A 53,193-nucleotide genomic window follows, 5' to 3' on the forward strand; every position below is an offset into this window, starting at 1 on the left:
TCACCGCAGAAGTCTACGTTCTGTCGAAGGAAGAAGGCGGTCGTCACACTCCGTTCTTCAAAGGCTACCGTCCTCAGTTCTACTTCCGTACCACTGACGTGACCGGTAACTGCGAACTGCCGGAAGGCGTTGAAATGGTAATGCCAGGTGACAACATTCAGATGACTGTCACCCTGATCAAGACCATCGCAATGGAAGACGGTCTGCGCTTCGCTATCCGTGAAGGCGGTCGTACCGTCGGCGCCGGCGTCGTAGCAAAAATCATCGAGTAATCACTCGACCGATTGAAAAAACCCCCGCTCAGCGGGGGTTTTTTTTATTGGGTTGACACTAAATGGGGGCGTCTATAGAATCACGCCTCCTTTTAGCGGGCGTAGTGCGTCCGTTGGGAACAGCCTGGAGTCTGAAATCCAATGCAAAATCAGCAAATCCGTATCAGGTTGAAGGCTTTCGACCATCGCCTGATCGACCAATCCACCCAGGAAATCGTGGAAACCGCGAAACGTACTGGTGCACAAGTGCGTGGTCCAATTCCACTGCCTACCCGCAAAGAGCGTTTCACCGTTCTGGTTTCCCCGCACGTCAACAAAGACGCGCGTGACCAGTACGAGATCCGCACTCATAAGCGTGTTCTGGACATCGTCCAGCCAACGGATAAAACCGTTGATGCGCTGATGAAGCTTGATCTGGCGGCAGGTGTGGAAGTACAGATCAGCCTCGGCTAAGACTTCGGTCTGGTCGTGTAACGCTCTGAAATGGGCGGCCATAGCGGGTGAAAGCCCCGTACACTCATGAGGTTTACAACATGACTATTGGTGTAATCGGTCGCAAGTGCGGTATGACCCGCATTTTCACCGAAGAAGGTGTCTCCATTCCGGTCACGGTCATCGAGATCGAGCCGAATCGCGTCACCCAGTTCAAAACTGAAGAAACCGATGGCTACCGTGCAGTGCAAGTCACTGTCGGCGAGCGTCGTGCTTCGCGCGTGACTGCCGCTCAGGCAGGCCACTTCGCCAAGGCCAACGTTGCCGCTGGTCGCGGTGTCTGGGAGTTCCGTCTTGAAGAAGGCGATTTCCAGGCTGGCGATCTGATCAAAGCTGAACTCTTCACTGCAGGCCAGCTGGTAGACGTTACTGGTCAGTCCAAAGGTAAAGGCTTCGCCGGTACCATCAAGCGCTGGAACTTCCGTGGCCAGGACAACACCCACGGTAACTCCGTGTCGCACCGTGTCCCAGGTTCCATCGGCCAGTGCCAGACTCCTGGTCGTGTGTTCAAGGGCAAGAAAATGTCCGGTCACATGGGCGCCGAGCGCGTGACTGTTCAGTCCCTGGAAGTAGTTCGCGTAGACGCTGAACGCAACCTGCTGCTGGTCAAGGGTGCCGTTCCAGGCGCTACTGGCGGCGACGTGGTTGTACGTCCAGCTGTCAAGGCTCGCGGTTAAGGGGAAACTGACATGCAACTCAATGTAAATGACGCTCAGGCGATCGAAGTTTCCGAACTGACTTTCGGTGGCGAATTCAACGAGACGCTGGTACACCAAGCAGTCGTGGCCTACATGGCCGGCGGCCGTCAGGGCACCAAGCAGCAGAAGACCCGTTCCGACGTGGCTGGTGGCGGTAAGCGCCCATGGCGTCAGAAGGGTACTGGCCGTGCTCGTGCTGGTACCACTCGTGGTCCGATCTGGCGTGGCGGTGGTGTAACCTTCGCAGCTCGCCCTCAAGATCACTCGCAGAAGCTCAACAAGAAGATGTACCGCGCAGCCCTGCGCTCCATCCTCGCTGAGCTGGTGCGTAGCGACCGTCTGGTCGTGGTTCAGGACTTCGCTGTTGAAGCACCGAAAACCAAAGATCTGCTGAACAAGCTGAACGGCATGGGTCTGAACGACGTACTGATCGTTTCCGACGCTGTTGATCAGAACCTGTACCTGGCTGCTCGCAACCTGCCGCACGTTGACGTACGTGACGTACAAGGTTCCGACCCGGTCAGTCTGATCGCATACGAGAAAGTGTTGATCACTGTCTCGGCCGTGAAGAAATTCGAGGAGCTGCTGGGATGAACCAGGAACGCGTATTCAAAGTCCTCCTTGGCCCGCACGTTTCCGAGAAGGCTACCGTTCTGGCTGAGAAAAAAGGCCAGTTCGTATTCAAGGTTGCTACCGATGCAACCAAGCTGGAAATCAAGAAAGCTGTCGAAGGCCTGTTCAACGTAAAAGTTGAAAACGTGTCGACTGTTAACGTTCTGGGTAAAACCAAGCGTACCGCACGTGGTCTGGGCAAGCGTAATGACTGGAAGAAGGCGATCGTCTCCCTTCAGCCAGGCCAAGATCTCGATTTCAGCAGCAGTGCTGAGTAAGGAAGGGGTGCATCATGGCAATCGTTAAATGCAAACCGACTTCCCCTGGCCGCCGTTTCGTGGTCAAGGTGGTCAACCAGGAGCTGCACAAAGGCGCTCCTCACGCACCGCTGATCGAGAAAAAATCGAAGTCTGGTGGTCGTAACAACAATGGCCGCATCACCACTCGTCACGTTGGTGGTGGTCATAAGCAGCATTACCGTCTGGTCGACTTCCGTCGCAACGACAAAGATGGCATTCCAGCCACTGTCGAGCGTATCGAATACGACCCGAACCGTACTGCTCACATCGCCCTGCTGTGCTACGCAGACGGTGAGCGTCGCTACATCATCGCCCCTAAAGGCGTGAGCGCTGGTGACCAGCTGATCGCAGGTGCCCTGGCCCCAATCAAGGCCGGTAACTCCCTGCAGCTGCGCAATATCCCAGTAGGTAGCACCATTCACGGCATCGAACTGAAGCCGGGTAAAGGTGCTCAGATCGCTCGTTCCGCTGGTGCTTCGGCTCAGCTGATCGCTCGTGAAGGCGTCTACGTGACTCTGCGTCTGCGTTCCGGTGAGATGCGTAAAGTACTGGCTGAGTGCCGTGCGACCCTGGGCGAAGTCTCGAACTCCGAGCACAGCCTGCGTTCGCTGGGTAAAGCTGGTGCCAAACGCTGGCGCGGCGTTCGCCCAACCGTTCGTGGTGTTGCCATGAACCCGGTTGACCACCCACATGGTGGTGGTGAAGGTCGTACCTCCGGTGGTCGTCATCCGGTATCGCCATGGGGCTTCCCAACCAAGGGTGCGAAGACCCGTGGTAATAAGCGTACCGACAACATGATCGTCCGTCGTCGCAAGTAACTAGAGGGATACGACAGTGCCACGTTCTCTGAAAAAAGGTCCTTTTATCGATCTTCACCTGCTGAAGAAGGTCGAAGTGGCGGTGGAGAAGAACGATCGCAAGCCAGTTAAAACCTGGTCGCGCCGTTCGATGATCCTGCCACAAATGGTCGGTCTGACCATCGCGGTACACAACGGTCGTCAACATGTCCCAGTTCTGGTGAACGAAGACATGGTCGGCCACAAACTGGGCGAGTTCGCCGGTACCCGCACCTATCGCGGGCACGTGGCTGACAAGAAAGCCAAGCGTTAAGGGGTAAGGAAATGGAAGTAGCCGCTAAGTTGTCGGGCGCTCGCATCTCCGCCCAGAAAGCCCGCTTGGTCGCCGACCAGATCCGCGGGAAGAAGGTGGGCGAAGCGCTCAACCTGTTGGCCTTCAGCAGCAAAAAAGCCGCTGAAATCATGAAGAAAGTCCTCGAGTCGGCCGTTGCCAACGCCGAACACAACGAAGGCGCAGACGTTGATGACCTGAAGGTCTCCACCGTCTTCGTCAACGAAGGGCGTTCGCTGAAGCGCATCATGCCACGTGCCAAAGGCCGTGCTGATCGCATCGTCAAGCGGTCTTGCCATATCACTGTCAAGGTTGCGGACAAGTAACGGAGTCGATCAGATGGGTCAGAAAGTACATCCCACTGGCATTCGCCTGGGAATCGTCAAGGAGCACACCTCCGTCTGGTACGCAGACGGTGCTACTTACGCAGATTACCTGTTGAAGGATCTGAAAACGCGTGAGTACCTCCAAGACAAACTAAAAAGCGCGTCCGTAAGCCGTATCGATATTCATCGTCCGGCTCAAACTGCACGCATCACCATCCACACCGCTCGTCCCGGTATCGTTATCGGTAAGAAAGGTGAAGATGTCGAGAAGCTGCGTCAGGACCTGACCAAGCAGATGGGTGTGCCTGTGCACATCAACATCGAAGAGATCCGCAAGCCGGAACTCGACGCTATGCTGGTTGCGCAGAGCGTAGCTCAGCAGCTGGAGCGCCGCGTAATGTTCCGTCGCGCCATGAAGCGCGCCGTACAGAACGCCATGCGTATTGGTGCCAAGGGCATCAAGATCCAGGTGAGCGGTCGTCTCGGCGGTGCTGAGATTGCTCGTACCGAGTGGTATCGCGAAGGTCGTGTGCCTCTGCACACCCTGCGTGCCGATATCGACTACAACACCTACGAAGCTCACACCACTTACGGTGTGATCGGTGTGAAGGTTTGGATCTTCAAAGGCGAAGTTATTGGTGGTCGCCAAGAAGAACTGAAACCACAAGCACCAGCGCCTCGTAAAAAAGCTGCTAAGTAAGGGGTACGCCAAATGTTGCAACCAAAGCGTACAAAATTCCGCAAGCAGATGACTGGCCACAACCGTGGTCTGGCACTGCGCGGTAGCAAAGTCAGCTTCGGCGAATTCGCCCTGAAAGCTGTTGCTCGCGGTCGCCTCACCGCTCGCCAGATCGAGTCCGCACGTCGTGCGCTGACCCGTCACGTAAAACGTGGCGGTAAGATCTGGATCCGTGTGTTCCCGGACAAGCCGATCTCCAAGAAGCCTCTCGAGGTTCGTATGGGTAAAGGTAAGGGTTCCGTGGAATACTGGGTTGCCCAGATTCAGCCAGGCAAAGTCCTGTATGAAATCGAGGGTGTTTCTGAAGAGCTGGCGCGCGAAGCTTTCGCCCTGGCTGCTGCAAAGCTGCCTCTCGCCACCTCCTTTGTTAAGCGGACGGTGATGTGATGAAAGCGAATGAACTTCGTGAAAAATCGGCACAGCAACTGAATGAGCAACTGCTCGGCTTGCTGCGCGACCAGTTCAATCTGCGTATGCAGAAAGCAACTGGCCAGTTGGGGCAGTCGCACCTGCTCTCGCAAGTTAAGCGTGACATCGCTCGCGTGAAAACTGTGCTCAACCAGCAGGCAGGTAAGTGATCATGGCTGAAGCTGAAAAAACCGTCCGTACGCTGACTGGCCGTGTCGTCAGCGACAAAATGGACAAGACCATCACCGTTCTGATCGAGCGTCGCGTAAAGCACCCGATCTACGGTAAATACGTTAAGCGTTCGACTAAGCTGCACGCGCACGACGAAGCCAACCAGTGCAAGATCGGCGACAAGGTTTCCATCCGTGAAACCCGTCCGCTGGCCAAGACCAAGTCCTGGGCACTGGTTGAAGTCCTCGAACGCGCTGTTGAAGTCTAAGGGCTAGGGGTCGGAGAAATTTTATGATTCAGACTCAATCCATGCTCGATGTGGCCGATAACAGCGGCGCTCGTCGCGTCATGTGCATCAAGGTGCTCGGTGGTTCGCACCGCCGTTACGCCGGCATCGGTGACATCATCAAGGTAACCGTCAAGGAAGCAATTCCGCGCGGTAAGGTCAAGAAAGGCCAAGTGATGACTGCTGTTGTCGTGCGCACCCGTCACGGTGTTCGTCGCGCTGACGGTTCCATCATTCGTTTCGACGGCAACGCTGCTGTTCTGCTGAACAACAAGCAAGAGCCGATCGGCACTCGCATCTTCGGGCCAGTGACCCGTGAACTTCGTACCGAGAAGTTCATGAAGATCGTCTCGCTCGCCCCTGAAGTGCTGTAAGGAGATCCGACATGCAAAAGATTCGTCGTGACGACGAGATCATCGTGATCGCCGGCAAAGACAAAGGTAAGCGCGGTAAGGTGCTGAAGGTTCTGGCTGACAACCGTCTGGTTGTTGGTGGTGTGAACCTGGTCAAGCGTCATACCAAGCCTAACCCGATGGCGGGCGTACAGGGCGGTATCGTCGAAAAAGAAGCGCCTCTGCACGCTTCCAACGTTGCCATCTTCAACGGCGAAACCAACAAGGCTGACCGCGTTGGTTTCAAAGTAGAAGACGGTAAAAAAATTCGTGTCTTCAAGTCGACCCAAAAAGCGGTTGATGCTTGAACACTGCTAGGTAGAAGACCATGGCACGACTGAAAGAGATTTACCGGAACGAAATCGCTCCTAAGCTTAAGGAAGAACTTAAGCTGTCGAACGTGATGGAAGTTCCGCGCGTTACCAAGATCACCCTGAACATGGGTCTGGGCGAAGCGATCGGCGACAAGAAAGTCATCGAGCACGCTGTTGCCGACCTGGAAAAGATCACCGGTCAAAAGCCGGTCGTGACTTTCGCTCGTAAATCCATCGCGGGCTTCAAAGTCCGTGAAGGCTGGCCGATCGGTGTCAAGGTGACCCTGCGTCGCGACAAGATGTACGAATTCCTGGACCGCCTGCTGGCGATCTCCCTGCCTCGGGTTCGCGACTTCCGCGGCCTGAATGCCAAGTCCTTCGATGGCCGTGGCAACTACAGCATGGGCGTGAAAGAGCAGATCATCTTCCCGGAAATCGACTACGACAAGATCGATGCTCTGCGCGGTTTGGACATCACCCTGACCACCACTGCTCGTTCGGACGACGAAGGCCGCGCTCTGCTGCGTGCTTTCAAGTTCCCGTTCCGCAACTGATTGGAGTAGGAAAATGGCCAAGAAGAGCATGAAAAACCGCGAGCTGAAGCGTCAGCTCACGGTAGCCAAGTACGCCAAAAAGCGTGCCGAGCTGAAAGCGACCATCGTCAACCTGAACGCCTCTCCTGAAGAGCGTTTCGCTGCCGTTGTCGCCCTGCAGAAGCAGCCACGTGATGCCAGCGCTTCGCGTCTGCGCAACCGTTGCCGCCTGACCGGTCGTCCTCACGGTGTATACCGTAAGTTCGGCCTGGGCCGTAACATGCTGCGTCAAGCTGCAATGCGCGGTGACGTACCAGGTCTGGTCAAGGCCTCCTGGTAATCGCAGCAGGCTGGATCCCGGCGGAAGGGGAGCAATCTTCCGACCGCCGGTGACCTCGCCAACAAACAAGCCCCTATATGGGGCTTGTTTCGTTTCTACCTTGTGTCTAGAATGACCGGCTCACCTGAGCCTGGGTTTTTTGCCCTGTCCGCTCGGGTGGTTGTGATAGCCGCAAGGCTAATAATTCTTGTATCAGGAGCATCTAGCCCATGAGTATGCAGGACCCGTTAGCGGACATGCTAACTCGCATCCGTAATGCCCAGATGGCTGAAAAGTCCGTCGTAAGCATGCCTTCCTCCACCCTGAAGGTCGCGGTTGCCAAAGTTCTGAAAGACGAAGGTTACATCGCCGGCTACCAGGTAACTGGTGAGGCCAAGCCTTCCCTGTCGATCGAACTGAAGTACTTCGAAGGCCGTCCGGTCATCGAGGAACTGAAGCGCTCCAGCCGTCCAGGCCTGCGCCAGTACAAGTCCGTCGCAGAACTGCCGAAAGTACGTGGCGGTCTGGGCGTGTCTATCGTCTCCACCAACAAAGGTGTGATGACTGATCGCGCTGCGCGCGCTGCCGGTGTCGGCGGCGAAGTTCTGTGCACAGTGTTCTAAGGGGGGATAGGCATGTCTCGCGTCGCTAAGAACCCCGTTAAGCTGCCAGCAGGCGTCGAAGTCAAATTCGCCGGCCAGCAGCTTTCGGTGAAGGGTGCCAAAGGCACTCTCGAACTGAACGTTCACTCGTCTGTTGAAGTTACCGAAGAGTCTGGCGAGCTGCGTTTCGTCGCTCGTAACGGTGACCAGCAAGCTCGCGCCATGGCCGGTACCACCCGCGCTCTGGTGAACAACATGGTCCAGGGCGTAAGCCAAGGCTTCGAGCGCAAGCTCCAGCTGGTCGGTGTTGGTTACAAGGCACAGGCCAAGGGCACCGTCCTGAACCTGGCCCTGGGCTTCTCGCACCCAGTGGACTACGAACTGCCAGCCGGTATCACCGCTGAAACCCCAAGCCAGACCGACATCCTGATCAAGGGTATCGACAAGCAGCTGGTGGGTCAGGTGGCCGCTGAAATCCGCGACTTCCGTCCGCCAGAGCCTTACAAAGGCAAGGGTGTGCGTTACGCGGACGAAGTAGTCCGTCGTAAAGAAGCCAAGAAGAAGTAGGGCCTAGCAAATGACCGACAAAAAAGTTACTCGACTGCGTCGCGCTCGCAAAGCACGTCTCAAGATGCACGAACTCGAAGTCGTGCGCCTGTGCGTGTTCCGCTCCTCGCAGCACATCTACGCCCAGGTCATTTCGGCCGACGGCAGCAAGGTTCTGGCAAGCGCCTCGACCTTGGACAAAGAACTGCGTGATGGCGCCACTGGCAACATCGACGCGGCCACTAAGGTTGGCAAGCTGGTAGCTGAGCGTGCGAAAGCCGCCGGTGTATCTCAAGTTGCCTTTGACCGTTCCGGCTTCAAGTACCATGGCCGCGTCAAAGCGCTGGCCGATGCTGCTCGTGAAGGCGGGCTGGAGTTCTAAGTTATGGCAAATAACGATCAAAAGCGCGACGAAGGCTACATCGAGAAGCTGGTTCAAGTTAACCGCGTTGCCAAAACCGTAAAAGGCGGCCGTATCTTCACCTTCACCGCGCTGACCGTGGTAGGTGATGGTAAGGGCCGTGTTGGCTTCGGCCGTGGCAAATCGCGCGAAGTACCTGCCGCGATCCAGAAAGCCATGGAAGCTGCTCGCCGCAACATGATCCAGGTTGACCTGAAGGGCACCACCCTGCAGTACGCCACCAAGGCTGCCCACGGCGCCTCGAAGGTTTACATGCAGCCTGCCTCGGAAGGTACCGGTATCATCGCCGGTGGCGCAATGCGTGCTGTCCTGGAAGTTGCTGGTGTTCAGAACGTTCTGGCCAAGTGCTACGGTTCGACCAACCCTGTGAACGTGGTTTACGCCACCTTCAAGGGTCTGAAAGCCATGCAATCTCCTGAATCCATTGCTGCCAAGCGCGGCAAGAGCGTCGAGGAGATCTTCTGATCATGGCAACCGTAAAAGTAACGCTGATCAAGAGCGTCTCGGGCCGTCTGCCTAACCACAAGCTGTGCGTTAAGGGCCTGGGTCTGCGTCGCATCGGTCACACTGTAGAAGTCCAGGATACTCCCGAAAACCGCGGGATGATCAACAAGGCTTACTACATGCTGAAGGTCGAGGGTTAATCGATGAAACTCAATGATCTGAGTCCAGCGCCGGGTTCCCGTCGCGAGAAGCATCGTCCAGGTCGTGGTATCGGTAGCGGTCTGGGCAAGACCGGCGGCCGTGGCCACAAAGGTCAGACTTCCCGTTCGGGTGGTTCGATCGCTCCTGGCTTCGAAGGCGGTCAACAGCCGCTGCACCGTCGTCTGCCGAAGTTCGGCTTCGTTTCCCTGAAAGCCATGGACCGCGCCGAAGTGCGTCTGTCCGAGCTGGCCAAGGTGGAAGGCGACGTGATCTCCGTGCAATCCCTGAAGGATGCCAACGTGATCGGCCAGAACGTACAGCGCGTGAAAATCATGCTGTCTGGCGAAGTCACTCGCGCAGTCACCATCAAGGGTATCGCAGCCACCAAGGGTGCGCGTGCGGCTATCGAAGCAGCTGGCGGCAAGTTCGAGGAATAAATGGCTAAGCAAGGTGCTCTCTCTTCGCTCGGTAAGGGCGGGATGTCGGAACTCTGGGCTCGTCTGCGCTTTCTGTTTATGGCGATCATCGTCTATCGGATAGGTGCGCATATCCCGGTTCCTGGCATCAATCCAGACCGTCTGGCGGATCTGTTTCGGCAGAATGAGGGGACCATTCTTAGCTTGTTCAACATGTTTTCCGGTGGCGCGCTTGAGCGCATGAGCATCTTTGCACTGGGGATCATGCCGTACATCTCGGCATCGATCATCATGCAGCTGATGACGGCGGTCAGCCCGCAACTGGAACAGTTGAAGAAGGAAGGTGAAGCTGGCCGTCGCAAGATCAGCCAGTACACCCGCTACGGCACCGTTATCCTGGCACTGGTTCAAGCCATTGGCATGTCCATTGGCCTGGCCAACCAGGGCGTTGCGTTTTCTGTAGGCCTGGGCTTCCATGTCGTTGCTGTCTCCACCTTCGTGGCAGGCGCGATGTTCATGATGTGGCTGGGCGAGCAGATCACCGAGCGCGGTGTGGGCAACGGTATCTCGATGTTGATCTTCGCGGGTATCGTTGCCGGTCTTCCGAGAGCAATCGGGCAGTCTTTCGAGTCTGCGCGCACAGGCGATATCAACATTTTCGCCCTGGTCGCTATCGGTTTGCTGGCAGTAGCGATTATCGGTTTTGTGGTGTTCATTGAGCGTGGTCAGCGTCGTATCGCCGTTCACTACGCCAAGCGTCAGCAGGGCCGCAAGGTCTTCGCTGCGCAGACCAGCCACTTGCCGCTGAAGGTGAACATGGCGGGGGTTATCCCGGCCATTTTCGCGAGCAGCATTCTGCTGTTCCCGGCTTCGCTGGGTGCCTGGTTCGGTCAGTCCGAAGGTATGGGCTGGCTGCAGGACATCTCGCAGTCGATCGCTCCTGGTCAGCCGTTGAACATTCTGCTGTTTAGTGCAGGGATCATTTTCTTCTGCTTCTTCTACACAGCGCTGATGTTCAACCCGAAAGACGTAGCGGAAAACCTGAAGAAGTCCGGTGCCTTTATTCCGGGTATCCGTCCTGGTGAGCAGTCGGCACGCTACATTGATGGCGTTCTGACCCGTCTGACCATGTTCGGTGCTCTTTACATGATGGCCGTCTGCCTTCTGCCCCAGTTCCTGGTGGTGGCAGCAAATGTGCCGTTCTACCTTGGCGGGACCTCGTTGCTGATTGTGGTAGTGGTTGTGATGGACTTCATGTCCCAAGTACAATCGCACCTCGTTTCGCACCAGTACGAATCCCTGATGAAGAAAGCCAACCTGAAAGGCTACGGTGGCAGCGGTCTGCTGCGCTGATACGCCCCTAAGGTTCGAGGAGTCGGTAATGAAAGTTCGTGCATCGGTGAAAAAGCTGTGCCGTAACTGCAAGATCATCCGTCGCGAAGGCGTCGTACGAGTGATCTGCAGCGCGGAACCGCGTCACAAACAGCGCCAAGGCTGAGTGTGATCTGCGCTTCAAACCCAGCAGCTAGTGTGCTGCTGGGTTGATTATTCGTTTCTACAGCGATATTATCTCGCGCCCTATTTCTTGGCTTCCGGGGCGTAGGTAGCTGTCAATTGGAGTCCCACTGAATGGCCCGTATTGCAGGCGTCAACATTCCAGATAACAAGCATGCTGTTATCTCGCTGACCTACATCTATGGTGTCGGTCGCACTACTGCACAGAAGATCTGTGCAGACGCTGGTGTAAACCCAGCCGCTAAGATCAAGGATCTGAGCGACGAGCAAATCGAAACCCTGCGTGGCGAAGTCGCGAAGTTCACCACCGAAGGTGACCTGCGTCGTGACATCAACATGAAGATCAAGCGCTTGATGGACCTGGGTTGCTACCGCGGCCTGCGTCATCGTAAAGGTCTGCCGGTTCGCGGTCAGCGCACCAAGACCAACGCACGCACCCGTAAGGGCCCGCGTAAGCCGATCCGCAAGTAATCGCCCAGGAATATAGACATGGCAAAACCTGCTGCTCGTCCTCGTAAGAAAGTCAAAAAGACAGTGGTTGATGGCATCGCCCACATCCATGCCTCTTTCAACAACACCATCGTGACCATCACCGACCGTCAGGGCAACGCTTTGTCCTGGGCGACCTCCGGTGGTTCGGGTTTCCGTGGTTCGCGCAAATCCACCCCGTTCGCAGCACAGATCGCTGCTGAGCGTGCTGGTCAAGCTGCGCTGGAATACGGTCTGAAGAACCTCGACGTAAACGTCAAGGGTCCAGGTCCAGGTCGTGAGTCCGCCGTTCGTGCACTGAACAGCTGCGGCTACAAGATCGCCAGCATCACCGACGTGACGCCAATCCCGCACAACGGGTGCCGTCCGCCGAAGAAGCGTCGCGTGTAATCAGGAGACAGATAAATGGCACGTTACATTGGTCCAAAATGCAAACTGTCTCGTCGTGAAGGCACTGACCTGTTCCTGAAGAGCGGCGTTCGCGCTCTGGAATCGAAGTGCAACATCGAAGCAGCCCCAGGTATCCACGGCCAGCGCCGTGGCCGTCAGTCCGACTACGGTACCCAGCTGCGCGAGAAGCAAAAAGTTCGTCGTATCTACGGTGTTCTGGAGCGTCAGTTCCGCGGTTACTACCAGGCTGCAGCCTCGAAAAAAGGCGCAACCGGTGAGAACCTGCTGCAACTGCTCGAGTGCCGTCTGGATAACGTCGTCTACCGTATGGGCTTCGGCTCGACTCGTTCCGAGTCCCGTCAGCTGGTTTCGCACAAAGCGATCAGCGTCAACGGTAAGACTGTAAACATTCCATCCTACCAAGTTCGTCCGGGTGACGTGGTCGCGGTTCGCGAGAAGTCGCTGAACCAGCTGCGCATTGTTCAAGCCCTTGAACTGTGCGCCCAGCGTGGCCGCGTTGAGTGGGTTGACGTGGATGCTGCTAAAAAGTCGGGCGTTTTCAAGAACGTTCCTGCTCGCAGCGACCTGTCTGCCGACATCAACGAGAACCTGATTGTCGAGCTCTACTCCAAGTAAGGGCTAGAAAATAGGTGCATCCATGCAGATTTCGGTAAATGAGTTCCTGACTCCCCGCCACATTGATGTGCAGGTAGTCAGTCCGACCCGCGCCAAGATTACGCTCGAGCCTCTCGAGCGTGGTTTCGGCCATACCCTGGGCAACGCGCTGCGCCGCATCCTGTTGTCCTCCATGCCTGGCTGTGCAGTAGTCGAGGCCGAGATCGACGGCGTACTCCACGAGTACTCCGCGATCGAAGGTGTTCAGGAAGACGTCATTGAAATCCTGTTGAACCTGAAAGGCCTGGCTATCAAACTGCACGGTCGTGACGAAGTTACGCTGACCTTGTCGAAAAAGGGTTCGGGGGTGGTTACCGCTGCCGATATTCAGCTGGATCACGATGTCGAGATCGTCAACCCCGATCACGTAATCGCGAACCTGGCGTCGAACGGCGCCCTGAACATGAAGCTCACTGTAGCTCGTGGTCGTGGTTACGAGCCGGCCGACTCCCGTCAAACCGACGAAGACGAAAGCCGTAGCATTGGCCGTCTGCAGTTGGACGCTTCGTTCAGCCCGGTGCGTCGTATCGCCTATGTGGTCGAGAACGCCCGTGTTGAACAGCGTACCAACTTGGACAAGCTGGTCATTGATCTGGAAACCAACGGCACCCTGGATCCTGAAGAGGCTATCCGCCGCGCTGCGACCATCCTGCAACAGCAGCTGGCCGCGTTCGTCGACCTCAAAGGTGACAGCGAGCCTGTCGTAGTCGAGCAGGAAGACGAGATCGATCCGATCCTGCTGCGTCCGGTTGACGACCTGGAACTGACTGTACGTTCGGCCAACTGCCTCAAGGCGGAGAACATCTACTACATCGGCGACCTGATTCAGCGTACCGAAGTAGAGCTGTTGAAGACTCCTAACCTGGGCAAGAAGTCCCTGACTGAAATCAAGGACGTCCTGGCCTCTCGTGGTCTGTCTCTCGGCATGCGCCTCGACAACTGGCCGCCTGCAAGTCTTAAGAAAGACGACAAGGCGACCGCCTGATCGTCGTAATCACCGAACGTAGTGTTTGGTAAGGAATGAATCATGCGTCATCGTAAAAGTGGACGTCACCTGAGCCGTACCAGCTCTCACCGCAAGGCTATGTTCCAGAACATGGCAGTGTCGCTGATCGAGCACGAGCTGATCAAAACCACCCTGCCGAAAGCCAAGGAACTGCGCCGCGTTGCCGAGCCGCTGATCACCCTGGCCAAGGAAGACAGCGTAGCTAACCGCCGTCTGGCCTTCGATCGTACCCGTTCGAAGTCCGCTGTTGGCAAGCTGTTCAACGACCTGGGCAAGCGTTACGCCACCCGTCAGGGCGGCTACCTGCGCATCCTGAAGTGCGGTTTCCGCGCTGGCGACAACGCTCCTATGGCGTACGTCGAGCTGGTTGATCGTCCGGTCGGCGGTGCTGTAGAAGCTGCTGAGTAAGACGTTCTGTCTGCTACAAAAAACCGGGCCTAGTGCCCGGTTTTTTGTTTCAAGATGTATTGTTTATTTCTATTGATTCAAGTCACGTAATGCATTTGTTCTTGTAACCTTGCTCGTCAATACTCTCTCCAGAGCCGATTAGCCGGCGCTTGAAGACCGATAAGGAGAGCCCATGAGCAAGATTCTCACCACCGCCAGCGGTGCACCTGTAGCAGACAACCAGAATTCCCGTTCCGCCGGCCCGCGCGGCCCGCTGCTGCTCGACGACTTCCACCTGATCGAGAAGCTCGCCCACTTCAATCGCGAGAACATTCCTGAGCGCCGCGTACACGCAAAAGGCTCGGGCGCCTACGGCACCTTTACCGTCACCCGCGATATCACCGATTACACCAGTGCCAAGTTGTTTGAACAGGTTGGCAAGCAGACCGAAACCTTCCTGCGCTTCTCCACCGTTGGTGGTGAGCGTGGCTCCTCTGATACCGAGCGCGATCCCCGTGGTTTTGCCGTCAAGTTCTACACCGAGGAAGGTAACTGGGACATCGTCGGCAACAACACGCCGGTGTTCTTCATCCGCGACCCACTGAAGTTTCCGGACTTTATCCACACCCAGAAGCGTCACCCACAATCCAACCTGAAGAACGCCCAGATGATGTGGGACTTCTGGTCGCACTCTCCCGAGGCGCTGCATCAGGTCACCATTCTGTTCTCCGATCGCGGCATTCCGGACGGCTACCGCCACATGCACGGTTTCGGTAGCCATACCTACAGCCTGATCAATGCCAAGGGTGAACGCACCTGGGTCAAATGGCACTTCAAGACCCAGCAAGGCATCAAGAACCTCGCACCGGCAGATGCCGCGCGCCTGGCAGGTACTGACCCGGACTACGCCCAGCGCGACCTGTTCGAAGCCATCGAGCGGGGCGATTACCCACGCTGGACCGTATGCATCCAGGTGATGAGCGAAGCCGAGGCTGCCAGCCGCGACGAAAACCCCTTCGACGTGACCAAAACCTGGTCGCAGAAGGTCTACCCGCTGATTGAAGTGGGCGTGCTGGAGCTCAACCGTAACCCGCTCAACTACTTTGCCGAGGTCGAGCAGGCTGCGTTTGGCCCGAGCAACATGGTGCCGGGTGTTGGCCTGTCGCCGGACCGCATGCTGCAAGGGCGGGTATTCGCCTACGCCGACGCGCACCGCTACCGGGTGGGCACCAACCATCAGCAACTGCCGGTGAACGCACCACGCTGCCCGGTCAACAGCTACCAGCGTGATGGTTCCATGGCCACTGCCACTTACGGCAGCGCGCCGAACTATGAGCCCAACAGCTACAGCGATGCGCCGAAGCAGTCGCCAAGCCACGCCGAGCCTGCACTGGCCCTGAATGGTTCGGCAGACCGCTACGACCACCGCGAGGACACCGACTACTATAGCCACGCCGGCGCGCTGTTCCGCCTGATGAACGATGAGCAGAAAGCCCTGCTGATAAACAACATTGCCGGCACCATGGCAGGCGTCAGCGAAGACGTGATCCGGCGTCAGCTGCAATACTTCTTCAAGGCCGATCCGGCCTATGGCGAAGGGGTTGCCAAGGCCTTGGGCATCAATCTCGCCTAAGTCGAAGTGATAAGAAGAACCGCCCTCATTTGGGCGGTTTTTCAATGAATATCACTACTGTTTAACCGATTTTTTGCTTCTAATTGCGCGGTTTTTCAGTGACCGCAGGCAAAAGCTGGTTCACACTATATGGCATAGACGTTTTCACATGGAGAAGCAGGGCGATGCAAGGTCACCCGGACGTAATCAACTACCTCGTTACGCTGCTGAAGGGCGAACTGGCGGCTCGCGACCAGTACTTCATTCACTCGCGTATGTACGAAGACTGGGGCCTGTCCAAGCTCTACGAGCGCATCAACCACGAAATGGAAGAAGAGACGCAGCACGCCGATGCCCTGATGCGTCGCATCCTCATGCTCGAAGGCACCCCTGACATGCGCGCGGATGACCTGGAAGTGGGCAGCACCGTGCCGGAAATGATCGAGGCCGACCTCAAGCTCGAGTACAAGGTACGCGGCGCGCTGTGCAAAGGCATCGAACTGTGCGAACTGCATAAGGACTACATCAGCCGCGATATCCTGCGCGCACAGTTGGCTGATACCGAAGAAGATCACACCTACTGGCTGGAGAAGCAGCAGGGGCTGATCAAGGCCATTGGCCTGGAGAATTACCTGCAGTCGCAGATGTAAAAGCCTGGGGCTGCTTTGCAGCCCTATCGCGACACAAGGCCGCTCCTACATTTGATCGCGTCAATCCAGAGATTACGCGATCGCCTGTAGGAGCGGCCTTGTGTCGCGAAAGGGGCGCAAAGCGCCCCCCGAGGCCTTACGCCCGATCCCGCTCCAGCAACGGTTTCAGGTAGTGCCCGGTATACGACTGCTTCATCGTACTCAGTTCTTCCGGCGTACCGCAGGCGATGATCTGTCCGCCTTTCGAGCCACCCTCCGGCCCCAGATCCACCAGCCAATCCGCGGTCTTGATCACATCCAGGTTGTGCTCGATCACCACCACGGTATTGCCGTGGTCGCGCAGGCGATGCAGCACGTCCAGCAACTGCTGAATATCGGCAAAGTGCAGGCCCGTGGTCGGCTCGTCGAGGATGTACAGGGTCTTGCCGGTGTCACGCTTGGACAGTTCGCGCGACAGCTTCACTCGCTGTGCCTCACCGCCCGACAGCGTGGTCGCCGACTGGCCCAGCTTGATGTATGACAGCCCCACATCCATCAACGTCTGCAGCTTGCGCGCCAGCGCCGGCACTGCGTCGAAGAACTCGCGGGCATCCTCGATGGTCATTTCCAGCACCTCGTGGATGTTCTTGCCCTTGTACTTGATCTCCAGGGTTTCGCGGTTGTAGCGCTTGCTCTTGCACACGTCGCATGGCACATAGATGTCCGGCAGGAAGTGCATCTCCACCTTGATCAGGCCATCGCCCTGGCAGGCCTCGCAACGGCCTCCCTTGACGTTGAACGAGAAACGCCCCGGACCATAGCCGCGCGAACGCGATTCCGGCACACCGGAGAACAGCTCGCGGATCGGCGTGAAGATGCCGGTGTAGGTCGCCGGGTTCGAGCGAGGGGTGCGGCCGATCGGGCTCTGGTCGATGTCCACTACCTTGTCCAGGTGCTGCAGGCCATCCATGCTGGCATGCGGCGCCGCTTCCAGGCTGCTTGAGCCATTCAGGGCGGTCGCGGCCAGTGGGAACAGGGTGTTGTTGATCAGTGTCGACTTGCCCGAACCGGACACCCCGGTCACGCAGGTCAGCAGGCCGATCGGGATTTCAAGGTCGACGTTTTGCAGGTTGTTGCCACGCGCGCCCTTGAGCTTGAGTTGCAGCTTCTTGTTGCGCGGCGTGCGCTTGGCCGGCACTACGATCTTCTTGCGCCCTGACAGGTACTTGCCGGTCAGCGAGTCGGGGTGCTCCATGACCTCCTGCGGCGACCCCTCGGCGACGATCTGACCGCCGTGCACGCCGGCCCCAGGGCCGATGTCCACCACGTAGTCGGCCAGGCGGATGGCGTCCTCGTCGTGTTCCACCACGATCACCGTGTTGCCCAGGTCGCGCAGGTGGTTGAGGGTGGCCAGCAGGCGGTCATTGTCACGTTGATGAAGGCCGATGGACGGCTCATCGAGGATGTACATCACTCCCACCAGGCCAGCACCGATCTGGCTGGCCAGGCGGATACGCTGCGCTTCGCCACCGGACAGGGTATCAGCGCTGCGGTCCAGGGTGAGATAGTCGAGACCGACGTTCACCAGGAACTGCAGGCGCTCGCAGATTTCCTTGAGGATCTTCGCCGCAATCTCGCCACGGCGTCCGGTCAGAGTCAGCTCGCCGAAGTAGTTGCTGGCTTCACCGATCGGCAGGTTGGTCACTGCCGGTAGCGTTTTTTCGCCCACCCACACATGCCTTGCCTCACGGCGCAGGCGGGTGCCGCGGCAATCGGGGCACGGCTGGGTGCCGAGGAACTTGGCCAGTTCTTCGCGCACGGTGGCCGACTCGGTCTCGCGGTAGCGACGCTCCAGGTTCGGCACGATGCCTTCGAACGGGTGCGAGCGCTTGACGATGTCGCCACGGTCGTTGAGGTACTTGAAGTCGACGCTCTGCTTGCCGCTGCCCTGCAGGATCACCTTCTGGTGCTCGGCCGAAAGCTGGCCGAATGGTTCCTCAAGGCTGAAGCCGTAATGCGCGGCCAGCGAGCCGAGCATCTGGAAGTAGTACACGTTGCGCCGGTCCCAGCCGCGGATCGCGCCTTCGGCCAAGGTGAGCTCGGCATTGACCAGGCGCTTGGTGTCGAAGAACTGCTTCACCCCCAGGCCATCGCAGGTCGGGCAGGCGCCGGCGGGGTTGTTGAAGGAGAACAGCTTCGGCTCCAGCTCGCTGATGGCATGACCACAGACCGGGCAGGCGAAACGCGCGGAGAAGATCGTCTCTTCGCCGGGCTCGTCATCCATCGGCGCGACCAGGGCTATGCCGTCGGCCAGCTTGAGCGCGGTCTCGAACGACTCGGCCAGGCGCTGTTGCAGGTCGGCGCGGACCTTGAAACGGTCCACCACCACATCGATGCTGTGTTTTTTCTGCTTGTCCAGCTTGGGCAGTTCGTCGAGCTCGTAGAGCTTGCCGTTGACCCGGGCGCGCACAAAGCCCTGGGCCCGCAGCTCGTCGAACACCGCCAGGTGCTCGCCCTTGCGCTCGCGCACCACCGGCGCCAGCAGCATCAGCTTGCTGCCTTCCGGTCGCTCCAGCACCAGGTCGACCATCTGGCTGATCGTTTGCGCTTCCAGCGGGATATCGTGATCCGGGCAGCGTGGGGTACCCACGCGAGCGTACAGCAGGCGCAGATAGTCGTAGATTTCGGTGATGGTGCCGACCGTGGAGCGGGGGTTGTGCGAGGTCGACTTCTGCTCGATGGAAATGGCCGGCGACAGGCCTTCGATGGTGTCGACGTCGGGCTTTTCCATCATCGACAGGAACTGCCGGGCGTAGGCCGACAGCGATTCCACATAGCGGCGCTGGCCTTCGGCGTACAGAGTGTCGAACGCCAGGGACGACTTGCCGGAACCGGATAGGCCGGTGATCACGATCAGCTTGTCCCGGGGCAGGGTCAGGTCGATGTTCTTCAGGTTGTGGGTACGTGCCCCACGAATCAGGATCTTGTCCACTGCGGCCTCGCTCGGCGGGCATAAACAAGGAAGTATACGGCGCCCTGCCATTACGCGGCAAAGCGTCGCGTAGATGCCGTCAAGCTGTCGGACTGATAGAATCGCCGCCGGTTCACACGAGGTTAATCCATGCACGACACCCACAACGAGCGTATGAGTGGCGGCGAAACCCGCGCCGCTGGCGGCCTGGCCCTGGTCTTTGCCTTTCGTATGCTGGGCATGTTCATGGTCTTGCCGGTGCTGGCCACCTACGGCATGGACCTGGCCGGTGCCACGCCTGCGCTGATCGGCCTGGCCATTGGTGCCTATGGCCTGACCCAGGCCGTATTGCAGATCCCGTTCGGGATGATTTCCGATCGCATCGGCCGCCGGCCTGTGATTTACCTGGGGCTGGTCATCTTTGCCCTGGGCAGTGTATTGGCGGCCCAGGCCGACTCCATCTGGGGTGTGATTGCCGGGCGTATCCTGCAGGGTGCCGGGGCGATTTCCGCTGCGGTCATGGCGCTGCTGTCCGACCTCACCCGCGAGCAGCACCGGACCAAGGCCATGGCCATGATCGGCATGAGCATCGGCCTTTCGTTTGCCGTCGCCATGGTCGTCGGCCCATTGCTGACTCGTGCCTTTGGCTTGTCAGGATTGTTCCTCGCCACGGCAGGACTTGCCCTGGTCGGCATCCTGCTGATCGCCTTTGTGGTGCCCAATACCCACAGCATCCTGCAGCACCGTGAGTCGGGTGTGGCGCGCCAGGCCATCGGCCCGACCCTGCGCCATCCGGACCTTCTGCGCCTGGATGTGGGCATCTTCATCCTCCACGCCATCCTCATGGCCAGCTTCGTCGCATTGCCACTGGCCTTTGTCGAGCGCGGCGGTCTTCCGAAGGAACAGCACTGGTGGGTGTACCTGACCGCGTTGTTCATCTCATTTTTTGCAATGGTCCCGTTCATCATCTATGGCGAAAAAAAGCGCAAGATGAAACGCGTGCTGGCCGGGGCGGTCAGTGTGTTGCTGCTGGTGGAGGTGTTCTTCTGGCAGTGGGCTGACGGTTTGCGCGGACTGGTGATCGGCACCGTGGTATTCTTTACTGCATTCAACCTGCTGGAGGCATCGCTGCCTTCGCTGGTGAGCAAGGTGTCGCCTGCAGGTGGCAAGGGGACGGCAATGGGGGTCTACTCCACCAGCCAGTTCCTCGGCGCTGCCCTGGGAGGAATCCTCGGTGGCTGGTTGTTCCAGCACGGCGGGCTGAACATGGTGTTCCTCGGTTGTGCGGTACTGTGTGCCATCTGGTTGGTCGTCGCCTTGCGCATGAACGAGCCGCCCTATGTGACCAGCCTGCGCATGCCGCTGACGCCAGAGGCAGTCCGGGAAGCCGGCCTGACCGAGCGCCTGATGGCTGTGCCAGGTGTGACCGACGCCGTCGTGGTGGCGGAAGAAGCCGCCATCTATATCAAACTGGATACGAAAATTTTGGACCGTACGACCCTCGAGCGCCTGGTAAACCCGGCCTCTTCGGCGTGCGAAGCCTAGGAGAACGTTATGGCCCGTGGGGTTAACAAAGTCATTCTGGTCGGCACCTGTGGCCAGGATCCCGAAGTCCGCTACCTGCCCAACGGTAACGCCGTGACCAACCTGAGCCTGGCTACCAGCGAGCAGTGGACCGACAAGCAGTCGGGCCAGAAGGTCGAGCGTACCGAGTGGCACCGTGTGTCGCTGTTCGGCAAGGTTGCCGAAATCGCCGGCGAATATCTGCGCAAAGGTTCGCAGTGCTACATCGAAGGCAAGCTGCAGACCCGCGAGTGGGAAAAAGACGGCATCAAGCGCTACACCACCGAGATCATCGTCGACATCAACGGCACCATGCAGCTGCTCGGCGGCCGCCCGCAGAACCAGCAGCAGGGCGGTGACCCGTACAACCAGGGTGGCGGCAACTACGGTGGCGGCCAGCCGCAGCAGTACAACCAGGCCCCACGCCAGCAGGCCCCGCGCCCGCAACAGGCTCCTCAGCGCCCGGCCCCGCAGCAGCCAGCCCCGCAGCCGGCGGCTGACTTCGACAGCTTCGATGACGATATTCCGTTCTGATCAGAACGGTTAGGCGTCTGGCAAGACCAGAAACCCAGGGCAGTTGCCCTGGGTTTTTTTATGGGCGGTGCCGCGTACCTTTTTGTGGGCGGGCTTGCCCGAGAATGAATTGGTACCGACTGCCACTCCAATAGCGAGCCTGATCAATAGAACAACCGTGGCTCTGGCGAGTCCAGCAGGCTGACCAGCTTGGTCAGGGCAAAGCCCAACTCCTGACGACTGGGGGCCATCAAGGCGATGCGCACGCCGCAGCTGGCGTGGCTGCGCTCTGGCAGGAACTGGCTGCCACTGACTACAGTGACGCCGTTGTTACGCGCCAGGTTGGCGAATTCGTCGCTGGTCCACGGCTCGGGCAACTCCAGCCAGATGTGGAAGCTGTTGGGCTGGCTGCGGATCTTGTACTTGCCAAGGATCTCCTGGGCCATTTGCTGGCGCGCGGCAGCCTCTTCCTGTTGTTCTCGCACCAACTGGTCGGCCATGCCGCTGTTGATCAGGTTGCGGGCCAGTTGTGCCATCAACGGCGATGGCATCCAGACGCTGCTGCGTACCATCGACGATAGCCGCGAGAGGGTTTGCGGTGGGGCGTACAGGTAACCGATACGCAGCGCCGGCAGCACACTTTTGGACAGGCTGGTGAGATACACCGAACGTTCTGGCGCATACGCTGCCAGTGGCTGGTAATCCGGAGCGGGTTCAAGGAAGCCGTAGATATCGTCATCGACGATGAACAGGTCGAACTCGCGGGCGATCTCTGCGATGGCCTGGCGCCGTGCGTGGGGCATGATCGAGTTGGTGGGGTTCTGGTGGGTGGTGACACACACCAACAGGGAAGGGCGATGCTCCAGGCAGGCCGCGCGCAATGCCTCGGGAATAAGGCCATGCTCGTCCATGGCCACGCCACGCAGGCGGCGGCCCATGCTGTGGGCCAGGGAGATGATGCCGGGATAGCAGAACGATTCACACAGCACCACATCGTCGCTGTTCGACAGGCTGCTGATGGCCACCAATAGTCCATGCTGTGCGCCAGAGGTCAGTACAACCTGTTGCCAGCGCGCATCAGGCAGCCAGCGCTGAATCCAGGCTGCACCTGCTTGTTTGTGGGAGGTGTGACCACCTTCTGTCACATAGTCGAGTACCTGTCCCAGGTCCGCAGAGGTGGCCAGCTCGCTGATGGCCGCACCCAGCCACTCACTCATGTGGGCGTCGTTGGGTTTGATGATCGAGAGATCGATCTGGCTGCTTTCGCCAGTAGCTGGTGTGTGCACCGACGGGGCGGATAACCGCTGTCGCAACTGCCTGACAAATGTGCCACGGCCTACCTCTCCAACCACCAGGCCGCGCTTGGCGGCTTCGTCGTAGGCTCTTCCAACTGTGCCGGGGGTTACATTCAGTGCCTCGGCAAGGTCTTTGAGGGTGGGCAAACGATCGCCTGCTGCAAGCCGACCACTTTCGATGTCCTGTTCAAGGGCATTAGCGATCATCAGGTAAACCGGCTGGGTTTGATCGCCGTATTGAGGGACCCACATGGAAATGGCACCAGATTCTGCAATTGCGCGCAGCCTAACATGAAAGCCAAGATGCGGGTAATGATGGTAATCTTCGCCATTGAGTCGATTTAATTCGATATTGCATCGATTCAATTGTTGTAATTACAATCATCGCGCTGATTGGGACATGCACATTTGCGTTGTGCTTGGCAGGACACTCCACTGGATGGACTTCGCTATGGAAATTCTGGGCGCTTTCTGGGCGGAACACTGGTTGCTGGCGGTGCTCATGCTTGGGGCTATCGCTTTCGTTGCCGGCTTCGTAGACAGCATTGCCGGTGGCGGCGGGTTGTTCCTGGTGCCGGGCTTTCTGCTGGTCGGCATGCCACCGCAGGTTGCCCTCGGCCAGGAAAAACTGGTCAGTACCGTTGGCACACTGGCAGCCATTCGCAACTTCCTGGCCAACAGCAAGATGGTCTGGCAGGTGGCGCTGGTCGGCGTGCCATTCTCGTTGCTCGGTGCCTACCTGGGAGCGCACCTGATCGTCTCGATCTCCCAGGAAGCTGTGGGCAAGATCATCCTGGCGCTGATCCCCTTCGGCATCCTCATCTTCCTCACCCCCAAGGACCGCCCGGTCGAGGAGCGCGAACTGTCATCGCGCATGCTCTTCACCGTGGTACCGCTGACCTGTCTGGCCATCGGCTTCTACGACGGCTTCTTCGGCCCGGGTACCGGCAGCATGTTCATCATCGCGTTCCACTACCTGCTGCGCATGGACCTGGTCTCCAGCTCGGCCAATTCAAAAACCTTCAACTTCGCATCCAACATCGGCGCTTTGGTGGCCTTCGTCATTGCCGGCAAGGTCGTCTACCTGCTGGCGGTGCCGCTGGTGGCCTGCAACATCCTCGGCAACCACCTTGGCAGTGCACTGGCCCTGCGCAAGGGCAACGAAGTGGTGCGCAAGGCGCTGGTGTTCTCGATGCTCTGCCTGTTCACCAGCCTGGGCGTTAAGTACCTGGCCTGACCCTTCCATAGGAGACAACTGATGAAAACTGCATTCGTAACCGGCGCCTCCTCGGGCTTTGGCCGCGCCATCTGCCGTACCTTGATCGGCAAAGGCTACCGCGTGATCGGTGGCGCCCGGCGCATGGACAAGCTGCAAGCGCTGGCCGCCGAGCTAGGCGTCAATTTCATTCCGCTGGCGCTGGATGTCACCGACCCGGTGTCGCTCGAGAAGGCGGTCGAGCAGATTAGTGATGCGTCACTGCAGGTCGACCTGCTGGTCAATAATGCCGGGCTGGCGCTGGGCGTGGACCGTGCCCAGGCCAGTAGTGCGGAAAACTGGCAGCGGATGATCGACACCAACATCACTGGCCTGGCCATGGTCACCCACAAGATCCTGCCGCAGATGGTGGAAGCTGACAGCGGCATGATCATCAATATCGGCTCGATCGCCGGCACCTATCCCTACCCGGGCGGTAACGTGTATGGCGCCAGCAAGGCCTTCGTTCGCCAGTTCAGCCTCAACCTGCGCGCCGACCTGGCGGGCACCCGCGTGCGAGTGAGCAACATCGAGCCTGGGCTGTGCTCGGGGACCGATTTCTCGGTGGTGCGCCTGAACGGTGATCTGGATGCCGTGCAGGCGCTGTATCGGGACGTGGAGGCCATCCTGCCCGAGGACATCGCGGCCACGGTGGCCTGGATTGCCGAGCAGCCGGCGCATGTGAACATCAATACCATCGAGATCATGCCGGTGGCCCAGAGCAGTGCGGCGCTGAACGTGGTGCGCAACCTGCCGCTTTGCTGATCGGCCGGTGGTGGATGGCCGGGCGTTGCCGGTGTTCGCGGGCACGCCCGCTGCAACAGGAATAGCGCTTTGCTTCGGGCATGTGCAGTAACTGTGGGAGCGGGTTCACCCGCGAATCAGGCAACACAGCGCCTTCAGCTGACCCATGTCATCGCACCTTCTCGATTCTTGGCTAGTCTTAACTGTTGGCGGCCATCAATTGGCCGCCACCGTGACTACCAAGAGGCGCCGGCCATGTTCCGTGCGTCCACCACCTGATCAGGAGTGCACGATGGACCTGAACCGTCGGCAGTTCTTCAAGGTCGCCGCCGTCGGCCTTGGAGGCTCGAGCCTTGCGGCGTTGGGCATGGCCCCGACACCCGCATTCGCCGAGCAGGTGCGTCACTTCAAGCTGGCGCATACCAAGGAAACCCGTAACACCTGCCCTTACTGCTCGGTCGGCTGCGGCCTGATCATGTACAGCCAGGGCGATGCGGGCAAGAACGTCAAACAGAACATCATCCATATCGAAGGTGACGCCGACCACCCAGTCAACCGCGGCACCCTCTGCCCGAAAGGCGCTGGCCTGCTGGACTTCATCCACAGCCCGAGCCGCCTGCAGTACCCCGAGGTACGCAAGCCGGGCAGCAAGGAGTGGGTGCGGGTCAGCTGGGACGAGGCGCTCGATCGCGTTGCCGACCTGATGAAGCAGGACCGCGACGCCAACTTCATCGAAAAGAACGCCCAGGGGCAAACGGTCAACCGCTGGCTCACCACCGGCTTTCTTGCTGCTTCCGCCGCCTCCAACGAGGCCGGCTACCTGACCCACAAGGTCATCCGCGCAACAGGCATGCTGGGGTTCGATAACCAGGCTCGTGTCTGACATGGCCCGACGGTGGCAAGTCTTGCCCCGACGTACGGCCGTGGCGCCATGACCAACCACTGGTCCGATATCGCCAATGCGAATCTGGTCCTGGTGATGGGTGGCAACGCAGCAGAAGCGCATCCGTGCGGCTTCAAGTGGGTGACCGAGGCCAAGGCGCACAACAAGGCGCGGCTGATCGTGGTCGACCCGCGGTTTACCCGTACCGCTTCGGTGTCCGACTACTACGCACCGATTCGTACCGGTACCGACATCGCCTTCATGGGCGGGTTGATCAATTACTTGCTGAGCAATGACAAGATCCAGCACGAGTACGTGCGCAACTACACCGATGTGTCGTTCATCGTCAAAGAGAACTATGGCTTCGAGGATGGCCTGTTCAGCGGGTACGACGAGGCCAAGCGCGTGTATTCCGACAAGTCCGGCTGGGGTTACGAGCTGGGTGAAGACGGCTTTGCCAAGGTCGACCCGACGCTGCAGCACCCGCGCTGCGTGTTCCAGCTGATGAAGCAGCACTACAGCCGCTATACACCGGAACTGGCAAGCATGACCTGTGGCATGCCGCAGGACGCCATGTTGAAGATCTGGGAAGAGATCGCCACCTGCTCGGTACCGGGCAAGACCATGACGATCCTCTATGCGCTTGGCTGGACGCAGCACTCGATCGGCGCACAGATCATCCGCAGTGCGGCCATGGTGCAGTTGCTGCTGGGCAACGTCGGCATGCCGGGTGGCGGGGTCAATGCCTTACGCGGGCACTCCAACATCCAGGGCCTGACCGACCTCGGCCTGCTGTCCAACTCGTTGCCGGGTTACTTGACCCTTGCCGGCGATGCCGAGCAGGACTATGCCGCCTATATCGACAAGCGCGCCTCCAAGCCACTGCGTCCTGGCCAACTGTCGTACTGGCAGAACTACGGCAAGTTCCATGTCAGCCTGATGAAGGCGTGGTACGGCGCCAATGCCACGGCGGAGAACAACTGGGGCTACGACTGGCTGCCCAAGCTCGATGTGCCGGCCTACGACGTGCTGCGCATGTTCGAGATGATGGGCCAGGGCAAGGTAAACGGCTACATGTGCCAAGGTTTCAACCCGATTGCCGCGCTGCCGGACAAGAACCGTGTCACTGCCGCCCTGAGCAAACTCAAGTGGCTGGTGATCATGGACCCGCTGGCCACCGAGACCTCGGAGTTCTGGCGCAACGCCGGGCCGTTCAACGATGTCGATACGGCCAACATCCAGACCGAAGTGATCCGCCTGCCCACTACCTGCTTTGCCGAGGAAGACGGCTCGCTGGTCAACAGCAGCCGCTGGCTGCAGTGGCACTGGAAGGGCGCCGACGGCCCGGGCGAGACCCGCACCGACGTTCACATCATGAGCGAGCTGTTCCTGCGCCTGCGCCGACGCTACCAGGCCGAAGGCGGCGCCTATCCTGACGCGCTGATGAACATCAACTGGCCATACAAGGTCCCTGAAGAGCCATCCCCGGAGGAGCTGGCCAAGGAAATGAACGGCTGGGCGGTGACGGACGTCACCGATCCGACTGGCGCAGTGCTCAAGGCCGGCCAGCAACTGGCGGGCTTTGGCCAGCTCAAGGACGACGGCAGCACTGCGTCCGGTTGCTGGATCTTCTCCGGCAGCTGGACCGAGCAGGGTAACCAGATGGCTCGCCGTGACAACAGCGACCCGTACGGCATGCACCAAGTGCAGAACTGGGCCTGGGCCTGGCCGGCCAACCGCCGCATCCTCTACAACCGTGCCTCCAGCGACCCGCAAGGCAAGCCGTGGGACCCGGAGAAGAAGCGCCTGGTGTGGTGGAACGGCAAGGCCTGGACCGGGACCGATGTGCCCGACTTCAAGGTCGACTCGCCGCCCGAGGCGGGGATGAACCCGTTCATCATGAACCCCGAAGGCGTGGCGCGGTTCTTCGCCATCGACAAGATGGCCGAAGGCCCGTTCCCCGAGCACTACGAGCCGTTCGAGACGCCGATTGGCATCAACCCGCTGCACCCGCAGAACAAGAAGGCCACCAGTAACCCGGCCGGGCGGGTATTCGACTCGGTGTGGGACACCCTCGGCAAGCACGACGAGTTCCCGTACGCGGCGACCACGTACAGGCTGACCGAGCACTTCCACTTCTGGAGCAAGCATTGCCGGCTCAACGCCATTGCCCAGCCCGAGCAGTTCGTCGAAATCGGCGAGGTGCTGGCCAACGAGAAAGGTATCAAGGCCGGCGACCGGGTGCGGGTATCGAGCAAGCGCGGACACATCGATGCGGTGGCGGTAGTGACCAAGCGGATTCGCCCGCTCCAGGTCAATAACCAGACCGTGCACCAGATCGGCATCCCGCTGCACTGGGGCTTCACCGGGGCTACGCGGCATGGCTACCTGACCAACACCCTGGTGCCTTTCCTGGGTGACGGCAATACCCAGACGCCAGAGTCCAAGTCGTTCCTCGTCAAAGTGGAGAAACTCTGATGGCCAGCCAAGACATCATCGCCCGCTCGGCCACCACCACCGTACCGCCTTCGGTACGCCAGCAGCAGGAAGTCGCCAAGCTGATCGACACCACCAAATGCATCGGCTGCAAGGCTTGCCAGGTGGCGTGTTCGGAGTGGAACGAACTGCGTGACGAGGTCGGCCACAACCACGGCACCTACGACAACCCCCAGGACCTCACTGCCGAGACCTGGACCCTGATGCGCTTTACCGAGCACGAGCGCGACGACGGCAACCTGGAGTGGCTGATTCGCAAGGATGGCTGCATGCACTGCGCCGAGCCAGGTTGCCTGAAGGCGTGCCCGAGCCCGGGAGCGATCATCAAGCACGCCAACGGCATCGTCGACTTCAACCAGGACCACTGCATCGGTTGTGGGTACTGCATCACCGGTTGCCCGTTCAATATCCCGCGTATTTCGCAGAAGGACCACAAGGCGTACAAGTGCACCCTGTGTTCCGACCGCGTGACCGTGGGCCTGGAGCCGGCCTGCGTGAAAACCTGCCCGACCGGGGCGATCGTGTTCGGCACGAAGGATGAGATGAAGGTGCATGCCGCCGAGCGCGTCGTCGACCTCAAGTCGCGGGGCTACGACAAGGCCGGGCTGTACGACCCGGACGGCGTCGGTGGCACCCACGTGATGTATGTGCTGCACCATGCCGACACACCGAAGCTGTACGCCGGCCTGCCGGACCAGCCGGTGATCAGCCCGCTGGTGGGGCTGTGGAAGGGCTTTACCAAGCCGCTGGCGCTGCTGGCCATGGGGGCTGCGGTGCTGGCCGGGTTCTTCCACTATGTGCGGGTAGGGCCACAGCGGGTGGAGGAGGACGAACACCCGGCACCTGCGGATGAAAGCGTGCACCAGGTGGACCCGTCGGTCCATGTCTATGATCCGACCAAGCCCGGTGGGCAAGGGGAGCAGCGACCATGAACGACAACAAACCCATCCTGCGCTACAACGCCAACGAGCGCAGCAATCACTGGGTCGTCGCGATCCTGTTCATCCTGGCTGGCCTGTCGGGGCTGGCGCTGTTCCATCCGGCGCTGTTCTGGCTCAGCAACCTGTTCGGCGGTGGGCCCTGGACACGCATCCTGCACCCCTTCCTCGGGGGGGCGATGTTCGTGTTCTTCCTCGGCCTGGTGCTGCGTTTCTGGCGCGCCAATTTCATCACTGCCAATGACCGACTGTGGCTGCGCCGGGTGGACCGGGTGATGCTCAACAAGGAGGAGGGTGTGCCACCGATCGGCAAGTACAACGCCGGGCAGAAGCTGTTGTTCTGGACCCTGCTGGTGTGCATGCTGGTTCTGCTGGTCAGCGGCGTGGTGATCTGGCGCGCATACTTCAGCCATTTGTTCGGCATCGAGGTCATTCGCCTGTCTGCGCTGCTCCACGCCCTGGCGGCGTTCGTGCTGATCCTCAGCATCATCGTGCACATCTACGCCGGTATCTGGATCAAGGGCTCGATCGGCGCCATGCTGCATGGCTGGGTCAGCCGCGCCTGGGCGCGCAAGCACCATGAGTTGTGGTACCGCGAAGTGACTGGTGACAAGACGCCGGGCAATCACGGACGAAAAGAAGGATGAGCGCTTGAGCACGATACTCGAACCCGGGCAGATCGAAGCGTCGGCAGTGATGCCGCCGTTTCTGCACCTGCCCCCCGCCAACCTGTTCGAACTGCGCGCCGCGCGTCTGGAGCAGCTGGCTGAGGGCAATGCCCTTGGCGAATACCTGAAGCTGGTGGCTCGTTTGTGCCGTATCCAGCAGCAGCTTGTGGATAACCCGCCCGCTGGCATGCCGGTGGCAGAGGAGCGTCAGCGCCTGTGCATAAGTCATGGTTTGCCGCCACTGGCGGCGGACAGCCTGGTGCGTGAAGGGCCATGGCTGGTCTGGTTGCTGGCCTTGCTCGAGCATCTCGACGCGGACACCAGCGGTCCGTTGGGGGAGGCGCTGCAAACCCTGCGCAGCAGTGACGACCATCAACGCAAGGGTTGGGGCATCGCCTTGCTCGCCGGCCAGTACGACGCAGTGCCCGCAGCACTGGTGCCGTTCATTGGGGCGGCCTTGCAGGCGGCCTGGTCCAGCTGGTTGCTGGCGCTGCCCGCGCCAGAGCTCAAGCCCGCCGACAGCCTGGCCCAGTGCCCGGCCTGCGGTTCGCCGGCGATGGCCGGGGTGGTGCGCAACCGCGGCAAGCACAATGGCCTGCGCTACCTGGCTTGTTCGCTGTGTGCCTGCGAATGGCACGTGGTGCGGGTCAAATGCGTGTACTGCGAGTCGAGCAAGGACCTGCGCTATACCAGCCTTGACGATGACCGCCATGCGCCGGGCAAGGCGCCGCTACGGGCGGAGTGCTGCCCGGAGTGCGAGAGCTACCTGAAGCAGAACTACCTGGAAAACGACGCGGCGGCCGAGCCGCTGGCCGATGACCTGGCCAGCCTGGCACTGGACATTCGCCTGGACGAGGAGGGCTTCCATCGGTTGGCACCGAACCTGATGCTCGCACCCGGGTAATGGAGAGTGTCTACACTGTAAGACCGAGTCGCCTTCTTCGCGGGTAAACCCGCTCCCACAGGGCCCGCGCAGCTTTTGAGGCTTGCGCGGCCCTTGTAGGAGCGGGTTTACCCGCGAGAGGCCAGTACAGACAACGGATCAGTCCAAGGTAGTACCGCATGCCCTCCAGCCTAGCCAGCGACACCCCACGCCTGCCCTCCATCGACACCCTTTTGCGCCACCCAGCCTGCCTCCCGCTGATCGACCGCCACGGTCGCGACGCGGTCCTCGCCACCCTGCGGCAACTGCTCGACGACCTGCGCGACCCCGCCCGCACCGGCCAGCTCAGCACCGCCGAACTGGCCGCTGAAGTCCTGCTGGGCCGCACTGGCGAACGCTTGGCCACCCAGCAACGCAGCCAGGTCCGCCGAGTGTTCAACCTCACCGGCACCGTGTTGCACACCAACCTCGGCCGCGCCCTGTTGCCAGAGGAGGCCATCGAGGCCATGCAGACCGCCGCCCGCTACCCGCTCAACCTGGAATTCGACCTGGCCACCGGCAAGCGCGGCGACCGTGACGATCTGATCGAGGGCCTGATCCGCGAGCTGACAGGCGCCGAAGCCGTCACCGTGGTCAACAACAACGCCGCCGCCGTGCTGCTGGCGCTCAACAGCCTGGGTGCGCGCAAGGAGGGGATCATCTCACGCGGTGAACTGATCGAGATCGGCGGTGCCTTCCGCATCCCCGACATCATGGCCCGCGCCGGCGTGAAGCTGCACGAAGTCGGCACCACCAACCGCACCCATGCCCGTGACTACGAGGCCGCCATCAGCCCGCGTACGGGCCTGCTGATGCGGGTGCATTGCAGCAACTACAGCATTCAGGGCTTCACTACCCAGGTGCCCACCGCCGAGCTGGCGCGTATCGCCCACCAACATGACTTGCCGTTGCTTGAAGACCTTGGCAGCGGCAGCCTGCTTGACCTTACCCGCTGGGGCCTGCCCGCCGAGCCTACTGTGCGTCAGGCCCTGGCTGACGGCGCCGATATCGTCACCTTCAGCGGCGACAAACTGCTGGGCGGGCCGCAAGCCGGAATCATCGTCGGGCGCAAGGAGCTGATCGCCAGAATCAAGAAGAACCCGCTCAAGCGCGCGCTGCGGGTCGACAAGATCACCCTTGCCGCACTCGAAGCGGTGCTGGCGTTGTACCGCAACCCCGACCGCCTGGCCGAGCGCCTGCCCAGCCTGCGCCTGCTGACCCGCAGTCAGGCCGAAATCCAGGCCCAGGCCGAGCGCCTGGCCCCTGAAATCAAAGCCCGGCTCGGCGAGCAATGGGCGGTCAGTGTGGAGCCGGCGTTGGGCATGATTGGCAGTGGCAGCCAACCGGTGGCCCGCCTGCCAAGCGCGGCATTGTGCCTGCGCCCGCAGGTGTCGAAGAAGTTGCGCGGGCGCAGCCTGCATGTACTGGAGCGCGCCTTGCGCGGTCTGCCCGTGCCAGTGCTCGGCCGAATCGACGATGACGCCCTGTGGCTGGACCTGCGCCAACTGGATGACGAGGCCCAGTGGCTGGCTCAGTTGCCCACCCTGCAATTGGGGCCGGTACAGTGATCGTTGGTACCGCCGGCCACATCGACCACGGCAAGACCGCACTGCTCCAGGCCCTGACCGGCCAGGCCGGTGACCAGCGCCAGGAGGAGCGCGCCCGTGGCATGACCATCGACCTTGGCTATCGCTATGCGGCGTTGACCGAGGGCGCAGTGCTGACCGGCTTCATCGACGTGCCCGGTCACGAGCGCTTTATCCACAACATGCTGGCCGGCGCCCATGGTATCGATCTGGTGCTGCTGGTAGTCGCGGCCGACGACGGGGTGATGCCTCAAACCCGCGAGCACCTGGCGATCATCGAGTTGCTGGGCATCCCACAAGCCCTGGTGGCGATCAGCAAATGCGACCGTGTAGAGCCGGCCCGCCTGGCCGAAGTGCAGGCACAGGTCAGCGAACTTCTCGCGCCGGGCCCATATGCCGGTGCGCGGCAGTTTCCGTTGTCAAGTGTGACCGGCGAAGGTATCGATGCCTTGCGCCAGGCCTTGCTGGCCGCGCAACAGCGCGTGTGCCAGCGCAGCGTGCGCGGCGGTTTCCGCCTGGCCGTCGACCGCGCCTTTGCCGTTACCGGTGCGGGTGTGGTGGTCACGGGCACGGCGCTGGCCGGGCGGGTCAGTGCCGGTGACACCTTGTTACTGGGCAAGGCCGGCAAACCGGTGCGGGTGCGTGGCCTGCATGCGCAGAACCAGGCCGCACTGGTGGCCGAAGCGGGCCAGCGGGTGGCACTGAACATTGCTGCCGAACGCCTGGCGGTGGAGCAGGTGCGCCGGGGGGACTGGCTGGTGCCCGAGTGGCTGCATGCGCCTAGCGTGCGGGTGGATATCGAGCTGAACCTGTTGCCGGGCGAGACCCGTACCTTCGAGCATTTCAGCGCTGTGCACGTGCACCTGGGCACCCAGGATGTAACGGCCCGGGTAGCCTTGCTCGAGGGTGAAACCTTGGTGGCAGGCCAGCGCATGTTCGCCCAGTTGCTGCTCAACGCGCCGCTGCAGGCGGTACACGGCGACCGCTTGGTGCTGCGCGATCAGCGTGCCCAGCGCACACTGGGGGGCGGCAAGGTACTCGATCCGTTCGCGCCAAGCCGTCAGCGTCGCAGTGATGAGCGCCTGCGCCAATTGCAGGTGCTGCGTGATGCCGAGGACCTGGAGCAGGCCTTGCCGGCACTGCTTGCCAGCGCACCCGGGGGGATCGACCCGCAACGTCTGGAACGGCAGTTCAATCGCCTGCGCGAAACCTGGCAGTTGCCGGAAGATGTGCTGGTGGTGGCCACGCGGCAGGGCCAACTGCTGTTTGCCAGTGTCCGGTGGCAGGCGCTCAAGCGCCAGGTGCTGGAGCAGTTGGTGCGGTTCCATGAACAGGAGCCCGACCAGCTCGGCCCGGACCGCGACCGCCTGCGCCGCTTTGCTGCCTTGCCGCTGGAGCGGCCCGCTTTTGTCAGCCTGCTGGATGAGTTGCTCGAAGACGGCGCCATTGCCAGCAGCGGGCCTTGGCTGCACCTGCCCGATCACAAGGTGCAGTTGAGCGAAGCCGACAGTGCATTATGGGCGAGTCTGCAACCGAAGTTGCTGGCGGGGCAATACGATCCGCCCTGGGTCCGGACGCTGGCGAGCGAGGAAAATTGTGCCGAAGCCGATGTGCGCCTGTTGCTGCGCAAGCTGGCCCGGTTGGGCCTGGTGCACCAGGTGGTGCGCGACCTGTTCTACCCCGAGGCGACGCTACAGCGCATGGCAGAGCTGCTGCTGGGGCAGGCCAGTGAAACGCCGATAGTGCAGGTTGCCGCGTTTCGCGATATGTTGGGCATCGGTCGCAAGCGCAGTGTGCAGATTCTGGAGTACTTCGACCGCATCGGCCTGACCCGGAGGGTGGCCGATCAGCGTCACATTCGCGCCGACAGCGCCCTGGCCCAGCAGCAGGCCAGGCACTGAGTTCAAGGAAGGCAATCGCGCCCGGTGGCGCGGCCGGGCTTCAAACCCGGTTGGGGACGGCAGCCGTTCCCGGGCAGGTTCGACTCCCGCTGCCTTCCGCCATTTTCCTTTGCCTGTCAGGGCCCTATCGCCGGCAAGCCAGCTCCCACAGGTACTCCACAGGCCTCAGGCCTTGTGTTATCCCTGTGGGAGCTGGCTTGCCGGCGATAGGGCCAGACCAGGCAACACTCAGGCCCGTTCCCCACACAGATCCAGGGCAAACCACCGCTCCGCCGTGTCGACATCCAGCCCGGCCCCCAGCAACGCAACCATCTTGGCCAGCGCCGCCTCCCGGGTCATGCCCCCGCCACTGACCAGCCCGGCCCCGCGCAAGCGGTTACCCGCCGCATAGGTATCGAACACCACCGACCCCTCAGGGCACTGGCTGATAGCTGCCAGCATCACACCCCGCTGGCGTGCCGCGCTCAGCGCATCCAGCAACGCCTGGTCATCCGACGGCCCGGTACCGCTGCCGTAGCACTCCAGCAGCAAACCCTGCACGCCGCTGCCCAGCAGTGCCTGCAAGTGCCCGGCCTGCAGGCCCGGGAACACCGGCACTATCGCCAGGTTGACCGGCTGGCGCGGGTGCTTGTAGCCAAGCTCGGCAGGGATCGCCGTTGCGCGCTCACTGTCACGATGGCGCGGCAGCGCGGCAAAGGCATCGAACGCCTCGCTGCGCAGCTTCGACGCCCGGCAGCCATGCAGCAGCTGCCCATGGAAGTACAGTTGCACGCCATCTTCCAGCCCTTGTTCGAACTGGCGCAGTGCGCCGCACAAGTTGCCCCAGGCGTCGCTGTCCGCGCTACCTGCAGGCAGCATCGAGCCGGTCAGCAGCACTGGCACCGGCAGGCCCAGCAGCAGGAACGACAACGCCGCGGCGCTGTAGGCCAGGCTGTCGGTACCATGCAGTACGAGCACGCCATCATGGCCAGCCACCTCTACCGCTGCGACGATTGCATCGCGCATCGCCAGCCAGTTGTGCTGTTGCATGTTGGCGCTGTCGAGCAGCGGGTTCAGTTCCTGCAAGGTCCATTGCACCTGGGGTGCATCGGCCAACTGGGCAAAGTGTTCGCGCATGCGTGCTTCGAAGCCACCGGCCGGCGCCAGGCCTTCGGGGGTTTCGAGCATGCCGATGGTGCCCCCGGTATAGAGCACGAGGAGATTCTTTACTGCTCGCATGGGAAGTATCCGTAGCGGTGAGCGGAAGAAGGTAAGCCGCCCACGGACGGGGCGGCTGGCAGGGGAGAATATCAGCGCTGCGTCTGGACTTCGCCGACTGCTTTGTCAGTGGCTGTTTCCGCCTGCGGATTGGCAGGCCAGGCATTGCGATCCAGGTCCAGGTCGGCAAACTTGGCCGAGTCGAACACCGGTTGGTCGACGCCCGCCTTGCGCTGGTCGTCGTAGTCGCGCATCACCCGCAGGCCGACCTTGAACAGCAGGGCCAGGGCCACCAGGTTGACGAAGGCCAGGCAGGTCATGGTGATATCGGCAAAGGCGAACACAGTCGACAGGTCCTGCAACGAGCCCCATACAACCAGCGCCAGTACCAGGCCACGGAATACCATCAGTACCACACGATTGCGGCTGAGGAATTGCAGGCTGTTCTCGCCCAGGTAGTAGTTGTAGAGGATGCAGGTGAACACGAACAGCGACAGTGCCACGCTGACGAACACGCGGCCCCAGTCACCAACCACGGCGGCCAGCGAGTTCTGGGTCAGGACGATGCCGTCACCTTCGAAGCCCGGGGTGTAGAAGCCCGACAACAGGATCAGCAGCGCGGTGCAGGTGCAGATCACGAAGGTGTCGAGGAACACGCTGAATGCCTGGACAACGCCCTGCGCACCCGGGTGTTTCACGGCGGCCACGGCTGCGACGTTTGGCGCACTGCCCAGGCCCGCTTCGTTGGCGAACACACCACGCTTCACGCCCATGACGATGGCGCTGCCGAGCAGGCCGCCGAACGCCGGGTCGAGGCCGAAGGCACTCTTGAAGATGGTTTCCAGCATGGCTGGCACGTGATCGATCTGGGTGCCGATCACGTACAGGGTCACGCCGATGTACGCCAGGGTCTTGACCGGTACCAGCAGGTCCGACACCGCGGCGATGCGCTTGATACCGCCGATGAAGGTGATGGCCAGCAGCACGGCGAGGACGATGCCGGTGTGCTTGGGGTCGAAGGCGAAGGCGTTCTGCAGCGAGTGAGTCACGGTGTACGACTGCAGGCCGATGAAGGCGAAGCCGTAGGTGACCAGCAGCAGGACCGAGAACACGATGGCCATGCTTTTCAGCTTCAGGCCGTGCTGGATGTAGTACGCCGGGCCACCACGGTACAGGCCGTCGCCATCGGCGCGCTTGTAGACCTGGGCCAGGGTGCATTCGAAGAAGCTGCTGGACATACCCACCAGTGCGGTGACCCACATCCAGAACACGGCGCCCGGGCCACCCAGGGTCACGGCAATGCCGACACCGGCGATGTTACCGGCACCAACGCGGCCAGCCAGGCTCAGCATCAGGGCCTGGAAGGAGCTCAGCTGGCCTGCCTGGCCACGCAGCGATTCCTTGAACACACCGAACATGTGGCCGAAGTGGCGGAACTGGACGAACCGGGAGCGGATAGTGAAGTAGCTACCCAGCCCTACGATCAGCACAATGAGAAGTTTCCCCGAGAGGAAATCGTTGAGTACTTCGAGCATTGGAAAATGACCTCGATTCTTATTGTTCGTGTGGAAAGATCAGCGGACGGCAGGCGCACCGCTATTCGTGGGGCGCATGGTTGGCTATGACAAGAGCGGTTACAATTTCGCGGGTTGCTCTGATTTGGTGCAACTTGATGCTACAATTGCGCCATTCGCGTCACCTGAGTCCCGAGTCATGAGCGATCATTTCGCTACCAACCTCAAACTGGCCTGCAGCCACTACCGCTCTATCTCCGAAGTTTGCCGCCAGCTGTCGATCAACCGCGCGCAGTTCAACAAGTACCTGAGTGGGCAAAGCCGCCCGACGGCCTACAACCTCAAGCGCATCGGCGATTTCTTCGGGGTCGAAGATTACGAATTGAATTTGCCACCCGAGCAGTTCAGCCGCCTGATCGGTGCTCGCGTGTCGACCCCGGCCGAGCAGCCTGGCGACCCGATCAGTGATCTGTTCCGTCCGTTGCACGCCCATGCGGGGAACCTGTCGCGCTATTGCGGTTACTACCTGGAATATTCCAACTGCATGTCGGTTCCGGGCACGGTCCTGGTGTCATTGGTGCACCTGTGGGAGGAGCGCGGGCAGTTCCTTTTCGAACGCCAGGAACGCCAGGAGCGTTCCAGCGCCACCAACCCCCATGCCGAGGTGCGTTGCCGCTATCTGGGAGCGGCGTTCCAGCTGCAGGACCGGATGTTCCTGGTCGATTACGAGTCGCTGACGTTCAACGAGATGAGCCAGACTATCCTCATCCCCAGTTTCAAAAGCCGCATTACCCGCCTCAACGGCCTGAAGGCCGGCGTATCCAGCGGAGACCGGCGAAACCCGGCCTGCACTCGGGTTGTGTGGGACTACCTGGGAGAGGAGATCAATCGCATCAATGTCTACCGGCAGGTAAAACTGTACCAGCCGGATGATCCACGCATAGATGACGATGTGCGTGAGCGCCTCAGCGTGGGGCCGTTGCGTAACAGTCTGTTCGAAATCGAGTAATGTTTTTTCAGAGAACAAGTTGATGTAACCACTCGCCAACAGGGTTGCCTGGGTCGAGCAGCAACTTGATTGCCATGATGCAGCAAACACAGACCAGCAATGGCTTGATCAGACGGGGGCCAAAGTGTACTGCGCAGCGTGCGCCCAGTTGAGCCCCCACAAAAGCAGCGAATGCCATTGCCAGTGCCAGCGGCCAGATGATCGCCCCGCTCAGTGAAAAGACTGACAACGCGCCCAGGTTACAGGCTGCGTTCAAAAGCTTGCTTGTGCACACGGCTTGTATCAAGTGCTGGCCCAAGAGGATCACGCAGGCCAGCATGAAGAACGAGCCGACGCCAGGGCCGAAGATCCCGTCATAAAAGCCAATGATCGGTGCAACCGTGATGCAGAACAGGCTGGTCGATATCTTTGCCTTGCGCGCTTGTTCATTCGGCTTTGGACTGAAGGCAAAGTAGGCGGCTATCAGGATCAGCAGAGGTGGAACGCACGCCTGCAGAACGCTTTTGGGCACGTAAGTTATCGACAAGGCACCCAACGCCCCTCCGATAAACGACATGACAGCCATTGGACTGCCTTGTCTCCAGTCGATCATGCCTTTGCGGGCGAAGGCGCACGTAGCCGAAACCGTAGCCGAAGCCGCCTGGAACTTGTTGGTGGCAATTGCCGCCAAGGGTTCGATACCGGCAATGAACAACACCGGGAGCGTGATCAGGCCCCCGCCACCGGCGATAGCATCGAAAAAGCCGGCCATCAGTGCCACCAGTGCGAGGGTCAGAACAAGCGTTAAATCTAATTCGATCATTGCGTGTTTTCCTATGATCAGCCACGCACCAGCAGCGGGTCTTCAGCGAGCACCAGCGGTTCGGCGAAGGGGGAATATCCGAATTGACGGATAAGCAGGCGCCGGTTGTCCTGAACCATGTCGCGGCCGTGCAAGGCTCGGCTGTTGTTGATCAGCAGTGCGGTGTCAGGCTGCAGGACAAACGCCAACGGTTGTGTGGTATCCAGTATTTTTTGAAAGGAGTCGAAAGCGCGCGCAGCAGCGCTGCAGGCGCGTTCATTCAGACTGAAGCGATAGCTATTGTAACGAACAGAGAAACCACCATTTGGCTCGAATTGCAGTATTGAAACTGCTTTGCCTGCATTGCCTTGCCCGTGACCGAAGCAGTCACTGCGGGTGAAGTCGAAAGACGCTGAAGTCAGTGCAAGTGTGCCCATGCTACCCAAGCGTTCAATGATTCCCCGGAGCGGGAAGACATGCGTAGGTTCATTGGCGGGGTTCCAGCGCGCAGTCAGAATCAGTGCAGAGGGAGCAGGGGAGTGAGCGTTGCTGGAAATTGTCGAGCAGTTGTAAGGCGCTTCAGTGTGCGGCCCCAAGCGCAAGCCCGCATGCGAGCTGGTTTCAACTTTCAGGCAGGGATCTTCGTCGAGTCGCGGAATGCGGCCACCGCCCTTGAAGTTGCCCACCAGGCGAACCTGCTTACCCTCGTTATCTATATCGAAGGCGAAACTGCGGTGGCGCACGAGCTCCAGCAGCAGTTGATTGCGTGAGGCAAGGTATTGGCAGCGTGGGTTTTGCGCCAGGGTGGAAATGTGGGGCAGATATTCTGGTATTGGCTCGTCGGCACAAGGCATATGCCTGTACATCAAGGCAGATAGATGGCCTTCACTGAAGCGTTGTAGCAGCCCACGCTGTTCCACACTCAAGGCTTGCTCGAGTTGATCGGCGAATATACGAGCCTGAAGTGCTACTCCTTTGGCCTCTGGGCCACCCAGGTCAGCAATGGTCTGGCTTGCAAAGGCTATGGTTTTGCTTTGCTCCGGGCTGAAATCCAGGTATGCAGCTTCTGAATGAGGCATTGAACGTTCCCTGTACTTGTTTTTGTGAAGCTCCCCGGCTGGCAAGTGGGGGAGTCAACTATTCAATGCGGTTGTGCTGTTGCGCGGAAGTCAGCTCGTTCCTGGTATGTCGTAGGAGATTTCTGCGTGTTGCGGTATTGAACGGTGAAACTTTGAAATCACTACCGCCTGTGGCATCGAACGGGTCCGGTGTTGGACTTCCCCGCCCGGAAACCGCAAAATGACCCCTTTCCTTCAATCAACCTCTCCGGATCTGCTGACTCTATGCGTATGCGCCTAATGCTGTTGGGTGGTGGCAATGCCCTCGGGCAAGCGCTGATTCGTCTTGGGGCCGAGGAGGACATCGCATTCCTGGCTCCGCGCCCGCCCGAGAACGGCTGGACGCCGGCCAGCCTCACCCAGCTGCTCGACGATCATCGTCCCGATGCACTGGTCAACCTGGCCTATTACTTCGACTGGTTCCAGGCCGAGTCGGTCAGTGAGCAGCGCCTGGCCCAGCAGGAGCGGGCTGTGGAGCGGTTGGCAGAGCTGTGCCAGCACCACCAGATCACCCTGGTTCAGCCATCCAGCTACCGGGTGTTCGATGGTTCTCGGGCCACGGCCTACAGCGAAAAGGACGAGCCGGTACCGCTGGGCCTGCGTGGCCAGGCCCTGTGGCGTTTCGAGCAGAGCGTTCGCGCGGCTTGCCCGCAACACGTGCTGTTGCGCTTTGGTTGGCTGCTCGACGAAAGCATCGACGGGGCGTTGGGCCGCTTCCTTACCCGCGCCGAGCAACCCCAGGAGCTGCTGCTGGCCGATGACCGGCGTGGCAACCCTACGCCGGTCGACGACGCCGCCCGGGTGATCCTGTCGGTGCTCAAACAACTCGATTGCAGTGCGCCGCTGTGGGGCACCTACCATTACGCCGGCAACGAGGCGACCACGCCGCTGGCGCTGGGCCAGGCGATCCTCGCCGAGGCAGGCCAGTACCGGCAGCTGGCCGTGCAGGCGCCGACGCCGCAGGCACATGCCGCACGGCCGGATGCCAGCGAAGAGCCGCAGCACGCGGTACTGGCCTGCAAGAAAATCCTTCATACCTTCGGCATCAAGCCGCGCGCCTGGCGCGCCGGCTTGCCGCCTCTACTGGACCGGTTCTACCGCCATGGCTGACGCCCCCATCCTGATCACCGGCGGTGCCGGCTTTATTGGCTCCCACCTGTGCGATGCGTTGTTGGAGAAAGGCTACGCCGTACGCATTCTCGACGATTTCTCCACTGGCCAGCGGGGCAACCTGCAGGTTGGCCACCCTCGGCTGGAACTGGTTGAAGGCGATGTCGCCGATGCCGAGCTGGTTACGCAGGTTACGGCTGGCTGCAGTGCCGTGGTGCACCTGGCAGCGGTGGCCTCGGTGCAGGCCTCGGTCGAGGACCCGGTGCGGACCCACCAGAGCAATTTCATCGGTACCCTCAACGTGTGCGAAGCCATGCGCGTGCATGGGCTGCGCCGGGTGCTGTTCGCCTCCAGTGCGGCGGTGTATGGCAACAATGGTGAAGGCGAGTCGATTGCCGAAGACACTCCCAAGGCGCCGCTGACCCCCTATGCCGTGGACAAGCTGGCCAGTGAGCAGTACCTGGACTTCTACCGTCGTCAGCATGGCCTGGAGCCGGTGGTGTTCCGCTTCTTCAATATCTTCGGGCCGCGCCAGGACCCGTCCTCGCCGTATTCCGGGGTGATCAGCATCTTCTCCCAACGTGCTGTGCAGGGTTTGCCGATTACCGTATTCGGTGATGGTGAGCAGACCCGGGACTTCCTTTACGTGGGCGACCTGGTGCAGGTGATGGTGCAGGCGCTGGAGCAGCCGCAGGTCGAGGAGGGCGCGGTGAATATCGGCCTCAACCAGGCCACATCGCTTAACCAGCTGCTGGCAGCGCTTGAGAAGGTGGTGGGTAGCTTGCCGGCGGTCAGCTATGTGGCGGCACGTTCGGGTGACATTCGCCATTCGCGGGCGGATAACCAGCGCTTGTTGGCGCGGTTCGAGTTTCCGCAGGCGACGCCGATGGTCGAGGGCTTGTCGCGGCTTCTGGGTAAGGGCTGAAATTCTTGGGGGCGCTTTGCGCCCCTATCGCGACACAAGGCCGCTCCTACAGCGATCGCGCCAGGCCGAGGTTGCGCGGTAGCTGTAGGAGCGGCCTTGTGTCGCGATGGGCTGCGCAGCAGCCCCAGAATCACTCATGCCGCACCACTTTTCGCAGGCAATCCCCTGCCGCCAGCACCCGCCCATCCCGGGCCCGCACCTGCAGTGTTTCCAGCGCCTGCCCCGTATCACTATCCACCAACTCCGAACGCACCTCGCCCGCCTCGAACAGAAACCGCTCCCCCCACTGCCTCAAGCCAACCACCACCGGGAACACCGATCGCCCTTTCTCGGTCAGCACATACTCCTTGTAGGCACTGCCATCCGACGCCGGTTGCAGCGTCAGCAGCCCACTCTCCACCAGCCACTTCAGCCGTGAGGCGAGGATGTTCTTCGCCAGCCCCAGGTTCTTCTGGAATTCACTGAAGCGCCGCAGCCCATCGAATGCGTCGCGCAGGATCATCAGCGCCCAGCGGTCTCCCAGTACCTCCAGCGCCCGGGCTACGGGGCATTGCGCATTGTTTTCATCGAGCATGGACGGGGCCTTTCGTGATCATCTGGTTGCAGATTAAAACCACATTTGCTAAATAGCCAGTATGTGGTTTCAATTCGAAACCAGATTGACGAGACCAGCCCGATGAACCCTGCACTGACACGCTGGATAACCCTGCTGCTGGCCATTACCAGCGCCATGGCTGTGGCGACAGTGTATTTCGCCCAGCCTCTGCTCGAGTCGATGGCCGCTGACCTTGGCGTGGCGCAGCAGCAGATCGGTTGGGTAGTTGGCGCGACCCAGGCGGGCTACGCCCTGGGGTTGTTGCTGATCGTGCCGTTGGGTGACCTGATCGACCGCAAGCGCCTGCTACTCGGGCAGTTGCTGTTCTCGGCCCTGGCGCTGGTTGGGGTAGGCATGGCGCCCAACTGGGCGCTATTGCTGCTGGCCCTGGCTATCACCGGGCTGATGGCGGTCATGGTGCAGGTGATGGTGGCGCATGCAGCGAGCCTTGCCGACCCCGGCCAGCAAGGGCAGGCCGTGGGCACCGTCACCAGCGGCATAGTGCTGGGCATTTTGCTGGCGCGGCTGGTCTCGGGCGGGCTTGCCGACCTGGCTGGCTGGCGCAGCGTGTACCTGATTACCGCAGGGTTGTTGATACTGCTGGCCCTGGTGCTGTGGCGCAGCCTGCCCGTGGGGCAACCGGTGTCGCTGCGGTCTGGCTACCGGGCGCTGATCGTTGCCCAGTTCAGGCTGTACCGGCACGACCGGCTGCTGCGTCAGCGCGGGTTGTTCGGCGTGTTGATCTTCGCTGCGTTCAGCGTGCTCTGGAGTGCCATGGTCATGCCCCTGAGTGCCGAGCCACTGGAGCTGAGCCATACCGCGATCGGTCTATTCGGCCTGGCGGGTGTTGCCGGCACATTGGCGGCAGCGCGCGCCGGTCGCCTGGCCGATCAGGGGCTGGGGGAGCGCACCACTGGGGTAGCGCTGATTCTTCTGGTGCTGTCATGGCTGCCCACGGCCTTCGTCGGGCATTCACTGATGGCCTTCGGGTTGGGTGTGCTGATGCTGGACTTTGCCGTGCAGGCGGTGCATGTCACCAACCAGAGCCTGCTGCTGGCCGGGCGTGGCGCAATGGCCAGCCGTTTGATCGGCGCCTACATGTGCTGCTATTCACTTGGCAGTGGAGTGGGGGCAGTGCTGGCGAGCTGGGTGTATGCCCATTGGGGTTGGGCAGCGGTGTGTGGGCTCGGGATGGGCATCAGCGCGGTCGCGCTGGGGTACTGGTTATGGCTGCAACGCGCGAGGGCGGCCGAAGCCGCCCTGCAGTGTTCAGGTCAGAACTTGTAGCCAAGGCCGACCATGTACACCCATGGGTCGACATCGACGTCGACTTTGGTCTTGCTGTAGCCCAGTGCGGACGGGCCGTCGACGCTGGCCTTGGTGTCGATGTCGATGTACCAGACCGAAGCGTTGACCAGCAGGTTGTCGGTGATCATGTAGTCCATGCCCAGCTGACCGGCGAAGCCGACCGAGTCCTGCAGCTCCAGGTTGCTGAAGCCCTGCTGCTTGCGGGTGCTGCTGAGGTCTTCATCAAAGAACAGCGTGTAGTTGATGCCGACGCCGGCATACGGCTGGAACTTGGAAGTTGGCTCCATCGGGTAGTACTGCAACGACAGGGTCGGTGGCAGTTGCTTGATATCGGCCAGCTTGCCGTCCAGGCCGCCGCCCAGACCTTTGACGCCGACGGTGTGCTTGAACGGGGTGGCCGCCAGCAGCTCGAGGCCGACATGGTCGGTGAGCATGTAGGCGAAGGTCAGGCCCAGTTGGGTGTCGCTGTCCAAGGTCGCCTTGGTGCCCGATACCTTGCTGCCGTCGAATTTCAGGTCGCCGCTGCTTTCGTTGGGGGCAACGGTGATGGCACCGGCACGGACGATGACATCACCCGCCTGGTGGGCGTGGGCGACAGGGGCAGCGAGCGCCAGGGCCGCGAGGGCGGCGCTGAGCAAGGACTTGTTCATGGAAGCTCCCAGAGGACGTGAGTAATCGAGTAGTCCAATGGTACGGATGCCGTTAAACAGAAAGTTTGACCCAGCTCAAAGATGCGTCGTCACGAATTCGAAACAGTTCTCATCTCAGCTCATAAGCGTATATTTTCTCGGCTTCCATCTGGTAGCCGGCATCGGCCAGTTCGCTGCTGGAGGCTCTAACCTGCAGCTTTCCCTCGATCCAGTAGGGCTGGTAGAGGTCTTCTACACGAACGCCCATTTCACTGAAGATGTGCACGATCTGGTTCGACGGTGGCGGTGGTACGTGGATGCACGCGCCGTAGTAGGGGACCAGCAGGAATTCGGTGGTGCGGCCTTCTTCGCTCACCTCCAGCGGCACGATGTAGCCGGGCAGTTTGATCTGCTGGCCGTCGAGGCTTTTTACCACTGGAGCATCGGGGGCCTGCTGGCGCGCCGGTGGGGCGGACTCGGCGGACAGGGCGTTGCTGAGCTGCGACATGTCGTGCAACGGCGCGAGTTGGGGCGGGATGACCGGGGCGCCTTCGGGGATGAGGGCGGGCCAGTCAAGTTCGCGGGGTTCCGAGGCCCACAGAGGCATCGCTACTGTCAGCAGCAGGATCAGCAGTGTATGCAGTGCTGGCCTCTTCGCGGGCATGCCCGCTCCCACAGGGTTCACCACAGCCTTCGAACCTTGTGAAAGGCTTGTGGGAGCGGGCGTGCCCGCGAAGAAGGCAGTGAGGTATTGGATCATTGCACGCCCTCAGAGGTGAATGGACAAGCCGTCGGCCAGCGACTGCCGATAGGCCCGCCACGCCGGTACGCTGCCCATCAACAGCGCAGCTCCCAGGATGATAGCCAGCAACGTCCATTCATGAGCACTCGGCATGGCCAGCGGCAAGTACAAACCATAGTTGGCCTGCACATACCCTTGTGCCAGGGCGATTCCCGCATACAGCAAGCCAAGCCCTGCAGCGATCCCGACCGCCGCCAGCGACAGTGCCTCCAGCACCAGCAGCCCTGCGATATGCCACGGTCTGGCACCAACCGAGCGCAATATCGCCATCTCCCTGCGGCGTTCATTGAGGCTGGTGAGAATCGCCGTAAGCATGCCGATCAGGCCGGTCAGCACCACGAACAGCGACACCACGAACAACGCCTGCTCCGCGGTGCCCATCAGGCTCCACAGCTCCTGCAGGGCTACCCCGGGCAGGATCGCCAGCAACGGCTCGCTGCGGTATTCATTGATCTCCCGCTGCAGGCTGAATGTCGCGATCTTGCTGTTCAGGCCGAGCATGAACGCAGTGATGGCGGCAGGCTGCAGGTCCATGGTCCGTGCCTGCTCGGCGCTGATACGCCCGGCGCCACGGGCCGGCACCCCGTTGTGCCAGTCGATGTGGATGGCTTCCATGCCGCCCAGGCTGATATGCAGCGTGCGGTCGACCGGTGTGCCGGTGCGCTTGAGCACTCCGACCACGGTGAACGGCTTGTCGTCGTGCTTGACCAGGCTGATCGCGGCCACGCCGTGGGCAAGCACCAGCTTGTCGCCCAGTTTGTAGTGCAACGCCTCGGCCACTTCGGCACCCAGCACCACCTCGAACGGATCATCGGCAAACGCGCGGCCCTGGCTCAATTCCAGGTGCTGGCGGCGGCCGTACTGGTAATGGCTGAAGTAGTCGCCGGTAGTGCCCATCACCCGATAACCACGGTGCGAGTCGCCCAGCGAGATGGGGATGGCCCATTTCACCCGCGGGTCCTTGGCGTAGTGCTCATAGCTGTCCCAACGGATATTGTTGGTGGCGTTGCCGATGCGGAACACCGAGTACAACAGCAGGTTCACCGAGCCGGAGCGGGCGCCGACGATCAGGTCGGTACCGCTTATGGTGCTGGCGAAGCTGGCCCGGGCCTCGGTACGGACCCGCTCAACGGCCAGCAGCAGGCACACCGACAGGGCGATGGCGAAGGCGGTGAGGAATGCGGTGAAGCGGCGGTTGGCCAGGCTGGCCAAGGCAAGGCGGAGCAGGTACATCAGGCCTCCCGGGGCTTGGCGGCGCGGTTGAGTTCGGCCAGCGACAGGTGGCGGTCGAACAGCGGCGCCAGGCTTTGGTCGTGGCTGACGAACAGCAGGCTGGCACCGGCGGCGCGGCATTCATCGAACAGCAGGCGGATGAACGCTTCGCGGGTGTCGGCATCCAGCGCCGAGGTCGGTTCGTCGGCGATCACCAGTTCGGGTTGGCCGATCAGTGCGCGGGCGGCAGCAACCCGTTGCTGCTGGCCGATCGACAGGCTGTCGGCGCGGCGGGCGAGCAGGGCGGGGTCGTCCAGGCCCAGGTGGGCCAGCAAGGTGCTGGCTGCCTGGTCGACACTGCCATGGCGCTGCTCGGCGCGGGCCTTGCGGCTGCGCGAGAAGCGGCAGGGCAGCTCGACGTTTTCGCGCACCGAGAAGAACGGCAGCAGGTTGAACTGCTGGAAGATATAACCGGTGTGGTCGACCCGGAAGCGGTCACGGGCGCCCTGGCCCAGACGGCAGAGGTCTTGGCCGAGCAACTGGATGCGGCCCTGGCCCGGTACGTTCACCCCGCCCAGCAGGCCCAGCAATGTGGTCTTGCCACTGCCGCTGGGGCCCTTGAGAAACAGGGCTTCGCCAGCTTCCAGGCGGAATGCCGGAATATCCAGCAGCGCCGGCTGTCCGGGCCAGGCGAAGACCAGGTCATGCAGTTCGATCAACGGCTGGCGCATTCAGAACACGACCGCAGCCTTGGCTGGCGTGGCTTCCGCGCCTTTCTGGCCATTGGGGCCGATCAGTTGAACGGTGATTTTCTGGGTAGCCGGGAACGCCTTGAACAGCGGAGCGAGGTCCACCTGCGCCAGTTTGTCGGGGTTGGCGCAGGTCAGCTGGTAATGGGCGCCGATGTCGCTGTGCTGGTGGCTGTGCTCGTGGTCGTCACCATCGTCGTCGGCTTTCGGGGCATCACCGAACAGCGGGCTTTCCAGTTCCTGCTGGTCTTCCTTGCAACCGGCAGCGGCGGGCAGGCCGAACAGCTTCAGTGGCTGCTCCAGCTGCTGGCGCACCGCCGCGACCTTGGCCTTGTCGGCGTCGCTGTTGGCAGCGTGTTCGAAGCCGACCAGATTCATTGCCGGGCTGTCCAACTCCAGCTCCAGAGTGTTGCCATCGAGCACGGCATTGAGCTTGGCCACGCCATGCTCGTGGGCGCCGAGGGTGCCGTGGGCGTGGTCGTGATTGTGGTCATCATCGTGGGCATGGGCCACGGCCAGTGGCAGCAAGGCGAAGGGCAGGGCAAGCAACAGGCGACGCATGGATGACTCCGGAGCGGGCAAGAAGATTGGGTTATGTTATAACAGCTTTTCCCCGTGCTGCCAGCCTGCGTGGCGCAGGTTTCATGTTGGGGTAGGATGGCGGCATTAGACTTGGGTTCAGGGAATGCAGCATGAGAATTCGTGGACAGATTGGTGATTGGCCTGTGGACCTGACCATCGAGCTGGCGCCTGAAGAGTGGGCACAACTGGGGCGGCAGATCGAATTGCCCGCAGTGGCGCAGACCGCAGCAACCGAAACCGTGGCGACAACGCGTCAGGATGACGGGCAATGGACTGCGGCGCGTGAGGTGTTGCGCCTGGCGGGGCAGATGAGCGGGCCGGAATTGCTGGATCGGCTCGAAGGGCTGGCGGGAAGTACGGCGGCGGGTAAGCGGCTGCTGGTGCGCTTGCGGCATAGCAGTGAAGTCAAGGTGGAAAGTGGCGTGGACGCGCCGGTGTATCACTGGGTTGGGTGAAGGCTTTCAGGATTTTGGGGGCTGCTTTGCAGCCCATTCGCAGCACAAGGCTGCTCCTACAGGGACTGCGCAACACGTGGTGTAGGAGCAGCCTTGTGCTGCGAATGGGCCGCAAAGCGGCCCCGGCATTGTCAGAACATCGCCGCCGACAACTTGCGACGATACACGCCGACCAGCGGGTGATCACCGCCCAGCAGCTCGAACACCTGCAGCAACGCCTTCTGCGGCAGCCCGTTCTCATAACCACGGTTACGCTGGAACAGCTTCAACAACCCTTCCAGCGCCGCTTCATACTGCTGGCGCGCCAACTGCTGCACGCTCAGCTGATAAGCCGCTTCATCATCCTGCGGGTTCTGCGCCAAGCGGCTTTTCAGGTCAGCCACTTCCGGCAGACTGGCGGCCTGGCGCAGGAAGGTCAGTTGTGCCTTGGCACCGGCCAGTGCAGCTTTGTGCTCGTCAGTCTTGACCGCATCCAGCACCACCTGGGCCTCACCCAGCTCCCCGCGCTCGGCCAGGCAACGGGCATACAGGATCAGTGCCTCGGCATTGCTGTTGTCCTCACCCAGCAGCGCCTGCAACAGCGCTTCGGCCTCGGCAAAACGGCTTTCGGCAAACAGTCCCTTGGCCTGCTCCAGCGGCGAGGCGGTGGGCGCGGCAGGCAGTTGCACGTGCGGCTCGAGCATGGCGCGGATCGCCGATTCCGGCTGCGCACCGGCAAAACCGTCCACCGGCTGGCCGTCCTTGAACAGCACCACGGTCGGCAGGCTGCGGATGCCGAACTGGGCAACTACCTGTTGCTCCACGTCACAGTTGATCTTGGCCAGCAGCAACTCGCCCTGGTAACCCTCGGTGATCTTCGCCAGCAGCGGCATCAGTGCCTTGCACGGCGCACACCACTCGGCCCAGAAATCCACCAGCACCGGTTTGTGGAAGGAGTTCTCGATAACCAGTTGCTGGAAGGTGGCATCGGTAGCGTCGAAAATGTAAGGCGTGTCTTGGGTCATCGCGACTCTCGCAAACTCGTGGATAACACCACTATAAGGTGTCGCGGCTGGCGTGGTACAGGCTGACCCGGCGGAATTCGTGCGGCTCGGCCAGGTCCGGCAGGGTCAGCGCTTCCAGCACACCCAGCTGCTGGTACAGCGGGTGGCTGAAGTCGCGTACCCGCGAGTCGGCCACCAGCGCCTGGCGCCCGCGGCCGAGGAAGGCATCCAGCAGCGGCAGGTTGGCGCGGTCGTACAGCACGTCAGCAACCAGGATCAGGTCGAAGCGATCGTCTTCGGCGAAGAAATCGCTGCTGTAACCCAGTTCCACCCCGTTCAGCGCGGCATTCGCGCGGCAGGCATCGAGTGCCAACGGGTCGAGGTCGCAGGCCACCACTTCCAGCGCACCGGCGCGGGCGGCGGCAATACCGGCGATACCGGAGCCGGCGCCAAAATCCAGCACGCGCTTGCCGGCTACCCATTCCGGGTGCTCGGCCAGATAACGGGCCATGGCCAGGCCACTGGCCCAACAGAAGCTCCAGTAGGGCGGATCTTCAAGAATGCGCCGAGTCTCCTCGCTACTGAAGGCGCGGTCCATGTTCTGGTCGTCGATCAGCCACAGCTTGAGGTCGCAGCCGGGTAGCTCGCTGACGACAAGACGCGCTTCGCCGATCAGGCCGCTGAGGGCTTGTTGCAGGGGCTGTTGTAGGGAGACTGGCGCCACTTACGGCGCCTTCTCGAAACGCAGCGGACCGGTGGCCTGGGTCTGGGCCTGGGTAATGCGCACCGGCGGCAGGTGCATGATCAGCTGGCCAGAGCTGCTGGCGCGGCCGCGCAGCTCGACCCGGGCACCAGCGGGGAAGGCCTCGGGGTTGAAGCGCAGTTGGTAGGGCAGGGCCTGGCCGGTGCCGGTCAGGTTGCTGCTGGCCAGCAAGCGTTGTGGGCGGTCGCGTTCGTCGATGACCAGCAAGGCCAGCTCCACGTCGGCACCGGCGGGGATTTCCAGCAAGGTGCCGCTCAGCTCGCGCTGGTAGGCCGGCAGCGGGCCCAGTACTGTGGCCGGCTTGGCCGTGCGGGCTGGCGTGGGTGCCGGAGGGGTGTCGGGCTTCGGCCTGTCGCTGCCGCAGGCAGCGAGCAGGGCGGCGCAGCACAGCACGACGAGCGCTCGGTAGTGCATGGGGTAGTCCTTCACGGGTAGATTTCCCATGGATGTTAACCCCTTTGGCTTGTCTTGCCAGTGGGATGCGCTACCATGGCCCTCCCTTTTTTTGTTGCCTGCCACCATGCACTGTCCCTTTTGCGGTGCCAACGACACCAAGGTAATCGACTCTCGTCTCGTCGCTGAGGGCGAGCAGGTGCGCCGCCGCCGTGAATGCGTCGCCTGCGGCGAGCGCTTCACCACCTTCGAAACCGCCGAGCTGGTGCTGCCCCGGCTGATCAAGCAGGACGGCACGCGCCAACCCTTCGACGAAGAAAAGCTGCGCGCCGGCATGCAGCGGGCACTGGAAAAACGCCCGGTCAGCGTCGAGCGCCTGGAAGCTGCGCTGGCGCATATCAAGAGCCGCCTGCGTGCCACCGGCGAGCGTGAAGTCAAATCGCTGGTAGTGGGTGAGATGGTCATGGCCGAGCTGCGCAAGCTCGACGAAGTGGCCTATATCCGTTTTGCCTCGGTTTACCGCCGCTTCCAGGACCTCGACGAGTTCCGCGAAGAAATCGACCGCCTGGCTCGCGAGCCGGCTAAAGAGTGACCATGCCCAGCCAAGCTGCCATCCTCGACGCCCACTACATGGCCCGCGCGCTGGAGCTGGCGCGCAAGGGCCTGTACACCACCCACCCGAACCCGCGCGTAGGCTGCGTGATCGTGCGCGATGGCGAGGTGGTCGGCGAAGGCTGGCATGTGCGCGCCGGCGAGCCGCATGCCGAAGTGCATGCCCTGCGCCAGGCCGGTGAGCGTGCCCGTGGCGCTTGTGCCTATGTCACCCTTGAGCCGTGCAGCCACCATGGCCGCACGCCACCGTGCGCTGAAGCGCTGGTCAAGGCAGGCGTGGCACGGGTGGTAGCCGCCATGCAGGACCCCAACCCGCAAGTGGCGGGGCAGGGCCTGCGGCGCCTGGCCGAGGCCGGTATCGAAGTGGCCAGCGGCGTGCTCGAGGCCGAGGCCCGCGCACTCAACCCCGGTTTCCTCAAACGTATGGAGCACGGTCTGCCGTTCGTTCGCGCCAAGCTGGCCATGAGCCTGGATGGCCGCACCGCCATGGCCAGTGGCGAAAGCCAGTGGATCACCGGCCCGGCCGCCCGCTCGGCGGTGCAGCGCCTGCGTGCCCGCTCCAGCGTGGTACTGACCAGCGCCACCAGCGTGTTGGCCGACAACGCGCGGATGACCGTGCGCGGCGCCGAGCTGGGCCTGGATGCCGAAACCACTGCCCTGGCTCTCAGCCGCACACCGCTGCGCGTGCTGATCGATGGCCACCTGCGCCTGCCGCTGGATGCGCCGTTTTTCCAGGCTGGCCCGGCGCTGGTGGTGACCGCTGTCGCAGATGACCCGCGCTATGCCGCTGCCGGCCACGAACTGCTCAGCTTGCCGGGTGACAATGGCCAGGTAGACCTGTCGGCGTTGCTGCAGGCACTGGCGGCCCGCGGCATCAACGAAGTCCTGCTGGAAGCCGGTGCCGGCCTGGTCGGCGCCTTCTCCCGGCTAGGCCTGATCGACGAGTACCAGCTGTTCGTCGCCGGCACTTTCCTCGGTTCCCAGGCCCGTCCGCTGTTGGACTGGCCACTGGACAAGATGAGCGAAGCGCCGCGGCTGAAAATTACCGAAATGCGCGCAGTGGGCGATGACTGGCGGGTCACGGCCATCCCCCTGCCGGCACCCCGCGTATAATGCCTGGCTTGCCCTGCGCAAAACGTTTTTGAGGAAGACCCCATGTTCACCGGCATCATCGAATCCATCGGCACCATCCGCAGCCTGACCCCCAAGGGTGGCGACGTGCGCGTCTACGTCGAAACCGGCAAGCTCGACCTGGGTGACGTCAAGCTCGGCGACAGCATCGCCGTCAACGGCGTGTGCCTGACCGCCGTCGAGCTGCCGGGCGACGGCTTCTGGGCCGACGTCAGCGTCGAAACCCTCAAGCGCACCGCCTTCATCGACCTCAAGAGCGGCAGCAAGGTCAACCTGGAAAAAGCCCTGACTCCCACTACCCGGCTGGGCGGGCACCTGGTCAGCGGCCACGTCGACGGGGTCGGCGAAATCATCTCGCGCAGCGATAACGCCCGCGCCATCCAGTTCCGCGTGCGTGCACCGAAGGAACTGGCCAAGTACATCGCCCACAAGGGTTCGATCACCGTCGACGGCACCAGCCTGACGGTCAACGAGGTCAATGGCGCCGAGTTCGAGCTGACCATTGTCCCGCACACCCTGTCCGAAACCATCATGGCCGACTACCGTGCAGGGCGTCGGGTAAACCTTGAGGTCGACCTGCTGGCCCGTTACCTGGAGCGTCTGCTGCTGGGTGACAAGGCTGCCGAACCGAGCAAGGGCAGTGGCATTACCGAAAGCTTCCTGGCCGCCAACGGCTTCTTGAAATCCTGATTGAGAAGGGGGTGCCGCGTGGCGCTCAACAGCATCGAAGAACTGGTCGAAGACATCCGCCAGGGCAAAATGGTCATCCTCATGGATGACGAAGACCGCGAGAACGAAGGCGACATCATCATGGCGGCCGAGTGCTGCCTGCCTGAGCACATCAACTTCATGGCCAAGCACGCCCGCGGCCTGATCTGCATGCCGATGACCCGCGAGCGCTGCGAGACCCTGAAGCTGCCGCTGATGGCGCCGCGCAACGGCTCGGGCTTCGGCACCAAGTTCACCGTGTCGATCGAAGCCGCCGAAGGTGTCACCACCGGCATCTCCGCCGCTGACCGCGCACGTACCGTGCAGGCGGCCGCTGCCAAGGACGCCAAGGCCGAAGATATCGTCAGCCCTGGCCACATCTTCCCGCTGATGGCCCAGCCTGGCGGTACCTTGGCCCGTGCCGGCCACACCGAGGCCGCATGCGACCTGGCACGCATGGCCGGTTTCGAGCCAAGTGGCGTGATCTGCGAAGTGATGAACGACGACGGCACCATGTCGCGCCGCGCCGAACTGGAAGTGTTTGCCGCCGAGCACGGCCT

The 53,193-nt window shown here is 61.4% G+C and carries 65 protein-coding genes and 1 tRNA gene (2 of these 66 only partly in view); 51 read left to right on the top strand and 15 right to left on the bottom strand.

All coding sequences use genetic code 11. The features are described 5' to 3' along the window. The 31 genes from tuf to bfr form a co-directional block, all read left to right on the top strand. On the top strand, positions 1-272 hold the 3' portion of the coding sequence (gene tuf, locus GEV38_RS02675; RefSeq protein ID WP_013970626.1) for an elongation factor Tu. Its footprint begins 922 nt before the window's first position; 272 of the gene's 1,194 nt are visible here — the last part of the coding sequence; its start codon lies beyond the left edge, outside the window; the stop codon is at positions 270-272. 141 nt (positions 273-413) lie between these two features. After that, positions 414-725, top strand: coding sequence for a 30S ribosomal protein S10 (gene rpsJ / locus GEV38_RS02680; protein ID WP_003186070.1), 312 nt, complete (start codon positions 414-416; stop codon positions 723-725). A gap of 80 nt (positions 726-805) precedes the next feature. After that, positions 806-1,441, top strand: a complete 636-nt coding sequence (gene rplC, locus GEV38_RS02685) for a 50S ribosomal protein L3 (protein ID WP_003257089.1) — start codon at positions 806-808, stop codon at positions 1,439-1,441. A 12-nt stretch (positions 1,442-1,453) separates the two neighbouring features. Beyond that, a complete protein-coding gene (gene rplD / locus GEV38_RS02690; protein WP_008089819.1) occupies positions 1,454-2,056 on the top strand; it encodes a 50S ribosomal protein L4 in 603 nt (200 codons plus the stop codon). Beyond that, positions 2,053-2,352 carry a 50S ribosomal protein L23 gene (rplW, locus tag GEV38_RS02695; RefSeq protein WP_003255484.1) on the top strand — a complete coding sequence of 100 codons (300 nt, stop codon included), beginning with the start codon at positions 2,053-2,055 and terminating at the stop codon, positions 2,350-2,352. The genes rplD and rplW overlap by 4 nt, the downstream gene beginning before the upstream one ends. Positions 2,353-2,366: 14 nt before the next feature. Then, positions 2,367-3,191: a 50S ribosomal protein L2 gene (rplB, locus tag GEV38_RS02700; protein WP_015268750.1), complete on the top strand. Its 825-nt coding sequence runs from the start codon at positions 2,367-2,369 to the stop codon at positions 3,189-3,191. 16 nt (positions 3,192-3,207) lie between these two features. Next, positions 3,208-3,483, top strand: a complete 276-nt coding sequence (gene rpsS, locus GEV38_RS02705) for a 30S ribosomal protein S19 (RefSeq protein WP_003255482.1) — start codon at positions 3,208-3,210, stop codon at positions 3,481-3,483. An 11-nt stretch (positions 3,484-3,494) separates the two neighbouring features. Further along, the gene (rplV, locus tag GEV38_RS02710) at positions 3,495-3,827 is read left to right on the top strand and encodes a 50S ribosomal protein L22 (protein WP_003103908.1); all 333 of its coding nucleotides are present in this window, start codon (positions 3,495-3,497) and stop codon (positions 3,825-3,827) included. Positions 3,828-3,840: 13 nt separating this feature from the next. Beyond that, the gene (gene rpsC, locus GEV38_RS02715; RefSeq protein WP_003255481.1) at positions 3,841-4,527 is read left to right on the top strand and encodes a 30S ribosomal protein S3; all 687 of its coding nucleotides are present in this window, start codon (positions 3,841-3,843) and stop codon (positions 4,525-4,527) included. 12 nt (positions 4,528-4,539) lie between these two features. Continuing rightward, a complete protein-coding gene (gene rplP / locus GEV38_RS02720; RefSeq protein WP_003255479.1) occupies positions 4,540-4,953 on the top strand; it encodes a 50S ribosomal protein L16 in 414 nt (137 codons plus the stop codon). Beyond that, on the top strand, positions 4,953-5,144 hold the full coding sequence (gene rpmC, locus GEV38_RS02725) for a 50S ribosomal protein L29 (RefSeq protein ID WP_002555481.1): 192 nt from the start codon (positions 4,953-4,955) through the stop codon (positions 5,142-5,144). The genes rplP and rpmC overlap by 1 nt, the downstream gene beginning before the upstream one ends. 2 nt (positions 5,145-5,146) lie before the next feature. After that, positions 5,147-5,413: a 30S ribosomal protein S17 gene (rpsQ, locus tag GEV38_RS02730; protein WP_003255478.1), complete on the top strand. Its 267-nt coding sequence runs from the start codon at positions 5,147-5,149 to the stop codon at positions 5,411-5,413. A 23-nt stretch (positions 5,414-5,436) separates the two neighbouring features. Further along, on the top strand, positions 5,437-5,805 hold the full coding sequence (rplN, locus tag GEV38_RS02735) for a 50S ribosomal protein L14 (protein WP_002555479.1): 369 nt from the start codon (positions 5,437-5,439) through the stop codon (positions 5,803-5,805). Between the two features lie 11 nt (positions 5,806-5,816). Beyond that, positions 5,817-6,131 carry a 50S ribosomal protein L24 gene (rplX, locus tag GEV38_RS02740; protein ID WP_013970637.1) on the top strand — a complete coding sequence of 105 codons (315 nt, stop codon included), beginning with the start codon at positions 5,817-5,819 and terminating at the stop codon, positions 6,129-6,131. A gap of 20 nt (positions 6,132-6,151) precedes the next feature. Next, on the top strand, positions 6,152-6,691 hold the full coding sequence (rplE, locus tag GEV38_RS02745) for a 50S ribosomal protein L5 (protein WP_003257095.1): 540 nt from the start codon (positions 6,152-6,154) through the stop codon (positions 6,689-6,691). Between the two features lie 13 nt (positions 6,692-6,704). Further along, positions 6,705-7,010, top strand: a complete 306-nt coding sequence (gene rpsN, locus GEV38_RS02750) for a 30S ribosomal protein S14 (RefSeq protein ID WP_013970638.1) — start codon at positions 6,705-6,707, stop codon at positions 7,008-7,010. Between the two features lie 209 nt (positions 7,011-7,219). Further along, positions 7,220-7,612: a 30S ribosomal protein S8 gene (gene rpsH / locus GEV38_RS02755; protein ID WP_009681971.1), complete on the top strand. Its 393-nt coding sequence runs from the start codon at positions 7,220-7,222 to the stop codon at positions 7,610-7,612. Between the two features lie 12 nt (positions 7,613-7,624). Further along, positions 7,625-8,158 carry a 50S ribosomal protein L6 gene (gene rplF / locus GEV38_RS02760; RefSeq protein WP_009681972.1) on the top strand — a complete coding sequence of 178 codons (534 nt, stop codon included), beginning with the start codon at positions 7,625-7,627 and terminating at the stop codon, positions 8,156-8,158. 10 nt (positions 8,159-8,168) lie between these two features. After that, positions 8,169-8,519, top strand: a complete 351-nt coding sequence (gene rplR / locus GEV38_RS02765; RefSeq protein ID WP_009397496.1) for a 50S ribosomal protein L18 — start codon at positions 8,169-8,171, stop codon at positions 8,517-8,519. 3 nt (positions 8,520-8,522) lie between these two features. Beyond that, positions 8,523-9,023, top strand: coding sequence for a 30S ribosomal protein S5 (rpsE, locus tag GEV38_RS02770; RefSeq protein ID WP_003255465.1), 501 nt, complete (start codon positions 8,523-8,525; stop codon positions 9,021-9,023). A 2-nt stretch (positions 9,024-9,025) separates the two neighbouring features. Then, entirely contained in the window at positions 9,026-9,202 is a 177-nt protein-coding gene (gene rpmD, locus GEV38_RS02775) for a 50S ribosomal protein L30 (protein ID WP_003255463.1), read from the top strand. Positions 9,203-9,205: 3 nt separating this feature from the next. After that, positions 9,206-9,640, top strand: a complete 435-nt coding sequence (rplO, locus tag GEV38_RS02780; RefSeq protein ID WP_003257107.1) for a 50S ribosomal protein L15 — start codon at positions 9,206-9,208, stop codon at positions 9,638-9,640. Beyond that, positions 9,641-10,972 carry a preprotein translocase subunit SecY gene (gene secY, locus GEV38_RS02785; RefSeq protein ID WP_003257108.1) on the top strand — a complete coding sequence of 444 codons (1,332 nt, stop codon included), beginning with the start codon at positions 9,641-9,643 and terminating at the stop codon, positions 10,970-10,972. A gap of 28 nt (positions 10,973-11,000) precedes the next feature. Next, positions 11,001-11,117, top strand: a complete 117-nt coding sequence (rpmJ, locus tag GEV38_RS02790) for a 50S ribosomal protein L36 (RefSeq protein ID WP_002555468.1) — start codon at positions 11,001-11,003, stop codon at positions 11,115-11,117. A 131-nt stretch (positions 11,118-11,248) separates the two neighbouring features. Then, a complete protein-coding gene (gene rpsM, locus GEV38_RS02795; RefSeq protein ID WP_003257112.1) occupies positions 11,249-11,605 on the top strand; it encodes a 30S ribosomal protein S13 in 357 nt (118 codons plus the stop codon). An 18-nt stretch (positions 11,606-11,623) separates the two neighbouring features. After that, complete coding sequence (rpsK, locus tag GEV38_RS02800) at positions 11,624-12,013, top strand: 30S ribosomal protein S11 (RefSeq protein WP_003255454.1); 390 nt, start codon at positions 11,624-11,626, stop codon at positions 12,011-12,013. Positions 12,014-12,028: 15 nt separating this feature from the next. Continuing rightward, positions 12,029-12,649 (top strand): 30S ribosomal protein S4, encoded by a 621-nt coding sequence (gene rpsD / locus GEV38_RS02805; protein ID WP_003257114.1) that lies wholly within the window; start codon positions 12,029-12,031, stop codon positions 12,647-12,649. 22 nt (positions 12,650-12,671) lie between these two features. Beyond that, positions 12,672-13,673 carry a DNA-directed RNA polymerase subunit alpha gene (rpoA, locus tag GEV38_RS02810; protein WP_003255452.1) on the top strand — a complete coding sequence of 334 codons (1,002 nt, stop codon included), beginning with the start codon at positions 12,672-12,674 and terminating at the stop codon, positions 13,671-13,673. A 42-nt stretch (positions 13,674-13,715) separates the two neighbouring features. Beyond that, positions 13,716-14,102, top strand: coding sequence for a 50S ribosomal protein L17 (gene rplQ, locus GEV38_RS02815; RefSeq protein ID WP_003255451.1), 387 nt, complete (start codon positions 13,716-13,718; stop codon positions 14,100-14,102). A 172-nt stretch (positions 14,103-14,274) separates the two neighbouring features. Further along, positions 14,275-15,714, top strand: coding sequence for a catalase (locus GEV38_RS02820; protein ID WP_015268751.1), 1,440 nt, complete (start codon positions 14,275-14,277; stop codon positions 15,712-15,714). 164 nt (positions 15,715-15,878) lie between these two features. Continuing rightward, a complete protein-coding gene (bfr, locus tag GEV38_RS02825; RefSeq protein ID WP_003257116.1) occupies positions 15,879-16,343 on the top strand; it encodes a bacterioferritin in 465 nt (154 codons plus the stop codon). Positions 16,344-16,479: 136 nt separating this feature from the next. Here bfr and uvrA read toward each other — a convergent pair whose 3' ends face one another. Then, positions 16,480-19,314, bottom strand: a complete 2,835-nt coding sequence (uvrA, locus tag GEV38_RS02830) for an excinuclease ABC subunit UvrA (protein WP_013970642.1) — start codon at positions 19,312-19,314, stop codon at positions 16,480-16,482. Positions 19,315-19,443: 129 nt separating this feature from the next. Between uvrA and GEV38_RS02835 the strand changes: the two genes are divergently transcribed. Both GEV38_RS02835 and GEV38_RS02840 read left to right on the top strand, forming a co-directional pair. After that, entirely contained in the window at positions 19,444-20,838 is a 1,395-nt protein-coding gene (locus tag GEV38_RS02835) for an MFS transporter (RefSeq protein ID WP_015268752.1), read from the top strand. 9 nt (positions 20,839-20,847) lie between these two features. Beyond that, positions 20,848-21,390 carry a single-stranded DNA-binding protein gene (locus GEV38_RS02840; RefSeq protein ID WP_013970644.1) on the top strand — a complete coding sequence of 181 codons (543 nt, stop codon included), beginning with the start codon at positions 20,848-20,850 and terminating at the stop codon, positions 21,388-21,390. A 143-nt stretch (positions 21,391-21,533) separates the two neighbouring features. Here the strand turns inward: GEV38_RS02840 and GEV38_RS02845 are convergent, their stop codons facing one another. Next, positions 21,534-22,916: a PLP-dependent aminotransferase family protein gene (locus GEV38_RS02845; RefSeq protein WP_015268753.1), complete on the bottom strand. Its 1,383-nt coding sequence runs from the start codon at positions 22,914-22,916 to the stop codon at positions 21,534-21,536. 199 nt (positions 22,917-23,115) lie between these two features. Between GEV38_RS02845 and GEV38_RS02850 the strand changes: the two genes are divergently transcribed. The 9 genes from GEV38_RS02850 (at position 23,116) to GEV38_RS02890 (ending at position 34,159) form a co-directional block, all read left to right on the top strand. Next, complete coding sequence (locus GEV38_RS02850; RefSeq protein WP_043935263.1) at positions 23,116-23,901, top strand: TSUP family transporter; 786 nt, start codon at positions 23,116-23,118, stop codon at positions 23,899-23,901. Between the two features lie 21 nt (positions 23,902-23,922). Then, positions 23,923-24,684, top strand: coding sequence for an SDR family NAD(P)-dependent oxidoreductase (locus GEV38_RS02855; RefSeq protein ID WP_015268755.1), 762 nt, complete (start codon positions 23,923-23,925; stop codon positions 24,682-24,684). A gap of 271 nt (positions 24,685-24,955) precedes the next feature. After that, entirely contained in the window at positions 24,956-28,024 is a 3,069-nt protein-coding gene (gene fdnG / locus GEV38_RS02860) for a formate dehydrogenase-N subunit alpha (protein WP_152976810.1), read from the top strand. Beyond that, a complete protein-coding gene (fdxH, locus tag GEV38_RS02865) occupies positions 28,024-28,974 on the top strand; it encodes a formate dehydrogenase subunit beta (protein WP_054572947.1) in 951 nt (316 codons plus the stop codon). The genes fdnG and fdxH overlap by 1 nt, the downstream gene beginning before the upstream one ends. Beyond that, complete coding sequence (locus tag GEV38_RS02870) at positions 28,971-29,627, top strand: formate dehydrogenase subunit gamma (protein ID WP_054572946.1); 657 nt, start codon at positions 28,971-28,973, stop codon at positions 29,625-29,627. Before fdxH ends, GEV38_RS02870 begins: the two co-directional genes overlap by 4 nt. A 4-nt stretch (positions 29,628-29,631) precedes the next feature. After that, complete coding sequence (gene fdhE, locus GEV38_RS02875) at positions 29,632-30,552, top strand: formate dehydrogenase accessory protein FdhE (protein WP_015268758.1); 921 nt, start codon at positions 29,632-29,634, stop codon at positions 30,550-30,552. A 158-nt stretch (positions 30,553-30,710) separates the two neighbouring features. Beyond that, a complete protein-coding gene (selA, locus tag GEV38_RS02880; RefSeq protein ID WP_015268759.1) occupies positions 30,711-32,138 on the top strand; it encodes an L-seryl-tRNA(Sec) selenium transferase in 1,428 nt (475 codons plus the stop codon). Next, entirely contained in the window at positions 32,135-34,057 is a 1,923-nt protein-coding gene (gene selB, locus GEV38_RS02885; protein WP_015268760.1) for a selenocysteine-specific translation elongation factor, read from the top strand. The genes selA and selB overlap by 4 nt, the downstream gene beginning before the upstream one ends. A 6-nt stretch (positions 34,058-34,063) precedes the next feature. Beyond that, positions 34,064-34,159: transfer RNA gene (locus tag GEV38_RS02890), tRNA-Sec, on the top strand. Positions 34,160-34,285: 126 nt separating this feature from the next. Here GEV38_RS02890 and GEV38_RS02895 read toward each other — a convergent pair. Together GEV38_RS02895 and GEV38_RS02900 are read right to left on the bottom strand one after the other, a co-directional pair. Continuing rightward, a complete protein-coding gene (locus GEV38_RS02895; RefSeq protein WP_015268761.1) occupies positions 34,286-35,275 on the bottom strand; it encodes an asparaginase in 990 nt (329 codons plus the stop codon). Positions 35,276-35,346: 71 nt separating this feature from the next. Next, positions 35,347-36,789, bottom strand: a complete 1,443-nt coding sequence (locus GEV38_RS02900; protein ID WP_054572945.1) for a sodium:alanine symporter family protein — start codon at positions 36,787-36,789, stop codon at positions 35,347-35,349. A 178-nt stretch (positions 36,790-36,967) separates the two neighbouring features. Between GEV38_RS02900 and GEV38_RS02905 the strand changes: the two genes are divergently transcribed. Continuing rightward, positions 36,968-37,777, top strand: a complete 810-nt coding sequence (locus tag GEV38_RS02905; RefSeq protein ID WP_015268762.1) for a helix-turn-helix transcriptional regulator — start codon at positions 36,968-36,970, stop codon at positions 37,775-37,777. Positions 37,778-37,784: 7 nt separating this feature from the next. Here GEV38_RS02905 and GEV38_RS02910 read toward each other — a convergent pair whose 3' ends face one another. Beyond that, entirely contained in the window at positions 37,785-38,579 is a 795-nt protein-coding gene (locus tag GEV38_RS02910; RefSeq protein WP_013970658.1) for a TSUP family transporter, read from the bottom strand. A 17-nt stretch (positions 38,580-38,596) separates the two neighbouring features. Beyond that, entirely contained in the window at positions 38,597-39,637 is a 1,041-nt protein-coding gene (locus GEV38_RS02915) for a hypothetical protein (RefSeq protein ID WP_054572944.1), read from the bottom strand. A gap of 264 nt (positions 39,638-39,901) precedes the next feature. On the opposite strand from GEV38_RS02915, the gene GEV38_RS02920 reads away from it, so the two are divergent. Further along, positions 39,902-40,786 (top strand): sugar nucleotide-binding protein, encoded by an 885-nt coding sequence (locus GEV38_RS02920; protein ID WP_015268764.1) that lies wholly within the window; start codon positions 39,902-39,904, stop codon positions 40,784-40,786. Beyond that, entirely contained in the window at positions 40,779-41,711 is a 933-nt protein-coding gene (locus GEV38_RS02925) for an NAD-dependent epimerase/dehydratase family protein (RefSeq protein WP_015268765.1), read from the top strand. Before GEV38_RS02920 ends, GEV38_RS02925 begins: the two co-directional genes overlap by 8 nt. Before the next feature lie 130 nt (positions 41,712-41,841). Here GEV38_RS02925 and GEV38_RS02930 read toward each other — a convergent pair whose 3' ends face one another. After that, positions 41,842-42,285, bottom strand: coding sequence for a helix-turn-helix domain-containing protein (locus tag GEV38_RS02930; protein WP_013970662.1), 444 nt, complete (start codon positions 42,283-42,285; stop codon positions 41,842-41,844). Positions 42,286-42,387: 102 nt separating this feature from the next. On the opposite strand from GEV38_RS02930, the gene GEV38_RS02935 reads away from it, so the two are divergent. Continuing rightward, positions 42,388-43,593, top strand: coding sequence for an MFS transporter (locus GEV38_RS02935; RefSeq protein ID WP_054572943.1), 1,206 nt, complete (start codon positions 42,388-42,390; stop codon positions 43,591-43,593). Here GEV38_RS02935 and GEV38_RS02940 read toward each other — a convergent pair. The 5 genes from GEV38_RS02940 to GEV38_RS02965 all read right to left on the bottom strand — a co-directional run bounded on the left by GEV38_RS02940 (position 43,581) and on the right by GEV38_RS02965 (position 47,567). Further along, positions 43,581-44,264: an OmpW family protein gene (locus GEV38_RS02940; RefSeq protein ID WP_054572942.1), complete on the bottom strand. Its 684-nt coding sequence runs from the start codon at positions 44,262-44,264 to the stop codon at positions 43,581-43,583. The genes GEV38_RS02935 and GEV38_RS02940 overlap by 13 nt on opposite strands. A 109-nt stretch (positions 44,265-44,373) precedes the next feature. Beyond that, a complete protein-coding gene (locus tag GEV38_RS02945) occupies positions 44,374-44,886 on the bottom strand; it encodes a DUF3299 domain-containing protein (protein ID WP_025337514.1) in 513 nt (170 codons plus the stop codon). Between the two features lie 126 nt (positions 44,887-45,012). After that, entirely contained in the window at positions 45,013-46,278 is a 1,266-nt protein-coding gene (locus tag GEV38_RS02955) for an ABC transporter permease (RefSeq protein WP_015268770.1), read from the bottom strand. Beyond that, positions 46,278-46,988, bottom strand: coding sequence for an ABC transporter ATP-binding protein (locus GEV38_RS02960; RefSeq protein ID WP_015268771.1), 711 nt, complete (start codon positions 46,986-46,988; stop codon positions 46,278-46,280). The genes GEV38_RS02955 and GEV38_RS02960 overlap by 1 nt, the downstream gene beginning before the upstream one ends. After that, entirely contained in the window at positions 46,989-47,567 is a 579-nt protein-coding gene (locus GEV38_RS02965; protein ID WP_015268772.1) for a DUF2796 domain-containing protein, read from the bottom strand. 131 nt (positions 47,568-47,698) lie between these two features. On the opposite strand from GEV38_RS02965, the gene GEV38_RS02970 reads away from it, so the two are divergent. Beyond that, positions 47,699-48,043 carry a hypothetical protein gene (locus tag GEV38_RS02970; RefSeq protein ID WP_043935270.1) on the top strand — a complete coding sequence of 115 codons (345 nt, stop codon included), beginning with the start codon at positions 47,699-47,701 and terminating at the stop codon, positions 48,041-48,043. A gap of 131 nt (positions 48,044-48,174) precedes the next feature. On the opposite strand, the gene trxA is transcribed toward GEV38_RS02970, so the two are convergent. The 3 genes from trxA to GEV38_RS02985 are packed head-to-tail and all read right to left on the bottom strand — an operon-like array spanning position 48,175 to position 50,203. Continuing rightward, positions 48,175-49,047, bottom strand: a complete 873-nt coding sequence (gene trxA / locus GEV38_RS02975; RefSeq protein ID WP_013970670.1) for a thioredoxin — start codon at positions 49,045-49,047, stop codon at positions 48,175-48,177. Between the two features lie 31 nt (positions 49,048-49,078). After that, entirely contained in the window at positions 49,079-49,750 is a 672-nt protein-coding gene (locus GEV38_RS02980) for a methyltransferase (RefSeq protein WP_003259339.1), read from the bottom strand. Next, complete coding sequence (locus tag GEV38_RS02985) at positions 49,751-50,203, bottom strand: YbaY family lipoprotein (protein WP_015268774.1); 453 nt, start codon at positions 50,201-50,203, stop codon at positions 49,751-49,753. A gap of 106 nt (positions 50,204-50,309) precedes the next feature. Between GEV38_RS02985 and nrdR the strand changes: the two genes are divergently transcribed. The 4 genes in view from nrdR to ribBA are tightly spaced (at most 42 nt apart) and all read left to right on the top strand, a layout consistent with a single transcriptional unit that may run on beyond the window. Further along, a complete protein-coding gene (gene nrdR / locus GEV38_RS02990; RefSeq protein WP_003255402.1) occupies positions 50,310-50,774 on the top strand; it encodes a transcriptional regulator NrdR in 465 nt (154 codons plus the stop codon). 2 nt (positions 50,775-50,776) lie between these two features. Continuing rightward, on the top strand, positions 50,777-51,907 hold the full coding sequence (gene ribD / locus GEV38_RS02995) for a bifunctional diaminohydroxyphosphoribosylaminopyrimidine deaminase/5-amino-6-(5-phosphoribosylamino)uracil reductase RibD (protein WP_015268775.1): 1,131 nt from the start codon (positions 50,777-50,779) through the stop codon (positions 51,905-51,907). A 42-nt stretch (positions 51,908-51,949) separates the two neighbouring features. Then, positions 51,950-52,615, top strand: a complete 666-nt coding sequence (locus GEV38_RS03000; protein WP_003255399.1) for a riboflavin synthase — start codon at positions 51,950-51,952, stop codon at positions 52,613-52,615. Positions 52,616-52,633: 18 nt separating this feature from the next. After that, positions 52,634-53,193, top strand: partial view of a bifunctional 3,4-dihydroxy-2-butanone-4-phosphate synthase/GTP cyclohydrolase II gene (gene ribBA / locus GEV38_RS03005; RefSeq protein ID WP_003259341.1) — the 5' portion only. The gene runs 532 nt beyond the window's last position; only the first 560 of its 1,092 coding nucleotides appear in the window; its start codon is at positions 52,634-52,636; the stop codon falls past the right edge of the window.

Source organism: Pseudomonas sp. 13159349, assembly GCF_013305685.1.
Classification (GTDB): domain Bacteria; phylum Pseudomonadota; class Gammaproteobacteria; order Pseudomonadales; family Pseudomonadaceae; genus Aquipseudomonas; species Aquipseudomonas asiatica.

Excerpts from the sequence above, each read along its gene's own strand:
- rpsC (WP_003255481.1), top strand. The coding sequence starts at position 3,841 with ATGGGTCAGAAAGTACATCCCACTGGCATTCGCCTGGGAATCGTCAAG.
- GEV38_RS02940 (WP_054572942.1), bottom strand. The coding sequence starts at position 44,264 with ATGAACAAGTCCTTGCTCAGCGCCGCCCTCGCGGCCCTGGCGCTCGCT.
- rpsD (WP_003257114.1), top strand. The coding sequence starts at position 12,029 with ATGGCACGTTACATTGGTCCAAAATGCAAACTGTCTCGTCGTGAAGGC.
- GEV38_RS02970 (WP_043935270.1), top strand. The coding sequence starts at position 47,699 with ATGAGAATTCGTGGACAGATTGGTGATTGGCCTGTGGACCTGACCATC.
- GEV38_RS03000 (WP_003255399.1), top strand. The coding sequence starts at position 51,950 with ATGTTCACCGGCATCATCGAATCCATCGGCACCATCCGCAGCCTGACC.
- GEV38_RS02840 (WP_013970644.1), top strand. The coding sequence starts at position 20,848 with ATGGCCCGTGGGGTTAACAAAGTCATTCTGGTCGGCACCTGTGGCCAG.
- GEV38_RS02845 (WP_015268753.1), bottom strand. The coding sequence starts at position 22,916 with ATGTGGGTCCCTCAATACGGCGATCAAACCCAGCCGGTTTACCTGATG.
- rpsE (WP_003255465.1), top strand. The coding sequence starts at position 8,523 with ATGGCAAATAACGATCAAAAGCGCGACGAAGGCTACATCGAGAAGCTG.
- rpsJ (WP_003186070.1), top strand. The coding sequence starts at position 414 with ATGCAAAATCAGCAAATCCGTATCAGGTTGAAGGCTTTCGACCATCGC.
- trxA (WP_013970670.1), bottom strand. The coding sequence starts at position 49,047 with ATGACCCAAGACACGCCTTACATTTTCGACGCTACCGATGCCACCTTC.
- secY (WP_003257108.1), top strand. The coding sequence starts at position 9,641 with ATGGCTAAGCAAGGTGCTCTCTCTTCGCTCGGTAAGGGCGGGATGTCG.
- GEV38_RS02855 (WP_015268755.1), top strand. The coding sequence starts at position 23,923 with ATGAAAACTGCATTCGTAACCGGCGCCTCCTCGGGCTTTGGCCGCGCC.
- rplD (WP_008089819.1), top strand. The coding sequence starts at position 1,454 with ATGCAACTCAATGTAAATGACGCTCAGGCGATCGAAGTTTCCGAACTG.
- GEV38_RS02955 (WP_015268770.1), bottom strand. The coding sequence starts at position 46,278 with ATGTACCTGCTCCGCCTTGCCTTGGCCAGCCTGGCCAACCGCCGCTTC.
- GEV38_RS02930 (WP_013970662.1), bottom strand. The coding sequence starts at position 42,285 with ATGCTCGATGAAAACAATGCGCAATGCCCCGTAGCCCGGGCGCTGGAG.
- rplV (WP_003103908.1), top strand. The coding sequence starts at position 3,495 with ATGGAAGTAGCCGCTAAGTTGTCGGGCGCTCGCATCTCCGCCCAGAAA.
- GEV38_RS02965 (WP_015268772.1), bottom strand. The coding sequence starts at position 47,567 with ATGCGTCGCCTGTTGCTTGCCCTGCCCTTCGCCTTGCTGCCACTGGCC.
- GEV38_RS02905 (WP_015268762.1), top strand. The coding sequence starts at position 36,968 with ATGAGCGATCATTTCGCTACCAACCTCAAACTGGCCTGCAGCCACTAC.
- rpmJ (WP_002555468.1), top strand. The coding sequence starts at position 11,001 with ATGAAAGTTCGTGCATCGGTGAAAAAGCTGTGCCGTAACTGCAAGATC.
- rplF (WP_009681972.1), top strand. The coding sequence starts at position 7,625 with ATGTCTCGCGTCGCTAAGAACCCCGTTAAGCTGCCAGCAGGCGTCGAA.
- rplE (WP_003257095.1), top strand. The coding sequence starts at position 6,152 with ATGGCACGACTGAAAGAGATTTACCGGAACGAAATCGCTCCTAAGCTT.
- rplC (WP_003257089.1), top strand. The coding sequence starts at position 806 with ATGACTATTGGTGTAATCGGTCGCAAGTGCGGTATGACCCGCATTTTC.
- GEV38_RS02850 (WP_043935263.1), top strand. The coding sequence starts at position 23,116 with ATGGAAATTCTGGGCGCTTTCTGGGCGGAACACTGGTTGCTGGCGGTG.
- rplW (WP_003255484.1), top strand. The coding sequence starts at position 2,053 with ATGAACCAGGAACGCGTATTCAAAGTCCTCCTTGGCCCGCACGTTTCC.
- GEV38_RS02910 (WP_013970658.1), bottom strand. The coding sequence starts at position 38,579 with ATGATCGAATTAGATTTAACGCTTGTTCTGACCCTCGCACTGGTGGCA.
- GEV38_RS02920 (WP_015268764.1), top strand. The coding sequence starts at position 39,902 with ATGCGTATGCGCCTAATGCTGTTGGGTGGTGGCAATGCCCTCGGGCAA.
- rplQ (WP_003255451.1), top strand. The coding sequence starts at position 13,716 with ATGCGTCATCGTAAAAGTGGACGTCACCTGAGCCGTACCAGCTCTCAC.
- GEV38_RS02985 (WP_015268774.1), bottom strand. The coding sequence starts at position 50,203 with ATGCACTACCGAGCGCTCGTCGTGCTGTGCTGCGCCGCCCTGCTCGCT.
- GEV38_RS02900 (WP_054572945.1), bottom strand. The coding sequence starts at position 36,789 with ATGCTCGAAGTACTCAACGATTTCCTCTCGGGGAAACTTCTCATTGTG.
- GEV38_RS02820 (WP_015268751.1), top strand. The coding sequence starts at position 14,275 with ATGAGCAAGATTCTCACCACCGCCAGCGGTGCACCTGTAGCAGACAAC.
- nrdR (WP_003255402.1), top strand. The coding sequence starts at position 50,310 with ATGCACTGTCCCTTTTGCGGTGCCAACGACACCAAGGTAATCGACTCT.
- rpsQ (WP_003255478.1), top strand. The coding sequence starts at position 5,147 with ATGGCTGAAGCTGAAAAAACCGTCCGTACGCTGACTGGCCGTGTCGTC.
- rpsN (WP_013970638.1), top strand. The coding sequence starts at position 6,705 with ATGGCCAAGAAGAGCATGAAAAACCGCGAGCTGAAGCGTCAGCTCACG.
- rplB (WP_015268750.1), top strand. The coding sequence starts at position 2,367 with ATGGCAATCGTTAAATGCAAACCGACTTCCCCTGGCCGCCGTTTCGTG.
- rpmC (WP_002555481.1), top strand. The coding sequence starts at position 4,953 with ATGAAAGCGAATGAACTTCGTGAAAAATCGGCACAGCAACTGAATGAG.
- rpsK (WP_003255454.1), top strand. The coding sequence starts at position 11,624 with ATGGCAAAACCTGCTGCTCGTCCTCGTAAGAAAGTCAAAAAGACAGTG.
- rpmD (WP_003255463.1), top strand. The coding sequence starts at position 9,026 with ATGGCAACCGTAAAAGTAACGCTGATCAAGAGCGTCTCGGGCCGTCTG.
- GEV38_RS02960 (WP_015268771.1), bottom strand. The coding sequence starts at position 46,988 with ATGCGCCAGCCGTTGATCGAACTGCATGACCTGGTCTTCGCCTGGCCC.
- bfr (WP_003257116.1), top strand. The coding sequence starts at position 15,879 with ATGCAAGGTCACCCGGACGTAATCAACTACCTCGTTACGCTGCTGAAG.
- GEV38_RS02925 (WP_015268765.1), top strand. The coding sequence starts at position 40,779 with ATGGCTGACGCCCCCATCCTGATCACCGGCGGTGCCGGCTTTATTGGC.
- GEV38_RS02935 (WP_054572943.1), top strand. The coding sequence starts at position 42,388 with ATGAACCCTGCACTGACACGCTGGATAACCCTGCTGCTGGCCATTACC.
- rpsM (WP_003257112.1), top strand. The coding sequence starts at position 11,249 with ATGGCCCGTATTGCAGGCGTCAACATTCCAGATAACAAGCATGCTGTT.
- rplO (WP_003257107.1), top strand. The coding sequence starts at position 9,206 with ATGAAACTCAATGATCTGAGTCCAGCGCCGGGTTCCCGTCGCGAGAAG.
- rplR (WP_009397496.1), top strand. The coding sequence starts at position 8,169 with ATGACCGACAAAAAAGTTACTCGACTGCGTCGCGCTCGCAAAGCACGT.
- rpsH (WP_009681971.1), top strand. The coding sequence starts at position 7,220 with ATGAGTATGCAGGACCCGTTAGCGGACATGCTAACTCGCATCCGTAAT.
- fdxH (WP_054572947.1), top strand. The coding sequence starts at position 28,024 with ATGGCCAGCCAAGACATCATCGCCCGCTCGGCCACCACCACCGTACCG.
- ribD (WP_015268775.1), top strand. The coding sequence starts at position 50,777 with ATGCCCAGCCAAGCTGCCATCCTCGACGCCCACTACATGGCCCGCGCG.
- rplP (WP_003255479.1), top strand. The coding sequence starts at position 4,540 with ATGTTGCAACCAAAGCGTACAAAATTCCGCAAGCAGATGACTGGCCAC.
- selA (WP_015268759.1), top strand. The coding sequence starts at position 30,711 with ATGCCCTCCAGCCTAGCCAGCGACACCCCACGCCTGCCCTCCATCGAC.
- GEV38_RS02915 (WP_054572944.1), bottom strand. The coding sequence starts at position 39,637 with ATGCCTCATTCAGAAGCTGCATACCTGGATTTCAGCCCGGAGCAAAGC.
- GEV38_RS02895 (WP_015268761.1), bottom strand. The coding sequence starts at position 35,275 with ATGCGAGCAGTAAAGAATCTCCTCGTGCTCTATACCGGGGGCACCATC.
- rplX (WP_013970637.1), top strand. The coding sequence starts at position 5,817 with ATGCAAAAGATTCGTCGTGACGACGAGATCATCGTGATCGCCGGCAAA.
- GEV38_RS02870 (WP_054572946.1), top strand. The coding sequence starts at position 28,971 with ATGAACGACAACAAACCCATCCTGCGCTACAACGCCAACGAGCGCAGC.
- rplN (WP_002555479.1), top strand. The coding sequence starts at position 5,437 with ATGATTCAGACTCAATCCATGCTCGATGTGGCCGATAACAGCGGCGCT.
- rpoA (WP_003255452.1), top strand. The coding sequence starts at position 12,672 with ATGCAGATTTCGGTAAATGAGTTCCTGACTCCCCGCCACATTGATGTG.
- GEV38_RS02835 (WP_015268752.1), top strand. The coding sequence starts at position 19,444 with ATGCACGACACCCACAACGAGCGTATGAGTGGCGGCGAAACCCGCGCC.